We start from the raw sequence: 56364 nt of genomic DNA on the forward strand, positions 1-56364 counted from the left end.
CGCGACGTCGTTTTCGCCGACCTGCAAACGGGCAACAAGTTCATCACCCGTTCGACCGTCCACACGCGCGAAACCGTCGAAATCGACGGCAAGACGTACCCGCTCTTCAAGTGCGACGTGACCTCCGAATCGCACCCGTTCTATACGGGCGCCCAAACGCGTATCGTCGAAACCGGCCGTGTGGAGAAGTTCCGCGCCCGCTTCGCCCGTACGGCTGGCACGGTCAAGTCCGCTTCCTGATCCTGCCGCTCCCGCGGGAGTCGCAGCAAAAAGGCAGCCTCCGGGCTGCTTTTTTTTCCCCCCTAGCCAGCTTGTTACGCGCTGGGGGCTGGCGCAACCAGACCACTCGGTTACATTAACGCCCGTGTCCCCACTTTCTCTTTCCACTCCGGCCCGGCTCACGTCCGTGGCGACCGCAAAGCTCCCCAGACTGATTCTGCTGGGCTTATCGCTGGCCTATATCGTGGCCGGCCTGTTCATGCGCGACCCGTGGAAAACGGACGATGCGGTCGGATTGGCGACCATGATCACGGCGATCCGCGAAGGCGGCATCACCTGGCTGCTGCCACAAGTGGGGCTGCTGGCGCATGCCGAGGAAGGCCCGCTGATCACCTGGGTGGGCGCCGCCAGCATTTGGCTGTTCGGCCCTTTCGTGGGCGATATCACGGCCGGACGCTTGCCCAACCTGCTGTGGTTCGCCATCACGGCGTCCAGTGTCTGGTACGGCACCTATCTGCTGGGCCGCCGCACTGAAGCCCAGCCGCTGGCCCTGCCCTTCGGCGGCGAGCCCGCACCACGCGACTACGGACGCATGCTGGCGGACGCGGCCCTGCTGCTGCTGCTGGCCACGGTGGGCATCCTGCAACGCACCCACGAAACGACTGTCGTGCCCGCCATCATGGCGTGCCAGGCGCTGGCGTTCTATTCGCTGGCCCGTAGCGTCGACCGCCCCGCGACCGGCACGACCACGCTGGGGATTGCCCTGGCGGCCAGTTTCCTGACCCGCGGTTGGGTCGGCGCCTTGCCCATCATGATCGGCGCCCTGCTGGCTTTCTACCCGCGCAGCCAACTCTGGAAGTGCAAGCGCTGGTTGCCGTGGGCGGCGCTGGTGACCGTTGCCCTGATTCTGGCCTGGTGGATTCCGGCCAGTGAAAGCAGCGAATACTGGATCCGCAACTGGAAGACCTGGAACCTGGCCTCGTTCGCGTGGCCGTCCTGGCACGACATGGGCCGCACGCTGCGCGACCTGCCCTGGTACCTGTGGCCGACCTGGCCGCTCGCCCTGCTGGCCGTGTGGCGCTGGCGCGCCTGGATCTATGCGCCCCACATCTGGCTGCCACTGATGCTGCTGGCGTGCTCCGCCCTGGTCCTGTTCGGCCTGGATGAAGCCACCGATTCCGAATATGTGATGCTGGTGGTGCCTTGCGCCGTGCTGGGCGCGTTCTCGCTGCCGACCCTGCGCCGCGGCGTCGTCAACACGCTGGATTGGTTCGCCGTCATGTGCTTTTCGCTGACGGCCGCCACCGCCTGGCTGGGCTGGGTGGCCCTGCACTTCAAGTGGCCAGCCCAGATATCGCGCAACATCGCTCGCCAGACGACAGGCTATGAGCCCGTCATCTCCTGGACCGCGTTCACGCTGGCGGCCATCTTCACGGTGGCCTGGATCGCCCTGGTCGTCTGGCGGCTGCGCGTGCGTCCGCAAGCCTTGTGGCGCGGCACGGTGCTGTCGGCTGGCGGCTTGACCGTGACGTGGATCCTGCTGGTGCTGCTGTGGCAGCCCGCCGTGGACTACGCCCGCAGCTACCGCACCGTTTCGGGACAACTGGCCCAGGCGCTGGAGCAGAACACGCGGCCGGGCGAATGCGTCCGCGGCCTGAGCCTGGGCAGCGGCCAACGCGCATCGTTCCTGATCTTCAACAACCTGACCTTCACGTTCGACGCGAAGTGCACGCTGATCCTGCAACAGACCAGCAACCAGAGCCTGCGTGACAACACTGCCGCCTATAGCGACGGCGCCGACGTGCTGTGGCAGGGTGGCCGCCGGGCCGATCGGCAGGAAGTGTTCCGCCTGCTTCGGGTCGGCGCCAACCGATGAGTTCCGTGAGTGCGGCGCCGATATCCTTCGGCGCCACCCTGCGTGGCATCGCCAAGCAGGCCTGGCCCGTGCTGATCAGCCAATGGGCCGGCATCTCGTTCGGCGTGCTGGACACCGCCATGACGGGCCACTCCAGCGCCAGCGACCTGGCGGCGATGGCGCTGTCCGCCTCGATCTACATCACCGTTTTCGTCGGCTTGATGGGCGTGGTCCATGCCCTGATCCCCATCCTGGCCCAGCACTACGGCGCCGGCAACAACCTGGAAGTCGGCCGCAGCTGGGGCCAGGGCGTCTGGCTGGCGCTGGGCCTGTCGATGGTGGGCGCCATCCTGATGCTATTCCCGGACGTCTGGCTGTCGATGTCCGGCGAGGTGGCCCCCGCAGTACGGGAGCGGATCGGATCGTACCTGCAGGCGCTGGTGCTTGCGCTGCCCGCCGCGCTGGTGTTTCGCACGATCTATGCGTTGGGCACCTCGGTGTCACGCCCTAAACTCGTCATGGCCATCAACTTGTCGGCCATCGGCTTCAAAGCCTTGTTCAATTGGATCTTCATCTACGGCAAGCTGGGCCTGCCGGCCATGGGCGCCACCGGCGCCGGCCTGGCGACGGCCCTGGTGTCGTGGATGAGCCTGGGGCTTGGCCTGTGGGTGATTACCCATGACCGCTTCTATCGCCGCTTCCAGTTGCGGATCGGCAAGCCCGACTGGAAGACGCTGAAGGAACTGTTGCGGCTGGGCATCCCCATGGGCGGCTCGTACCTGGTGGAAGTGTCGGCCTTCACGTTCATGGCGTTGCTGGTCGCGCGCGAAGGCACCTACGTGACAGGCGGGCACCAGATCATGTCGAATCTGGCCGCGCTGTGCTACATGATGCCGATGGCGCTGGGGGTGGCCACCGCCGCCCTGACCGCCCAGGCGATCGGTGCAGGCAACCTGGCCCATGCGCACCGCATCGGCATGGCCGGACTGGCGCTGGGCCTGATCGGCGCGCTGCTGACGTCAGCGGTGCTATTGGCCGGGCGTCCGCTCATCCTGGCAGCCTATACCGACGACGCCGGCGTGGCGGCCGTCGCGACGACCTTGCTGGCGATGCTGCCGCTGTTCCATCTGTTCGATTCGATGCAGTGCATTAACTCCTACCTGCTGCGTGCTTACAAGGTCGCGGTCGTGCCCTTGCTGCTGCAGGTGGTGGCGCTGGCGGGCGTTGGCCTGGTGGGCGGCTGGTGGTTCGGCTTCGGCCCGGGCCAAGGTGGCCTGGACCCTATCCGCAACGTCCTCGTGCCGGGTTCGCCCGTCGGGGCGGGCAGTATGTGGCTGATGGCCATGGTCGGCCTGGCCCTGTCCGCCGCCCTGCTGCACTTCTGGTATCGACGGATCGTGCGGACGCTGGCCTAGCGGTAAACGCCGCGGCGGAATAAAAAAATGGCGGCCCGAAGGCCGCCATTTTTTCGGGTAGGGATCTACCCTTTGGGTCGCTTATCGATCACGCGACGCGCCTTGCCAGTCAAGGTGCGTTCCACATGCCCGGAATCCGACACCTGGATGCGCGCGCTGACGCCGATGTGCGTTTTCACCGCATGTTGCAGTTGCCGGCCCAGGTCGTTGCGCTCGGCGTCCGACAGGCCCGAGAACTCGGCCCGCACTTCGGTCAGGATTTCCAGCTCGTCCATGTTGCCGGTGCGTGACAGCACCAACTGATAGTGCGGGGCCAGCTGGGCGATCTTCAGCACCAGCTCCTCGACCTGTGTCGGGAACATGTTCACGCCGCGCACGATCAGCATGTCATCGCTGCGGCCGGTGATCTTGCCGATGCGGCGCATGCTGCGCGCGGTGGGCGGCAACAGCCGGGTCAGGTCGCGCGTGCGGTAGCGGATGATGGGCATCGCTTCCTTGGTCAACGACGTGAACACCAGTTCGCCCGGCTCACCGTCGGCCACGGGTTCGCCCGTGTCCGGATTGATGATCTCGGCGTAGAAATGGTCTTCCCAGACCACGGGGCCGTCTTTGGTCTCGACGCATTCGCTGGCCACGCCCGGCCCCATCACTTCGGACAGGCCATAGATGTCCACCGCGTCGATGCCGGCTTCGGTCTCGATATCGGCACGCATCTGGCCGGTCCAGGGCTCGGCGCCAAAGATCCCGATGCGCAGCGAACTTTGACGCGGATCAATGCCCTGGCGACGCTGCTCTTCCAGAATATTGCAGAAATAGGAGGGCGTGACCATGATGATGTCCGGACGGAAATCGCTGATCAGCTGCACCTGCTTTTCGGTCTGCCCGCCAGACATCGGAATGACCGTGCACCCCAGGCGTTCGGCGCCGTAATGCGCGCCCAGACCGCCCGTGAACAAGCCGTAGCCATAGGCCACGTGCACGGTGTCGCCCGGTTTTCCGCCAGCCGCGCGGATGGAACGCGCCACCAGGTTTGCCCAGTTGTCCAGGTCGCCCTTGGTGTAGCCCACCACCGTGGGTTTGCCCGTGGTGCCGCTGGATGCGTGAATACGCGAGATCCGCTCGCGCGGAACGGCGAACATGCCAAAGGGATAGTTCTCGCGCAGTTCTTTCTTGGTCGTGAACGGAAACTTCGCAATGTCGGACAGCTGCTTCAGATCGTCGGGATGCACTCCCGCTTCGTCGAACGCTTTCTTGTAATGCGGGACGTTTTCGTAGGCATGCTTCAGCGTCCACTTAAGACGTTCCAGCTGCAACCCGCGAAGCTCATCCTCGCTGGCATGCTCGATGGGGTCCAGCCCCGGCTTGCTCATGGTGTTGGACATGATTATCTCTCTCCTGAAATTCTCTCTGCGCCGGTTGGGGCGGCAACAGGGGCCTGAACTCCCTGGCGCGCGCCACCCGACTGGCGGCCTTATCTTTGGCGGATTGCGTTACGCGTCGGCGGGAACGCCTACGATCTGGCCCTTGATGCGATACGAACGTCCGCGGAACAACGCGACATTGCGGCCTTCCTGATTGGTCACGGTCACGTCGTAGACGCCCGTGCGACCCGCCAGCGACCTTTCCTGGGCCACCGCGGTCAGCACGTCGCCTTCGAAACCGGGCGCCAGATAATCGATGGTGCAGCCGGACGCCACGGTGCTGACGTTGCGCGAATTGCAGGAAAATGCGAAGGCGCTGTCGGCCAGGGCGAAGATGAAGCCGCCGTGGCAGGTCTTGTGCCCGTTCAACATGTCGGCGCGCACGCGCATGGTCAGCCGCGCGTAGCCCGGCGCCATTTCCTCGACTTTCATGTCCAGGCCTTGCGAGGCCGCGTCGCCTGCGTACATCACGGTACCGACCGCCTGCGCCAATTCCTGGGGGTCCGCCGGCACTTCAACTACGGGAACGTGCACGTTCATCATTGCCCCTTGAATTGCGGTTCGCGCTTGCCCAGGAACGCCGCTACGCCTTCGGCGTAATCGGCGCTGCGGCCCAGTTCACGCATCATGTCGCGTTCGAGGTCCAGCTGCGTGGACAGGTCGTTGCCCAGGCTGGCCTGCATGGCCCGCTTGGTGAATGCCAGGCCCTTCGTGGGCGCCGTGGAGAAATGCTGGGCCAGGCGGTCCAGCGTGGCGTCGAACTCGTCGTCCTCCACGCATTGCCAGATCAGGCCCCATGCTTCCGCCTGCCTGGCGCTGAGTTTGTCGCCCAGCATCGCCAAGCCCATGGCGCGCGCGCGGCCGACCAGGCGCGGCAGCACGAAGGTGCCGCCGGTGTCGGGGATCAGCCCCAGACGGCAGAACGACTGGATGAAGTTGGCCGACGCGCGGGCGATGACGATATCGCCCGCGAACGCCAGGTTGGCGCCCGCGCCCGCCGCCACGCCGTTCACGCCCACCACGACGGGCAGGGGCAAGGCGTTCAGGCGCCGCACCAGCGGACCGTAGAACTTGTCGACCGTTTCGCCCAGATCGGGCGGCGTGCCGTCTTCGGCGGGCTTGCGCTCGCTTAAGTCCTGCCCCGCGCAAAAGCCGCGCCCCGCGCCGGTCAGGACCAGCACGCGCGCGCCTTCGGTTTCAACGCGCGTCAACGCGTCGGCTACTTCGGCGTGCATGTTGGCGGTAAAGCTGTTCAGCTTGTCCGGGCGGTTCAGCGTCAGTCGCGCGATACCGTTGGACAGATCGAATTTGATGTCTTGGTAGTTCATGTCAGTTATCCATTGCGGGCACGCTACTGGCATTAAAGGTAATCGGTAACCCCCTATCCGGGCCGCAGCGGCGCCCCCCCTCCAGGGGGAAGCGCGTAGCGCTTCGGGGGTGGGCTAGATATGACGGCGGGTTTGCACCACGCGGAAGCGATTCGACACGAACGCCGTGTCGGACAGCGCCGCATTGGCGGCCGGGTTGGCGCCGGTACCGTGGAAGTCGCTGAAGGCCGCGGTCTGGTTCACGAACACCGCGCCCGTCAGGTTCAGCGACAACGACACGCCAGACACTTCCGCCGCGTCCTGCACCTGGTCAGCCACCTGCGCGTCCGTCGTGTAGGCGGACAGCGACAGGGCGCCGTGCTGGACGACACTGTCGCGGGCCAGCTGGATGCTGTGCGCCGTGGAGTCGGTGGCCACCACGAAAGCGATGGGACCAAACCATTCCTGGCTGATGGCGGCATTGCCCGCTTCCGTACGCAGCAACAACGGCGTGCGCACGCGGGCATTCTCGAACTGCGGATGCGTCAGCGTCTTGCTGTCGGCGACGACCGGCAGGCCCAGGGCACGTGCGCGTTCGATGCGCTCGACGATGCCTTCGTTCTGGATCGCGCCGGTCAGTTCGACCGCGCGCGCGGCGTCCGCGCTGACCTTCTCCAACGCCACGCCCAGCGCGGCGGCGACGTCGTCGAAGCTGACGCGGCCTTCCGGCGTATTGATGCCGTCGCGCGGCACGTAGATGTTCTGCGGCGCCGTGCACATCTGGCCCGAATACAGGGCCAGCGAAAACGCCAGGTTGCGCGCCACGCCCTTCAGGTCATCCGTGGAATCGATGATGACCTGGTTGACGCCGGCCTTCTCGGTGTACACCAGCGCCTGGCGGGCGTTGTTCTCCAGCCAGTCGCCATTGGCGGTGCTGCCCGTGAAGTCGACGATCTTGACCGCCGGGTCCAACGCCAGCTTCTGCGCGGCGTCGTCGCCGGCTTCGTGCGCGGCCAGCAGCACGACGTCGGGATCGAAGCCCGCTTCCTGCAGCACTTCGCGCGCCACCTTGACCGTGATGGCCAGCGGCAGGATCGCGCCGGGATGCGGCTTCACGATGACGGTGTTGCCGGTGGCCAGGCTGGCGAACATCCCCGGATAGCCGTTCCAGGTCGGGAAAGTCGAGCAGCCGATCACCAGCGCGACGCCGCGCGGCACCACGGTGAACTGCTTTTCCATCCGGATCGGGTCGTTCTTGCCCTGCGGCTTTTCCCAAATCGACACGCCAGGAATGCGCGACATTTCCTGCCAGGCGTAGGTCACGGCCTCGAAGCCGCGGTCCTGCGCGTGCGGGCCGCCGGCCTGGAAGGCCATCATGAAGCCCTGGCCGGTGGTGTGCTGGACCGCGTAGGCGATCTCGAAGCTGAGCTTGTTCAGCCGGGCCAGGATTTCAAGCGACACGCCCACCCATGCCTGCGGGCCGGCGCGACGCCAGTCTTCCAGCGCGCGCTTGGAAGCGGCGATCAGCTTGTCCACGGGCACGTGCGGATAGGTGATGCCCAGCTCGAAGCCGTAGGGCGATTTCTCGCCGCCCAGGGTGCCGTCGGCATCATGCAGGTTCAGCGGAAACGGCTTGCCCTGCAGTGCTTCGAAAGCCGCGCGGCCGTCGTCATTGGCCGTTTCGCCATAGTTGCGGGGGCTGGGCGATTCGGCAAACGGGCTCCAGTAGCCGCGCAGCGCGGCGGCGGCCAGGGATTGTTCCAGCAGGGGCTGATGGCGTTCGAAGAATTTCTGGGACACTGTGTCTCTCCAATGAATTAGGGATGTCTGTCTGGCGCGCGCCGGATCAGGTTTCCTGGTCGAAGTCGATGACCAGGCGATCGCTGACGGGGAAGCTCTGGCAGCTCAGGACAAAACCGCGCGCCACTTCGTAGTCTTCCAGCGCAAAGTTGGCATCCATGTCCACCTCGCCTTCGACCACTTTGCAACGGCAGGTGGAACACACCCCGCCCTTGCACGAATACGGCAACTCGATCCCTTGCGCCAGCGCCGAGTCCAGCACGCTGTCTTTATTCTTTTCAATGACGAACTTGCGGCTATGGCCGTCCTGCACCACGGTGACTTCGCACTGGCCCTTGCCGGGCGCCTGGCGGGCGTCGTGGCCGGTGCGCAGCGCACGCGGCCCCTTGGGCGCGCCGAACAGCTCGAACTTGATGTTCGACTTCGGAATACCGCGGGCCTGCAACCGCTCGACCACGCTTTCCGTCATGGTCTGCGGACCACAGACAAAAGCGTAATCGATATCCTCGGGGCTCATCCAGGCCGACATCAGCTGGTCAACCTTGTCGCCGTCCAGACGGCCGTTGAACAGTTCGATGTCCTGGGACTCGCGGCTCATGACGTAGACCAGCGAAAAGCGGTCCATGTACAGATTCTTCAGGTCTTCGATTTCTTCGCGGAAAAGCACCGCCGAGGACGCGCGATTGCCGAAGAACAGCGTGAACTTGCTGCCCGGTTCGGTAGACAGCGCCGTCTTGACCAGCGAGAACACCGGCGTGATGCCGCTGCCCACGGCGAAGGCCACGTAGTGGCGCTTGTTTTCGGGAGAAAAATCGACCGTGAAGTTGCCGGCCGGCGCCATGACTTCCAGCGTCTGGCCGGGTTGCAGCTCTTGGTTGGCCCAGCTGGAAAACGTGCCTTCGTCCACCTTCTTGATCGCCACGCGCAGCAGCTTGTCGTGCGGTGCGGAACAGATCGAATACGAACGGCGCAGCTCTTCGCCGTTCAATTGCGTGCGCAGCGTCAGGTACTGGCCTGGCAGGAACGCGAATTCCTCGGTCAGCGTGTCGGGCAGATCGAAGGTCACGACGACGGCGTCGCGCGTATTGCGCGCTACCGAAGCCACCGTCAACGAATGAAATTGATTCTGGCTCATCTCGAAACCGCTCTCAGTGAGTCTTGAAATAATCGAAGGGTTCGCGGCAGGCGACGCAACGGTACAGCGCCTTGCATGACGTGGACCCGAAGTTGCTGACCATCCGCGTGTCGCGCGAACCGCAGCGCGGGCAGGCGATGGCGGGCGCGGCGGCACGGCGGCTAATGCCCGAGATGTCGATGGCGCGTTCAGCGGGCGCGGCGATGCCGTAGCCCTTGAGCGCTTCGCGCCCCTTCTCGCTCATCCAATCGGTGGTCCAGGCGGGCGCCAGGCGGGTTTCGACACGGACCTCGTCAATGCCGTGGCGGGCCAGCGTCTGCTGGATATCCTGCGTGATCTCGCGCATGGCCGGGCAGCCGGAGTACGTGGGCGTGATGACGACGACGCAGGCGTCGCCGTCCCAGGACACGTCGCGCACCACGCCCAGGTCCACCACGGACAGCACGGGGATCTCCGGATCGGGGACCTCCTGCAGCCAGGCGTAGACCTGGTCGGCGGAAATGGGCGCCAGCGCGTTCACCACGTGGCTCCCGGATAAGCGCGCGGCAGGTACTGCATTTCCGCCAGCACGTAGCCCAGTTCTTCGGTGTGCCTGCCCTGGCGTCCGCCACGGTAGGCCAGATGGTTGGCGGCGGTTTCGTCCGGCACGGTCAGCGTGGCTTCTTCCAGCACTTCGCGCACATGGGCCAGCCACGGCTGGCGCAACGCGGCCAGCTCACAGCCGATGCCGCGGGTGGCCAGGTCCTGGTCCACGGCGTCGTCGGCGAACAGTTCACCCGTGAAGCGCCAGGCGTCGTCGATGGCAGCCTGCATCTTGGCGTGGCTTTCCGCCGTGCCGTCGCCCAGGCGGACCACCATGTCCGACGAGCGGCGCACGTGATAGGTCACTTCCTTGATCGACTTGGCCGCGATGGCGGCCACGCGCTCGTCCGAGGATTGCTCCAGACGTTGCAACAGGAAGTAGTGCCACACGTCGAACAGGAATTGGCGCGCCATGGTGTCGGCGTAATTGCCGTTGGCGCGCTCCACCAGCAGCGCGTTGTGGAACTGGTGCGCGTCGCGGTGATAGGCCAGCGTGTCTTCGTCACGGCCGGCGCCTTCCACTTCACCGGCCAGCGTCAGCCACATGCGGGCCTGGCCCAGCAGGTCCAGCGCGGTATTGGTCAGCGCCAGGTCTTCTTCCAGGATGGGGCCGTGGCCTGTCCACGCGCCCAGGCGCTGCGACAGGATCAGCGACGTATCGCCCAACCGCAACAGGTATTCAAACAGAGTCTTGTCCATGTCTCCCCCGCCGCCTTACATGTGCTTGATTTCTTCGGGCATCGGGAAAAACGTGGGATGCCGGTAGACCTTGCTGTTGGCCGGTTCGAACAGGGGTTCCTTGTCGCCGGGGCTGCTGGCCGAGATGTCCGAGGCGCGCACGACCCAGATGCTCAGGCCTTCGTTGCGGCGGGTATAGACGTCGCGGGCGTGATTGATCGCCATTTCGGCGTCGGACGCATGCAGGCTACCGACGTGCTTGTGCGCCAGGCCGTGCTGGCTGCGGATGAACACTTCCCACAAAGGCCAGTCTTTGCTCATGATGGATATCCTTGGAATGCCGGGCGCGCGCCGCGCGCACCGGTCTACGATGATGATGGGATGGAGAATGCGGCCGGATGCGGCTCAGGCGGCTTTGCGCTGGGCCTGCTTGTCGGCGTAGGCGACCAGGGCGTCGCGCACCCAGGCGCCGTCCTCGTGCGCCTTGACGCGCGCAGCCAGGCGTTCCCGGTTGCAGGGGCCGTTGCCCTTGAGCACCGCGTAGAACTCGCTCCAGTCGATCTCGCCGAAGTCGTAGTGGCCGCGCTCGGCGTTCCACTTCAGATCGGGATCCGGCACGGTCAGGCCCAGGTATTCGGCCTGGGGCACGGTCTGGTCGACCATCTTCTGGCGCAGTTCGTCGTTGGAGAACAGCTTGATCTTCCACGCCATGGACTGGGCGCTGTTGGGCGAGTCGGCATCAGACGGGCCGAACATCATCAGTGCGGGCCACCACCAGCGGTTCAGCGAATCCTGGACCATGGCCTTCTGCTCCGGCGTGCCATGCAGGCACATCTGCATCAACAGGTCGTAGCCCTGGCGTTGGTGGAAGGACTCTTCCTTACAGACGCGCACCATGGCCCGCGCGTACGGGCCGTAGGAGCAGCGGCACAGCGGAATCTGGTTGATGATGGCCGAGCCGTCGACCAGCCAGCCGATCATGCCGATGTCTGCCCAGCTGAGCGTGGGGTAGTTGAAGATGCTGGAGTACTTGGCGCGGCCGGCATGCAAGTCGTCGATCAGCTCGTCGCGCGACACGCCCAACGTTTCCGCAGCGCTGTACAGGTACAGCCCGTGGCCGGCTTCGTCCTGCACCTTGGCCAGCAGGATCGCCTTGCGCTTGAGGGACGGCGCACGGGTGATCCAGTTGCCTTCCGGCAGCATCCCCACGATTTCCGAATGCGCGTGCTGCGAGATCTGGCGAACCAGCGTCTTGCGGTAGGCGTCCGGCATCCAGTCCTTGGCCTCGATGCGCACGCCGTCGTCAATGCGGCGCTGGAACGTCTGGTCGCGGCCTTCAAGCTGGTCGGCGGTCTTGACCTGCTTGACGCCGGTTTCGACGAGTTGAGCGTACATGTTTTGTCTCCTAGAGACGGTTTGCGAAAACGCAAAGCAAACGTTCCGCAGTGCCGTCATGTCATAGGCCGATTATTTAATACAAAAAAATCATTGTCAAACTCAAATCTGTATCACATTGGATTTATGTATCATATTGCGGATCCTGATATCGGCCGCTTGCGGCCCCCCTTATGGCAAACCCTCAGTCGCCCCTGGACCGCTTTCTGTCCCGCTTATTGAAAAGCGATCCGCCCCGCGCCAAATCCCTGTGCGTCAGCTTGCTGGGCGACGCGCTCGCGCCCCATGGCGGCGCCATTTGGCTCGGCGACCTGATCGCGCTGCTGGCACCGCTGGGCATCAACGAGCGGCTGCTGCGCACCAGCGTGTTCCGGCTGGTCGCCCAGAACTGGCTGCAATCCGAACGCCATGGCCGTCGCAGCCTTTATCTGATTTCCGAGCAAGGCCTGCGCCATACGGCGCACGCGTCGCAGCGCATCTACGAGGGCGCGGCGCGGGACTGGAATGGGGAATGGACATTGGTGGCGTTGCCGCGCACGGGCAACGGCCTGGCCGAACGCGCGGAGCTGCGGCGCGAACTGGTCTGGGAAGGCTTCGGCATGATCGCGCCGGGTTTGTTCGCCCATCCGCACACCGAGGCGCGGGCGGCGCACGACATCCTGGACAAGCTGGGCATCCCGGACCGGGCGCTGGTGTTGTCGGCACGTGACCTGGCCGGCGCAGGCGGCCTGCCGATCGCCAGCCTGGCGTCGCAATGCTGGAACCTGGACGACGTCGCCGAGCAATACCGTCAGTTCTCGCGGAACTTCGGCCCGTTGGAGAAACTGCTGGAAGAACCGCCCTCTCCGCCCGAGGCGTTCGTCGTCCGCGTCATGCTGCTGCACCATTGGCGACGGATCGTCCTGCATGACCCGCAGTTGCCCGGCCCGATGCTGCCCGACAACTGGCCTGGCCACGCGGCGCGCGAGCTGTGCGGAAGGATCTACTGGAAGGTGTTCGACGCGTCGGAGACGCACCTGGCAGCCTTGGCCGGCCAGGACAACGAACGCTTTGCCCCCCTGGCGGGAGACATCGCCGGTCGCTTCGGCGGACGCCCGGCCTGAACGCCCGGCTTCAAGCGGGCGGAGACAGGGTCACGCCCAGCGAATCGACGTGACGCTCGCCGGCGGCGATCTGGCCGGGGCCGGGACGCGATAGCCCGACCGTGGCGGCGATGAAGGAAAGCGTCCAGTGCGCCTGGATGGGCCGTCCCAGCGCCGCGCCGGTATCGGCGTCGATGCCGCTGGGCACATCCAGCGCCAGGACCGGCACGTTCCAGCTGTTGACCGTATCGACCAGCGCTTGCCAGTCCGCGTCCAGCGTACGGTTCAAGCCGATGCCGAACAAGCCGTCAATGACGATATCGGGGACGTCTCCAGACCCAAGCGACGTCTGCGTCTCGCCGCCGGCGGCATGCCAGCCGGCCCAGGCGCGGGCCGCGTCCGGTGGCAAACGGGCGGGGCCGGATGGCAGCAGCACCCGTACCGTATATCCCAGGGCGAGCAGGCGCGTCGCGGCTTCCAGCGCGTCGCCCCCGTTATTGCCGGGGCCGGCCAGGGCCAGGAGAGTGTGCTCAGGAGGGAAACGGGCCGCGATGAACTCGGCGGCAGCCCGGCCGGCCAACGGCATCAGCGCCCGGCCCGAAGCCAGGGCTAGCTGTTCGGCGCGGCGAATCTGGGCAACGGAGTAAGACGGCATGGCGAAGGCGCGGCGGAGCGATCCAGACCAAAGGTCTTGCCCAGTTTACGCCGCGGCCCGGCCTGCCGCTCACACCTTCAGGAAGTGCTCGCGGTAGTACTTGAGTTCGTCGATGGATTCGTAGATGTCCGCCAGTGCTTCGTGGCGGCTCTTCTTTTCGAAGCCCTTGTACACCGCAGGCGCCCAGCGGCGCGCCAATTCCTTCAGCGTGCTGACGTCAAGGTTGCGGTAATGGAAGAACTGCTCCAGGCGCGGCATGTAAGCAAACATGAAGCGGCGGTCCTGGCTGATGGTATTGCCGCACAGCGGCGATTTGCCGGCCGGCACATGCTGCGCAAGAAACGCCAAGAGCGTATCCTCTGCCTGCGCCTCGGACACCGTGGATGCCTTGACCTTGTCGATCAGGCCGCTCTTGCCGTGGGTGGACTTGTTCCAGTTGTCCATGGCGTCAAGCAGGCTGTCGGGCTGGTGGATCACCAGCACCGGGCCTTCGGCCACGACCGTCAGATCAGGCTCCGTCACCACGACGGCCACCTCGATGATGCGTTCTTTCTCAGGTTCCAGACCCGTCATTTCCATGTCGAGCCAAACCAGGCGATTTTCGTTCACAGCCATATAATTTGCCTATAAAACGCGCGATTTTCGCACATCCCTACTTGAGTCGACCGCTTCGCCCATGTTCACATTGCTGTTCGTTGCTTTCCTGCTGACCGATATTGCCGTGCGCCTGTGGCTGGCGACACGCCAGATTCGCCACGTGGCACGCAATCGCGACCAGGTGCCCGTGGAGTTTTCCCATCGCATCGGGCTGTCCAGCCACCAGCGTGCGGCGGATTACACGGTCGCGCGGGTCAAGCTGGGCATGCTGGAGCGCACCTACGACGCAATCCTGCTGGTGTGCCTGACGCTGATGGGCGGACTGCAGTTCATTGACCTGATGGTAGGCCAGCTTACCAGCAACGACTTCCTGCGCCAGATGTTGCTGCTGGTTGCCGTGGCGCTGCTGCTCGGCGTGCTGGGGTTGCCGTTCACATTGTGGCGGCAGTTCAAACTGGAGGCGCGCTTCGGATTCAACCGCATGACGCCCGAGCTCTTCATCGCCGATGCGGCCAAGGGCCTGCTGGTGGCCGCCGTGCTGGGCTTGCCGCTGGCCGCGGCGGTGCTCTGGCTGATGGGCAGCGCGGGCGCCTACTGGTGGATCTGGGCGTGGGCGCTTTGGACCGTGTTCAACCTGGCGCTGCTGATCATCTACCCGATGTTCATCGCCCCGCTGTTCAACAAGTTCACCCCGCTGTCCGACCCGGAACTGGCGGGACGCATCCAGAGCCTGGCGCAACGCTGCGGCTTCTCCCTCAATGGCCTGTTCGTGATGGACGGTTCGCGCCGCTCCGCCCACGGCAACGCCTATTTCACGGGATTCGGCCGGTCGCGCCGCATCGTGTTCTTCGACACCTTGCTGGCCCGCTTGAACGGCGACGAAATCGAAGCCGTGCTGGCCCACGAGCTAGGCCATTTCGCCAAGCGTCACATCATCAAGCGCATCCTCTTCAGTTTCGGCATGGCATTTGCCTTTTTCGCCATCCTGGGCTGGGTCGCCCAACAACCCTGGTTCTATGTGGACCTGGGCGTGATGCCGCAATTGGGCGGGCGCAACGATGCCATGGCATTGCTGCTGTTCTTCCTGGTCATTCCCGTTTTCACTTTCATGTTCACCCCGCTGGCCAGCTGGTATTCGCGCCGCGACGAATTCGAAGCCGACCGCTATGCGGCCGAGCAGAGTTCGCCGGAACGCCTGGTGTCCGCGCTGGTCAAACTCTACGACGACAACGCCTCTACGCTCACCCCCGATCCCGTGCACTCCGCCTTCTACGACAGCCATCCCCCCGCCGCCGAGCGCATCCGCCACCTGATGGCGAGCGCCGCATGAACGCCCGCAACAACAGCAGCAGGAAACCTCCCAATACGGCGCCTGCGGGCACCCCGGCCGCGCAAGTCGGGCTAGAAGGCCGCATCATCGCGGCGCATGGGCGGCATTACACCGTGGAGCTGGCCGACGGCTCGGTACGCAAGTGCTTCCCCCGCGGCAAGAAGGCCGGCGCCGCCGTGGGCGACCGCGTCCAGATCACGCCCCAGGGCAACGATGAAGGCGCCATCGACACCATCCTGCCCCGCAGCAACCTGCTGTACCGCTCGGACGACATGCGCTCCAAGCAGTTCGCCTCCAACGTAGACCAGCTTCTGATCGTGATCGCCGTGCGGCCGACGTTCTCGGACGACCTGACAGGCCGTGCGCTTGCCGGGGCCTGGAGCGCAGGCATCTCGCCGCTCATCATCCTGAACAAAACGGATCTGACCGACGAATTGCCCGCCGCGCGCGCCCGCCTGGCGCCGATCGCGGCGCTGGGTGTGCCGGTCATCGAACTCAGTGCGCTGGAACCTGAAAAAGTCCATACCCTGCTGGCGCCACACCTGGCCGGCCGCACCAACCTGTTGCTGGGCCAGAGCGGCATGGGGAAATCCACGCTGCTCAACGCGTTGATTCCCACTGCCGGCGCCGCCACGCGCGAGCACTCGACCGCGCTGGACATGGGCAAGCACACCACGACCAGCACGCGGCTCTATCACCTGCCCGAGCCGGGCGGCGACCTGATCGACTCGCCGGGATTCCAGGCCTTCGGGCTGCAGCACCTGACCCGCGACGACATCATCCGCGGCTTTCCGGAATTCACGAAGCCCATCGAAGCATGCCGTTTCTACAACTGCACGCATCGGCAGGAACCGGGCTGCGGCGTCCTTGCGGCGCTGCAGGCAGGCGAGATCAATCCGCTGCGCTATGCGCTGTACGAACGCATCCTGGAAGAAAACCTGGCCGGACAGCAGCGCTATTGAAGGTCAGCGGCGCACGTCGCGCCCGACCGGCAACCGTGCCACCCGGCATGAAGACGGCCCCATAAGGGGCCGTTCTTATTGGGACGCGCGGCGGGTGGGCGCCGTCAGCGCGGCTGGAAGCCGTTGCGCAGCAGGTGATAGAGATTGCGCAGCATGCCGGCAGTGGCGCCCCAGATGAAATGGTCGCCGTAGGGCATGCCGTAATAGTTGCGTACCCGTCCGTCGTCCAACCGCGCCTCATACAGGCGGTGGTTGGCGGGATCCATCAAGAAAGACAGCGGCACTTCGAACACTTCGGCCACTTCAAATGCGTCGGGCGCCAGGTCGAAACCCGGGCGCACCAGCGACACCACGGGAATGATGGAAAAGCCCGTCGCCGTCAGGTACGGCGGCATGCTACCCAGCACTTCCACATGGTTCGAGGGCAGGCCCGTTTCCTCCTGCGCCTCGCGCAGGGCCGCGGCCACCGGCGTCGAATCGCTGGTCTCGATGCGTCCACCCGGAAAGCTGATTTGGCCGGCATGGTCGTGCAAGTGCGCGGCACGCTGGGTCAGCATGATGTGCACGCCGTTGTCGCGGGTGACCAGCGGAATCAGCACCGCGGCGGGCACGGGCGTGCCTTCGCGACCTGGATAGCGCAGGTCGTTGTCGCGGGAAAGCTCCAGCGTCCAGGTGGACGGCTGGCTGAGCGTGCCCCGCAAGGAGTCCGGGGTCAGCAGGCTGGCAGGCACGGCCGGCAAGGACTCGTTGGCCACCACCCACGGTTGCGTCGCGGGATCGAAGCCGGGACGCGCGAGCGGCCGTCTAGGCCGCGCGGAATACGAGGAATCAGACATACGGCTTTGCAATAAGAAAAAGGCACCCTCGCAGGTGCCTTTTTAACCCGGAAACCTGTGCCGGACGGAAACGCTGAATGGCGCGGACGTCCGACACTGGTAGGGCCGTGTGCCGATAAGCGATCAAGCCGCCGGGGCTTGCTTGCTGACCAGCTTTTCCTTGATACGCGCCGACTTGCCCGAGCGGTTGCGCAGGTAGTACAGCTTGGCGCGGCGCACGTCACCGCGGCGCTTGACTTCGATGCCAGCGATTTGCGGCGAGTACAGCTGGAACGTACGTTCCACGGCTTCACCCGACGAAATCTTGCGCACGGTGAACGCGGAGTTCAGGCCGCGGTTGCGCTTGGCGATAACAACGCCTTCGAAAGCCTGCACGCGCTTGCGGGTGCCTTCAACGACGTTCACGCTCACGATGACGGTGTCACCAGGAGCAAATTCAGGCTTGGCTTGGCCGCCGGTCAGACGGGCAATTTCTTCCTGTTCCAGGATAGCGATAAGGTTCATTAGAACTCCTAAGTCATCATGTCTTTGCGGACTAAAACTTTTGCCGTTCGATGTTGTTCACGTAACGCGTAGCCATCAGATGGCAGGCTTTCCGTGTGCATGGCTGGCAATCGATGCGTGTGCCCAGGGTTCGCTTGAAGTAGGTCTACTTAAAGTAGAGGCCTACTCAAAGTTCTACACGGGGCCCTCTCATGATTTCCCGCAATGCTCGTACCGCAAGCAGAGGATGAGATTTGGCAAACCAATGATTCTACACCAAAAATTCGGTTGGGCGTCCGGTAGAATGGCGACCTTCTGGTGGCTTTGATGTACGCTTGCCACTTCTGTAACAAACACGTCATCTGACGCTGTTCCCCCCATGTCGTATACGTCCCTGTTATTGGTTGTCCTGGCGGCAATGGCCCACGCGACGTGGAACCTGCTGGCCAAGCGCGCGGCCATGGTGGGCGCCCCATTCGTCTTTGCGTACGGCTTGTGCGCCTCGGTGCTGTATGCGCCTTGGGTGATCTGGGTGCTGATGCATGACGGCATGACGTGGACGTGGCCAGTCGTGGCCGCCATCCTCACTTCCAGCCTGTTGCATCTGGGCTACAGCCTGTGCCTGCAACGCGGCTATCAAGTGGCCGACCTGTCCGTGGTGTACCCCATCGCCCGGGGCACCGGCCCCCTGCTTTCGACCACTGGCGCCTTCCTGCTGCTGGGGGAACCCGCCACCAGCACCGGCATCATCGGCATGCTGTGCGTGGTGATCGGCGTATTGCTGATCGCGACCCAGGGCCGGCTGACCATCTTCAAGCAGGCGCAAGCCTGGGTGGGGGTGCGTTGGGGCGTGGTGATCGGCCTGTTCATCGCCGCCTACACCGTGGTGGACGCCTACGGCGTCAAGGTCTTGCTGATCAGCCCGGTGCTATTCGACTGGTTCACGTGCGTGACGCGCACCGCCATGATGACGCCTCACATGCTGGGCCGCCGCACTCAGGCCTGGGAATCGATGCGGGGGCATTGGCATCTGGCGCTGGCCGTGGGCCTACTGTCTCCGCTGGGATACATCCTGGTGCTCTACGCCTTGCGCAACGGCGCGCCGCTGAGCCTGGTGGCCCCAGCGCGCGAAATGTCCATGATGCTGGGCACCTTGGCGGGCATGTTCCTGCTGCGCGAGAAGGTCGGGCCCGGGCGTCTGGCCGGCTGCCTGTCCATTCTGGCGGGCGTCATCCTGCTGGGTTCCAGCTGAACCTCCTGCCGCTTAGAAACCGGCGGCCGCGCCCAGCCACATCAGTCCGGGGATGATTGCGCCCCAAGCCAACACCATCACCACGTCAATCACCATGGCCTTCATGGTGACCTGAGACGTAACGGGTTCAACCGTGGCGTTGCCCAGGCTGCGTTCGCGCACGACGACGGCCGTGGGCGTGCTGACGACAACCGGCGCCGCGGGGCGGCCCGTTGCCACCGGCGCCGGGGCGGGGACCACCCCGTGGCTGGCGGCGCCCTCTTCCGCCGGCGCGGGCGGGAACGGCCAACGGGCGGGCATGGAGCCAGGACGCGCACGATGACGCGGCTGGGCGTCGACCGATGGAGTCCAGGGCATCGCCAAGCCCACCAGCTTGGCGCATACCGCCCGGGCGCGATGCGCGCTGCGGCGCAACGGGTTGAGCGTAACGGCAAGCTCGTCCGACAAAACGGAAATATCAGCGGTGTTCATAGGAACTCCTTGGAGAAAGATTCCAGGCCGCGGCGGGCACCGCGGCGTCGACCGGCAATCAGTCGAACAATGACAACTGGCCTGCCGCCATTGCGCGCAGTTGGCGCGCACCGCGGCCCACTGCGCCGCTGACCGCGGGCAATCCATCAGAAAAAGGGACCCCTGAAGACGCTTGCGCGCCAACCGGGGATAGGAAATCGGAAGAAGACGCGGCGGAAGAAGACGCGGCGGAAGAGGACGCGACGGACGCGCCAGCCTCGGCCGCGGCGAACAGCGACGGCGTCGCGTTCGAGCCCAGCGGCGGCTGGAAGCGTTCGCAATCCAGGGCAAGACGATGACGGTTCAGGCCCAGCTTGCGGGTCGCCACGGCGAAACGTTGGCGCAGCAGATCTGCCCAGATGCCGGTGCCGCGCATGCGCGACCCGAAATTTGGATCGTTGCGGCGGCCATTGCGCAGGTCTTCAATGCGGTGCAACACGCGCTGGGCGCGATCGGGGAAATGGGCGTTAAGCCAGTCCTCGAACAGGGTCTTGACCTCCCAGGGCAGGCGCAAGACGGTGTAGCTGGCGTAATGCGCGCCGGCTGCCTTGGATTCCTGGAGGATATGTTCCATGGAGTCGTCGTTGATGAACGGAATGACCGGCGCCACCAACACGCCCACCGGCACGCCCGCTTCAGTCAGCGTGCGTACCGTTTCCAGCCGGCGCCAGGGGGCGGCAGCCCGGGGTTCCAGCGTGCGGGCCATGCCGGCATCCAGCGTGGTGATGCTCATGTAGACCACCACGAGCTTTTGCTCGGCCAGCGCCGCCAACAGGTCCACGTCGCGGGCGACCAGCGCGTTTTTCGTGACGATCGTGACCGGATGCCGGGTTTCCAGCATGAGCTCGAGCATGCCCCGGGTGAGCCGCCAGTCGCGTTCGATGGGCTGGTAGGCGTCCGTGGCGGAGCCGATGTTGATGGGAGACGGCTTGTAACCGGGGCGGCTGAGTTCGGCTCGCAGCGCCTGCACGGCATTCGCCTTGGCGACCAGCCGGGTTTCGAAGTCGAGCCCGGGGGACAGCCCCAGGTAGGAATGCGTGGGCCGGGCGTAGCAGTAGACGCAGCCATGTTCGCAGCCCCGGTACGGGTTGACGGCCACGTCGAAAGGAATGTCGGGCGAATCGTTGCGCGACAGCATCTTGCGCGCTTCTTCGGCCGTGACGGTGGTCTTGGGTGCGGCAGGCGCCACGCGCGAATCGGGCAGGATCGGAATGACCCGCTCGCGGGAGGGCGTATCAGCAGGAAATTCGGAGGGGAATTCGGAGGAAAACTCGGCGGGGAATTCGGGGACGGAATCTACGTAGTCGGCCGGCAGGCCGGAAGTGGACCAGCCGTCATCGACCTGCACGCGGTCATCGCGTTGAAAGCGATGCCGAACATTAGTAACCGCACCCCGACCGCGCAAGGCGGCGGGGGCGGCAGCCGGGGACCCAGAACCGGCGGGAAAAGAATGATCGGTGCGTGCCATAAAAACTACTGTACAAAAACACAGTGGTTTTGACAAGCACCAAAAGCCTTTTCGTAAGACAACCCCACTTTACCGCAAGACGAGAGCCCCGTCTGAACAAATCGATTTCACCAGGCGATATGGGCCGGAGAGCCGCGCCAGCATTGGATTTGGAAGAAAAACAACAGCAAAATAGAGCCTCAAGAGCCGTTGTTTTCCAGCCCACCCTCGGGCTCAGCGCAGCATGCCCGCCGCCGCGGTCTGATGCGTGGCTTCGTCGATCAGGATGAAGGCGCCGGTCGCCGGCACATCGGCATAACGATCAACCGCCAGCGCTTCGCGCGTGGTGAACGTCACGCGTCCGATATCGTTCATGCGCAAGGTGCCTTCGGTGTTTTCGACTTCCTGCAACTCGTGGATGTCGCGATGCGAGAGCACGGCGCGGATCTTCGCCGACGTCAGGCGCGTGCCAGACTTCAGCAGATATTTACGCGCGGGATTCAACGCCTGCGCATCCAGCCAGCACAGCTCGGCTTCGAACTCGCGCGTTACCTGCGCAGGCGCGGACGAGTGCACGATCACGTCGCCGCGCGACACGTCCACATCGCGGTCCAGCACCAGCGTGACCGAATCCCCCGCCACCGCTTCATCCTGCAGGCGGTCGAAGACGCGCACTTCACGCACCACCGCCGTGACGCCCGAGGGTTGCACGGTGACCGCATCACCCGCGCGCAGCACGCCGCTGGCCACGCGGCCCGCATAGCCGCGGAAGTCTTCCTTGCGGTCCCCATCGTGGCGCGCCACCCATTGCACGGGGAAGCGCAGCGGCAGCGCGCGGCCGTCGCTGGCCAGGTCCAGCGACTCCAACAGCGCCAGCAGCGGCTGCCCTTCGTACCACGGCGTTTTGGGCGATAGCGTGACAACGTTGTCGCCATTCAGGGCCGACAGCGGCAGCGCGTCGAAATGCGCAATGCCCAGCTTGCCCGCCAGGTCGGCATAGGCGTCGCGGATGCGCTCGAACACGGCGCGGTCCCAGTCCACGAGGTCCATCTTGTTCACCGCCACCACGATGTGGCGAATGCCCAGCAGGCGGGCGATGGTGCTGTGGCGCTTGGTCTGCGCCAGCAGCTTGCCGTCCGCGGCGCGCGTGGCGTCGATCAGGATGACGGCGACATCCGCCGTCGATGCGCCCGTGACCATGTTGCGCGTGTACTGTTCGTGCCCCGGCGCGTCGGCGATGATGAATTTGCGCGCCGGCGTGGAGAAGTAGCGGTAGGCCACGTCGATGGTGATGCCCTGCTCCCGCTCGGCTTCCAGCCCGTCGGTCAGCAGTGAGAAGTCGATCCCGTCGCCGGCCACGCGCTTGTGCTTGGCGCGCGAGATCGCGTCCAGCTGGTCGGCGAATACGCCCTTGCTGTCATACAGCAGGCGGCCGATCAGCGTGGATTTGCCGTCATCGACGGAACCCGCCGTGATCAGGCGCAGCACGCCGTTGCCGGCGCCGGAAAGAAAAGAGTCGTTCAGTGCGTTCATGTGCGTCCCCTGCCGCCGGCCGCAGCCGGCGTATCCTGCATTCAGAAATAGCCTTCCTTCTTGCGGCGCTCCATCGAGGCCTCGGAAGTCTGGTCGTCCATGCGCGTGGCGCCGCGCTCGGTGATGTCGGTCACCGCAGTCTCGGCGATGATGGCGATGGTGTCCGTGGCGTCGGACGCCACCGGGCAGGTGCAAGAGATATCTCCCACCGTGCGAAAACGCACGGGCAGGCGTTCAACCTGCTCGCCGTCCTGCGGCGGCGTCAGGCGCGTGACCGGCACCAACAGGCCCTTGCGGCGGACCACTTCGCGTTCATGGCTGAAATAGATGGACGGCAACGCCAGCTGTTCGCGCTGGATGTATTGCCAGACGTCCAGTTCGGTCCAGTTCGAGATCGGGAAGACGCGCATGTTCTCGCCCCGGTGCACGCGGGTGTTGAACAGGTTCCAGAGTTCCGGACGCTGCGCCTTGGGGTCCCATTGGCCGAACTCATCGCGGAACGAAAAGATGCGTTCCTTGGCGCGCGCCTTTTCCTCGTCGCGCCGGGCGCCGCCGATGCAGGCGTCGAACCCGAACTCCTCGATCGCCTCCAGCAAGGTCACGGCCTGGGCCGCGTTGCGGGAATCGGTTTCGCGCCGCAGCACCACGCTGCCGCGCTTGATCGAGTCTTCCACGCTGCGCACGATCAGCGTCTCGCCCAGTTCGGCGGCTCGCTGGTCGCGGAAGGCAATCACCTCATCGAAGTTGTGCCCCGTATCGATATGCATGAGCGGAAACGGGAAGCGTCCTGGCCGGAAGGCCTTTTCGGCCAGGCGCAGCAGCACCACCGAGTCCTTGCCGCCCGAGAACAGCAAGACCGGGTTTTCGCTTTCGGCGGCGACCTCGCGCAAGATGAATATTGCTTCCGATTCCAGCCAATCCAGGTGGCTGCGTTGGATCACAGCAGACATAGGTATTCCCCTAAAACAGATTTCGAATTCATGGTCGGCGTCAGTCGCCGCGCGCCACGACACTGATGACCCGGTTGCCCGCATGCAGGCCGCATTCCTTGGAGTCCGACGACTCCCACCACCAGCGCCCTGCCCGCAGGTCTTCGCCCGGGCGGATCGCGCGCGTACAGGGGTCGCACCCGATCGACGGGTAGCCCTGGTCGTGCAAGGGGTTGTACGGAATGCCCAGGGCGCGGATCACGGCCCAGACGTCTTCTTCGCTCCACTCGGCCAGCGGATTGAACTTGTAGAGGCCGAAAGTAGCGTCGTGTTCTTCCAGCGGCAGTTCGCCGCGCGTCGTGGACTGCTGGCGGCGCTGGCCGGTGATCCACGCGCCGCGTCCGGCCAGCGCGCGCTTGAGCGGTTCGACTTTGCGGATCTGGCAACAGGCCTTGCGCAGGTCGACGCTTTCGTAGAAGGCATAGGCGCCATGCGCCGCCACGTGCGCGTCGACGGCGGTGGCATCGGGCCGGTACACCGTGACGCGGCGCCCGTAGCGCGCGTCCACGGCGTCCAGCACCCCCAGGGTTTCGGCATGCAGCCGGCCGGTATCCAGCGAGAAGACTTCCAGGTCCAGGCCCGAATCGTAGATAGCGTGCGTCAGCACCATGTCCTCGGCCGCCAGCGAGGACGCCAGCGCCGCGTCAGGGTAGCGGCGCTGGACCTCGGCCAACCGGTCGACCAGCTCGCGCCAGCGACGGGCCAGCCCTGCGTCCAGGCTGGCCGGGAGGCTGGTGGAAAGATCAGGAGACAGGGGGGAAAGCGTCGTCATGCCTGCACCGCGAAAATACGCGCGCGGCGGGGACGCGCCAACAGAACCTCGCCGTCGCGCAGGTCCAGCTCCCGGTACAGGTATTCGGGCACCTCCGCTTCGATGATGGTGTCGGAATCTTCGCGGGCCAATTCCAGATAGGCGCTGGGCCCGGCCAGATACGCGTGCGACAGGCGCACCGCGATGCCCTCGCCGCCCGCGCGGTAGCGCTCAATATCGAACTCGTGCGGCCGCACATAGGCGGTAGCGCGCCGGGATTCGGCTTGCGCCAGGCCGGGCGCGGGCAACGACAGGCCGGCGCCTTCCCAGACTTCGCGCGCCGCCACGCCCTGCAACTGGTTTACATCGCCCAGGAAACCGTAGACGAAGGGCGTGGCGGGCTGTTCCCAGACTTCGCGCGGCGTGCCCACCTGCTCGATACGGCCGGCGTTCATCAGCACGACGCGGTCGGCCACTTCAAGCGCCTCTTCCTGATCGTGCGTGACGAACACGCTGGCCACGTTCAATTCGTCGTGCAGCCGGCGCAGCCAACGCCGCAGTTCCTTGCGCACCTTCGCATCCAACGCGCCGAAGGGCTCGTCCAGCAGCAGCACACGCGGCTCGACGGCCAGCGCGCGCGCCAGCGCAATGCGCTGCCGTTGGCCGCCCGACAATTGCGCGGGGTAACGATCCGCCAACCAGTCCAGTTGAACCAGCGTCAAAAGCTCGTGCACTTTGCGCTGGATCTGGTCCTCGGCGGGACGCTGCGACCGGTGCTTGACGCGCAGGCCGAAGGCCACGTTCTCGAACACCGTCATGTGCTTGAACAGCGCATAGTGCTGGAACACGAACCCGACCTGACGCTGGCGCACGTCGACCGAGGTGGCGTCTTCCCCGGCGAACAGCACGTTGCCGGAATCCGGCGCCTCCAGTCCGGCGATGATGCGCAGCAGCGTGGTCTTGCCGCAGCCAGACGGCCCCAGCAGCGCCACCAGCTCGCCCGTTTCGATGTGCAGCGACACGTCGTTCAGCGCGCGGAACTGGCCGAACTGCTTGGATAGATTGCGAACTTCGATACTCATGCTTGTCTCCGTCTGAACCGGCCGCGTCAGGCGACGGCCGGTTTGAGGGTTGCCGACGCCGGACCGGGGTACTCGGCGGGCAGATCGGCCGCGCGCAGGAAGCGCGCGTTGCGCCACTCGACCACGTTCTTGGCCACCAGCGTCACCAGCGCCAGCAACGCCAGCAGCGATGCCACCGCGAATGCCGCGGAATACTGATATTCGTTATAGAGAATCTCTACATGCAGGGTCATCGTGTTGGTCAGCCCCCGTATCTGCCCGGACACCACCGACACCGCCCCGAACTCGCCCATGGCCCGCGCGTTGCACAGGATCGCGCCGTACAGCAGGCCCCACTTGATGTTGGGCAGCGTGACGCGCCAGAAGATCTGCCAGCCATTGGCGCCAAGCGTCAGCGCGGCCTGCTCTTCCTCGCTGCCCTGCGCCTGCATCAGCGGGATCAGTTCGCGCGCCACGAACGGAAAGGTCACGAAAAGCGTGGCCAGGATGATGCCGGGCACGGCGTATACGATCTTGACGTCGTGCTCCTGTAGCCAGCCGCCCAGCCAGCCCTGCGTGCCGAACAGCAGGATGAACACCAGGCCGGCCACGACAGGCGACACCGAAAACGGCAGATCGATCAACGTGATCAGGAACTGCTTGCCCCGGAACTGGAACTTCGTGATGGCCCAGGCGGCGGCTACCCCGAACACCAGGTTCACCGGCAGCGCGATCGCCGCCACCAGCAAGGTCAGCCAAATTGCTGACAGCGCATCGGGTTCGACGATGGCCGCCAGGTACAACTCCCAGCCCTTCTTGAACGCCTCGGCGAACACCGCCGCCAACGGCACCAGCAGAAACAGCGTCAGGAATCCCAAGGCGATGAACAGCAGCACGCCGCGCACCCAGCGCGGCTCGGTCAGATGCGGCGGACGGTCCGATGCGCTCATGCGAGCCTCCCCTGGTTGCGGCGAGCCTGCCAGCCTTGCAGCAGATTGATGATGAACAACAGCGCGAACGACAGCACCAGCATCACCGTCGCGATGGCGGCGGCGCCGGCATAGTCGAACTGTTCGAGTTTGGAAATGATCAGCAGCGGCGTGATCTCGGACACCATGGGCATGTTGCCCGCGATGAAGACCACCGATCCGTATTCGCCCACCGCCCGCGCGAACGCCAGGGCGAAGCCCGTCATCAGCGCAGGCAGGATGGTCGGCAGCAGCACGCGGCGGATGGTTTGCCAGCGGCTGGCGCCCAGGCTGGCGGCGGCCTCCTCGATCTCGCGCTCGACGTCTTCCAGCACGGGCTGCACGGTACGCACCACGAACGGCACGCCGATGAAGATAAGCGCGATCACGATGCCCAGCGGGGTGAACGCCACTTTCAAGTCAAACCATTTTGACAACGGCGCGCCCAGCCAGCCTTTTTCGGAATACAGCGCGGTCAGCGCGATACCGGCCACGGCGGTCGGCAACGCGAACGGCAGGTCGACCAGCGCGTCCAGGATTTTCTTGCCGGGGAAGCGGTACCGCACCAGCACCCACGCCACCACGGTGCCGAACACCAGGTTCACCAGCGCGGCCAGCAACGACGCGCCGAAGGTCAGCTGATACGACGCCAGCACCCGAGGCGCCGTCACGGTGTCCCAGAACCCCTGCCATCCCAGCTCGGCGCTTCTCAAGGGCAGCGCGGCCAGCGGGATCAACACCAGCACACTCAGGTACAGCACCGCGTATCCCATGGAAATGCCGAACCCGGGTAGCACGCCGGGGCTGTTGCGCCGAACGGCAAAAGGCGCTTGCGCGCCGTTTGCCGCCGGGTTCGAGGCTGTAGTCATGACCATCGTCCGCTCGTTGTCCGTTTATTTCTTCTGCGGCAGATAGATCTGATCGAACGTACCGCCGTCGCTGAAGTGGTCCTTCTGCGCCTTGCGCCAGCCGCCGAAGATCTTGTCGTCGATGGTGACGAGCTTGACCTTGGGAAACTTGCTTTCGTACTTGGCGGCCACCGTCTTGTCGATCGGGCGGTAGTAGTTCTTCGCGATGATCTCCTGCGCGGCGGGCGTGTACAGGAATTCCAGGTAGGCCTGCGCCGCGGCACGTGTTCCCTTCTTGTCCACGATCTTGTCCACGATCGCGATCGGCGGCTCGGCCAGGATCGACAGCGACGGCACCACGATGTCGAACTTGTCAGGCCCCAGTTCTTCAAGCGCCAGGAACGCTTCGTTCTCCCAGGCCAGCAGCACATCGCCCACACCGCGCTCGACAAAGGTGGTGGTGGCGCCGCGGGCGCCGGTGTCCAGCACCGGCACGTGCTTGAGCAGGTCGCCCACATAGGCGCGCGCCTTCTCTTCGCTGCCGCCGTTCTTCTCCAGCGCATAGGCCCACGCGGCCAGGTAGTTCCAGCGCGCGCCGCCCGACGTCTTCGGGTTCGGGGTAATGACCTGGACGCCGTCCTTCACCAGGTCGTCCCAGTCCTTGATGGCCTTGGGGTTGCCCTTGCGCACCAGGAAGACAATGGTGGAGGTATAGGGCGAGCTGTTTTGCGGCAGGCGGCTCTGCCAGTTCGCGGGCAGCAGGCCGCGGTCGGCGATGGCGTCGATGTCGTAGGCCAGCGCCAGCGTCACCACGTCGGCTTCCAGGCCGTCGATGACAGAGCGCGCCTGGCGGCCGGAGCCGCCGTGCGATTGGCGGATCGTCAGGTCGACGTTGGCCTTGTCCTTGTATTGCTTGATGAAGGCGTCGTCGATGGCGCGGTACAGCTCGCGCGTCGGGTCGTACGAGACGTTCAGCAGCGTCTGCTTTTGCTGAGCCTGCGCCGGCGCGACCGCCGCCAGCGAAAATGTCACCGCCGCCAACGCGGCCAACCAACCGGCTTTCCCGAAAGACATCCCTTGCTCCCTGTATTTGGCAATATGGAAGCAAGTGTGCTGGCTAGCCATTCTGAACGGAACGAATCATTTTTTGATTGCTCATCGCTCCCAGACATATAGGATCCGTGTCCCAACAATGAAAAACCGCCGCGTTTCCCTATGGAAAGGCGGCGGTTCTGGCGGCGGTGGAACGCCTGCGGAATGCGGAGGCTACCCCCCGGATTCCGAATTTACTTATTCGGCTGGGGCGTAATGCGCAGATACGGACGCACGGCCTTGTAGCCCTTGGGGAATTTCTGCTTGATCACCGCTTCGTCCTGCAAGGACGGCACGATGATCACATCATCGCCGTCTTCCCAGTTGACCGGGGTGGCCACGCTGTGGCTGTCGGTCAATTGCAGCGAATCAATGACACGCAGGATTTCGTTGAAGTTGCGGCCGGTGCTGGCCGGATACGTGATGATCAGGCGCACCTTTTTATTGGGGTCGACGATGAACACCGAACGCACCGTCAGCGTGGCGTTGGCGTTCGGGTGGATCATGTCGTACAGCTCGGACACCTTGCGATCCTTGTCGGCCAGGATCGGGAAGTTGACCTTGGTCGATTGCGTGTCGTTGATGTCCTCGATCCACTTGGAATGGGAATCGGCGCCGTCCACCGACAGCGCCAGCACCTTCACGTTGCGCTTGGCGAATTCGTCCGCCAGCTTGGCGGTGTAGCCGAGTTCGGTCGTGCACACGGGCGTGAAGTCGGCCGGATGCGAAAAGAGCACCCCCCAGCTGTTGCCCAGATACTCGTGGAAGCGGATAGGGCCAGCCGAGGATTCCTGTTCGAAATCAGGGGCGGTATCGCCCAGACGTAGATGACTCATGGTGTCTCCTGTATGCGGATTCAGTGGGGGACCGGCGGCCCGCGACCGCTGCCACCGGGGAAGTCGTTCCATGCGGAGATTACCGCGGGTAAAACGATTCTTCCATCAAACCTTTGGCTGGGGAAATACGCAAGCCATATAACCTTATGCAATATCTGCAGCGGCGCCGCATGCCTCTGCGACCACTCCGGCCCGCACCGCCGCGGACAACGCCAACGCGCGCGGCAGGATGTGCGCGGCATAGAACAATCCCGTCGCGATTTTCGATTTGTGGAACGGGTCGGTGGACCCCGCGGCCAGGTGTTTGCGGCACACCAGCACCGCGCGTGCCATCTGCCAGCCGCCATGCACCACGCCGGCCAGCATCAGATACGGAACGCTGCTGGAGTAGACCGCCCGGATGTTGGCGGCCGACTGCTCCAGGATGAAGCCCACGCCCGCCTCGTACGCCTGGATGGCGCCATCCAGGTTGTCGCGCAGCAGCCGCAGCGCATCGCGTTCCGCTGCGGCGGCGCGCGTGGATTCCGCTTCCACGGCGCGCAGCGTCTCGCGCATGGCGGCGATGGCCGCATAGGCGGTGGCGCCGCCGTCACGCTGCGTCTTGCGGCTGACCAGATCGTTGGCCTGGATCGCGGTGGTGCCTTCATAGATGGGCAGGATGCGGGCGTCGCGGTAGAACTGCGCCGCGCCGGTTTCCTCGATGAATCCCATGCCGCCGTGCACCTGCACGCCCAGTGACGCAACCTCTACCGCGGTCTCGGTCGAGAAGCCCTTCACGATCGGCACCATGTATTCGTAGAACGCGCGGTTGCGCGAACGCTGTTCGGGATCGGGATGGTGCGTGCCCTTGTCGTGCGCCGCCGCCGTCACGTAGGACACCGCGCGGGCGGCCTCCGTCAACGATTTCATGGTCAGCAGCATGCGTTGCACATCGGGATGCCGCACAATCGCCACCGGCCCCGCCGACCCTTCCACCGCGCGTCCCTGCACGCGTTCGCGCGCATACGCCAGCGCATGCTGGTAGGCGCGTTCGGACACGCCGATGCCTTGCTGCCCCACGGCATAGCGCGCGGCGTTCATCATGATGAACATGTATTCCAGGCCACGGTTCAATTCACCGACCAGATAGCCCACGGCGCCCTCGCCCACTTCGCCCTTGCCGGCGCCGTACAGCAGCACCGCCGTGGGGCTGCCGTGGATACCCAACTTGTGCTCCAGCGAGGCGCACCAGACATCATTGCGCTTGCCCAGGCTGCCGTCGGGCTCGACCATGAACTTCGGCACGATGAAAAGCGAAATCCCCTTCACGCCCGCTGGCGCGTCCGGGGTGCGAGCCAGCACCAGATGGATGATGTTCTCGGCCAGGTCGTGCTCGCCATAGGTAATGAAGATCTTCTGGCCCGACAGGCGGAAGCTGCCGTCGTCCTGCCGGACGGCGCGCGTGGCGACCTGGGCCAGGTCCGACCCGGCCTGCGGCTCGGTCAGGTTCATGGTGCCGGTCCACTTGCCGCTGATCAGGTTGGGGACGTATTGCTTGCGCTGCGCCTCCGACCCCACGGTCAGCACGGCTTCGATCACGCCGTCCGTCAACATCGGGCATAAAGAGAAGGCCAGACTGGCCGCCTGGATGTTCTCTCCGGGCGCCGCGGCGACCAGTTTGGGCAGGCCTTGCCCGCCCCATGCCTGCGGATGCTGCAAGCCTTGCCAGCCCCCCGCCGCATAATCCTTGAAACCCTGGGCGTAGCCCGGCGTGGTCGTTACCTGCCCATCCTTCCAGACCGGCGGCTGCGTGTCACCGGGCACGTTCAAGGGGGCCACCGCCTGCTCCACGAAGCGCCCGTTCTCTTCCAGGATGGCGTCCACGAGGTCGGGCGTGACGTCACCGAATCCGGGAAGTTTCAGGATATCGTCCAGTCCGGCCAGTTCCTTCAGGGCGAAGCGGAAGTCCTGCAGCGGGGTTACGTAAGGCATGGTGTCTCCGTGTGCAACGGACCCCGAGGCGCGGAGCGCCTCGGGGTCGGATGCGTTTCTTGATACGCGCGTCTGATTGCGCGCGTCGGGATGCGTCAAGCGCCGCATCATCCGGCGGATAGCCGGACGGGCGCTAACTCAGATGGTACGCCAATGACACAATGATCGGCCCCAGCACCGGCAGCAGCACATTGGCAATGGCATAGGTCACGGTGTAACCCAATAGCGGCACGGAGCTGCCGCTGGCCCCCAAGATAGCGCTGATCGCGGGCGTGCTGACGTGCTGCCCGGCAATGGCGCCCACCAGCAGCGGCCCCTCGATCTTCAGGATCTTGTGGCCCACCCACAGCGACAGGCAGGCCGGCCCTAGCGACACCAGCAGCCCGATCAGGGGTAGCACGGCGCCGTGTTCGCGGATCAGCGAAATGGCCTCGGGCCCCGCGGACAAGCCCACGCAGGCCACGAATACCGCCAGGCCCAGATCTTTCAGCAGTTGCACCGCATGGTCCGGCATATGGCCGATGGCGGGCCGCTTGGCATTGATCCAGCCGCAGACCAGGCCGCTGACCAGGGCGCCGCCCCCGCTGCCCAGCGACACCGGAATGCCCCACAAGCGGGCGCTCAGGGCACCGATCATCAGGCCAACAAGGATGCCGAACGCCAGGAACACCAGATCGGTCACGCCGCTGCGGCGCAATTCGTTGCCCAACGCGGCGCCGGCTTGTGACAACTCCGGTTCGGTGCCCACCAAGGTCACCAGATCGCCGTATTGAACGACGGTAGCCGGCGTCAGGGGCAGCACATGGCCGGACCGCACGATGGATTGAACGAACACGCCGCGCGCGCGCCGGGCGCCGGGCCGTTTGCCCAATTCGGCCAGGGTGTGCCCGTTGATCGCCTTCTTGCTGACGATGATGGCCAGTTCACTCAGTTGCAGGTCCTCCGCATGCGCTTCAGGCAACTGGATTTCAGGGCCGACCACTGAACCGGCGCGCAACGCGAAGCGGCGCAGACCCAGCACCACCACGATGTCGCCCGTGGCCAGGATGTCTTCCGGCGTGGCGTCGACCGCCTCGCCGTTGCGCAGGATGCGGCTGATCACCGTCCGCCCGCCCAATTGCGCCTCGACGTCGGCCACGCTCATGCCGTTGGCGTCCTTCACCACATGGGCACGCCCCACCAGCCTTGGCAACGTGGGCAGATTGATGTCTTCCTCGTCGCCCGACGCCACGCCCAGCTTTTCCTCCAAGGCCTTGGAGGCCTCGCGCAGATTGATGCGCAACAGCGCTGGCGCGACTTGGCTGGTGAAGAAGACGATGCTGATCAGTCCCACCAGATAGGTCAGCGTGTAGGCCGTGGCGATGTTGGCCTCCATGCGCTGCACCTCGGCATCCGGCAGTCCCAGGTGCTTGAGCGCCTCGGCAGCCGTGCCCACCACGGCGGATTCCGTGGCCGCCCCCGCCGCCAGGCCAGCCGCCGTGCCGGCGTCCAGGCCGAACAGGGGCACGGCCGCCAGCACGATCGTCAGCACCAACAGGGCCTCGATGATCGGCAGCACGATGTAGCGCAGGCTGGACCGATTGAGGTTGGCGAAGAACTGCGGGCCACCGGAGTAGCCCATGGCAAAAATGAACAAAGCGAACGCAACCTCTTTCAGGTCGCCACGCATCTGGCAACCCGTCTGGCCGATCAGCAAGGCGACGATGAGCGTTCCGCACACCCCACCCAGCTGGATCGGCCCGACCTTCAGTTTGCCGATCAGATATCCCAAACCCACCGTGACGAACAACACCGCGATGGGGACGTTATTGAAAAATCCGACCGAGCACGTCATAGCTCATCTCGCGTGTGGTTGCCTACTTGCGGGCGGTGGCCTTCTTGGCGGATTTGGCCGCCGTGTCCGCTTGCTTGACCGCTTTCTTCACGGCTTTCTTCACCGCCGTCTTGGCGACCTTCTTCGTGGCCGTCTTTGCCACGCGCTTGGCCGCGCCCGCTTTCACCGTCTGGCCCTTGCCGGCAGTCGGACCCGAACGCACCAGTTCGGACGCCTTCCATGCCTCGACGTATTCGGTCGCGCACTCCACCATGTACTTGCCGATCTTGGCGTAATCGGCATCGTCAAGGTTGGCCAGCGAGATGCGGATGGACCACGGCGGGCCGCCGAAGCCGCCGCCATCCATCAAGACCACACCGGATTTTTCGGCCAGGCGGAACAGGAAGTCCACCGGCTCGTAGTTCGATGTCATGTACTTGCAGAAGGCGTCGCCATACATGACCTTGGCCCACACCATGAAGTCCAGCTCCACGTAATACCAGGCGCGCATGGGATCTTCCGGCGGCAACGGAATACCCAGGCCGCTCCACAGCGAGTCGCGGCGCGCACGCACGATCTGCATCGTCAGGTGCTTGTAGGCGTCTTTCAGATCCAGCAGGTGAGACAGCGCAAAAAAGCACATCTGCACCTGCTGCGGCAAGGACAGGCCGGCCGTGTGGTTCAGCGCCACGTTGCGGCTGTCAGCCACCATGCGGTCGATGAACTTCAGCTTTTCGGGCTCCATCGTCATGGCGCCGTAGCGCTTGTTCAGACGCTGCTTCCACGCCGCGGGCAGTTCGGCGATGCGCCGGTCCATGGTGTTTTTCTCGTGCGTGGCGATCACGCCCAGACGCCAGCCCGTGCAACCGAAGTTCTTGGAAAAGGAATAGACGCAGATGGTGTTGTGCGGCACTTCGGCCATCAACGAGCGGAAGTTCGGCACGAAGGTGCCGTACACATCGTCCGTGACCAGCACCAGATCGGGATTCTTGCGGATCAAGCGCACGATCTGCTTCATCTCGACCGGGCTGAACGCAACCGACGGCGGATTGCTGGGGTTCACCGTCACGGCGAGCTTGATCTTCGGATTCTCCAGCTTGGCGATTTCGGAGGCGGGATAGTGCCAGTCGTGCGTGCCGTCGGCCCGCAGGCTGCTGGCGTTGATGGCGACGATCTTGAACTGGAAACGCTCAAGGTGCGCGATTTCGATATACGGCGTGAAGGTCGGCAGGAACAGCGCAATCGTGTCGCCCTGCTTCAACAGGCCGTTCTGCATCATCGAATCGAAGATGTAGCACATGGCGGCGGTGCCGCCTTCAACCGGGAACAAATCGAACTTGCCCTTGGGCGGCCGGCCATCGCACATTTCCTTGATCAGGTAGTCATGCACGATCTGTTCGGTATGCACCAGCGCGCGCGGCGGCACGGGATAGTTGTCCCCGATGATGCTGTCGCTCAGTTCGTGGATCCATTCATCCGGATCGAAACCCTTGATCTTGACGCCGTATTCAAGCACTCCCACCAGGAAGTCGTAGCCCTCCTCGCCCTTGTGCTTGGACAGGAATTTACGCAAGCGGTCGGCGCAACCTTTCTTTGCCGGCATGCCCGCCAGGATGGCATCGTCGCGCACGCGGCGCGCCTCTTTCATGGCGAACTGGCCCATCAGGAAGAAGGCGTCGCGCGGCTCGGTGGCGATCCAGTTCGGGTTGCCCCGGCCCGCGTTCAACATGGTCAAGGCGGCCGTCTGCTGATTTTCCTTGGCCAACGTAATCAGATAATCCTTCAGTTCAAACGGCGACAGCTGTTCAAGGTCGCGTTGACGCGAGCGGGTCGTCTTCAGGGTGGAAGCCAAACTGACGGTGAGAGGCGCGGTGGAAGCCATTATTCAGTACTCCTGGGTTGCGTATTGACAATCGCTGGCAGGGGCGGCGCGAGCGGGCACGCCCGCAGCCCCGAGGTGCTGCCCGCAAGCCTGAAGCAGGCTTGCGGGGCGTCCCACTAGGTCATCAGCATGACAATGACAATGCCCCAGATGATGAGCAGGGTATTGCCGATTGCATAGGGCACCGTGTAGCCCAGGGCGGGCACCTGGCTCTTGGCCGTCTCGGTGATCTGGCCGATCGCAGCCGTCGTGGTGCGGGCACCAGCGCAAACGCCCAGCACGATGGCAGGATGGAATTTGAAGACATATCGGGCGATGAACACGCCCAGGATCATTGGCACGCTGGTGGCAATGATGCCGGCCACGAACAGCTTGGCGCCCAATTGCTGGAAGCCCTGCACGAAGCCCGGCCCGGACGTGATGCCGACCACCGCCACGAACGCCGTCAGCCCCACCGACGTCAGGAACCAATGCACCGGTTCCGGCACGCGGCCGAAGGTGGGATGCACGGACCGCAGATAACCGAAAATCAGGCCCGATATCAGCGCGCCGCCAGAAGTCGACAAGGTGATGGGAACGCCGCTGACCGTCAGCACCAGCGAACCGAACAGCCCGCCCAGCAAAATACCGAAGCCGACGAACACCATGTCGGTCTGCTCGGTCGCGCGGTCCACATATCCCAGCTTGCCCACGACGCGCTCAACGTCACGCTTGGCGCCCAGCACAAACAAGCGGTCGCCGCGGTCCAGCTTCAACCCCCAATTGACCGGCATCTCGTGGCCGCCGCGCACAACCTTGCGCAGGAACACGCCTCGTCCCAGCTGACGCACGGTTTCGTTTTCGGCCAGTTCCTTAAGCGTCTTGCCGGCCACGTTCTTGTTGGTCAGCACCACCTCGACGATCTCCGCGGGCAGGTTGATGACGTCCTTATCCTCGACTTCATTGCCGATGATGCCGCCTGCCTGCAAGACCAGTGCGTCGTGGCGCCCCGTCACGCCCAGCACGTCGCCCGCCTGCAGCACCGTGCTGGAGTCGTTATCGATGATCTGGTCGCCCCGGCGGATACGCTCCACAAACACGCGAGCGTCGACGAAGCGCGCTTCCAGATCGCCCACCGTCTTGCCCACCAGGTCGGTGTGATCCAGCTTATAGGCGCGCGCCGTGAACTTGCGGTAGCCGGACAGTTCCATGGAATCGCTGCCGCCGGACATCTTGGCTTCGTATTCCTTGCACTCTTTGACGATGTCCACGCCCATCAGCTTGGGGCCCAGCGAGGCCAGCAACCAGGCGCTGCCGACCGTGCCGAAGATGTAGCAGACCGCGTAGGCCACCGGGATGCTGTCGATCCACTTCTTCTTGGTCGCGGCATCCACGCCCAGGCCGTTGATCGTGTCCGTCGCCACGCCCATCACCGCTGAAATGGTTTGCGCACCGGCCAGCAATCCCGCTCCGGTACCGGCGTCAAATCCGAATCCGACGGCGGTGGCCCAGGTGACCAGCAAGCAGATAACGCAGATGATGACTGCGAATATGACCTGGGGAAGGCCATCGCTTTTCATGCCGCGGAAGAATTGTGGTCCGACGCCGTAGCCTAGACCGAAGAGGAAGAGCAGGAAGAACACCTGCTTGAGAATCGGGGCGATGGTGATGTCGAGTTGCCCGACCAGCACGCCCACCAGCAAAGTACCTGTTACCGCGCCTAGATTAAAACCGAAGATCTTTTTGGCGCCGATCCAATAACCCAATCCCAGGGTCAGGAAGATCGCTAATTCTGGGTACTTCCGCAATGTGTCAAAGAACCATTCCATCCCGAATCTCCTTCGTTCTGTACAGGTCGAGCACGTGCGCGAACAATCCTGCTGCGCGCGGAACACATTATCAGAATCTTTCAGAAAATCAAAAGAAATACTAAAGCCATGACAAATGGATGCAGATTATCCGGTCAAAAAAAAACCGCAGGCGGATGCCTGCGGTTTTTGATATCGCACGACCGGGCGTTTTACAACGCGCTGGTCAGTTCAGGCACGACCTGGAACAAATCACCCACCAGGCCATAATCCGCCACCCCGAAAATCGGGGCTTCGGCATCTTTATTGATGGCGACGATAACCTTGGAATCCTTCATGCCGGCCAAGTGCTGGATGGCGCCGGAAATACCGACGGCCACGTACAACTGCGGCGCAACAATTTTGCCGGTCTGGCCAACCTGCCAGTCGTTCGGGGCATAACCGGCATCAACGGCGGCGCGCGACGCACCCAATGCCGCGCCCAGCTTGTCGGCCAGCGGATCCAGGATCTTGAAGTTCTCGGCGCTGCCCAACCCACGGCCGCCCGACACCACCACGCGAGCGCCAGCCAGTTCGGGGCGATCGCTCTTGGCGACTTCGCGGCCCACGAACGTGGACAGGCCCGAATCAGCCACGGCAGCCACGTCTTCCACGGCCGCCGAACCCCCTTGCGCGGCGACGGCATCAAAGCCCGTCGTGCGCACGGTGATGACCTTCACGGCGTCGGCCGATTGCACGGTGGCAATGGCGTTGCCCGCGTAGATGGGGCGCAGGAACGTGTCGGCGGATTCCACGCCGATGATGTCGGAAATCTGCGCGACGTCGAGCTTGGCGGCTACGCGCGGCGCCACGTTCTTGCCCGACGCAGTGGCGGGGAACAGGATGTGGCTGTAGTTGGAAGCCACGGCCAGCACCTGCGCCGCGACGTTTTCCGCCAGGCCGTCGGCCAATTGCGGCGCATCGGCCAGCAAGACCTTGGCCACGCCTGCGGCGGCGGCAGCCTGGTCGGCCACGGCGCGCGCGTTGGCGCCGGCCACCAGCACGTGCACGTCGCCTCCGATCTTGGCGGCGGCGGCGACGGCGTTCAGGGTTGCGCCCTTCAACTGGGCGTTATCGTGTTCGGCAATAACCAGCGTCGTCATGTTCAGACCACCTTCGCTTCGTTCTTGAGTTTGTCCACCAGGGCTGCAACGTCCGCCACCTTGATGCCGGCCTTGCGGGCGGGCGGTTCGCTGACTTTCAGCGTCTTCAGGCGCGGAGCCGCATCAACGCCCAATTCTTCGGGCGTGACGGTGTCCAACTGCTTCTTCTTGGCCTTCATGATGTTCGGCAGCGTGACGTAACGCGGCTCGTTCAGGCGCAAGTCGGTGGTGACGATCGCCGGCAGCTTCAGCGTCAGCGTTTCCAGGCCGCCGTCCACTTCGCGCGTGACGGTGACCTTGCCATCAGCCAGTTCGACCTTGCTGGCGAACGTGGCTTGCGGCCAGTCCAGCAGCGCGGCCAACATCTGACCGGTCTGGTTGGCGTCGTCGTCGATGGCTTGCTTGCCCAGGATCACTAGTTGCGGCTGTTCCTTGTCGACCAGCGCCTTCAACAGCTTGGCGACGGCCAGCGGCTGCAGCTCGGCGTCGGTCTGGACCAGCACGCCGCGGTCGGCGCCGATGGCCATGGCGGTGCGCAGCGTCTCCTGGCATTGCGCAACGCCGCAAGAAACCGCCACGACTTCAGCGACGGCACCCTTTTCCTTCAGGCGGGTCGCTTCTTCGACGGCGATTTCGTCAAAGGGGTTCATGGACATCTTCACATTGGCGATATCCACGCCAGTCTGATCCGACTTGACTCGCACCTTGACGTTGTAGTCAACGACGCGCTTGACAGGTACCAACACCTTCATCCCGCTGCCTCCAAATGGAAATAATGACCCGGCGATGCGCCAGGATCGCATTGCACAATTTTTTCCTGATTCTACAGCTTCGCCAGCGCTCGTATATGCGCAACCACGCTGCGGCCCAAGGCCGACAAGTTGTAACCGCCCTCCAGCGTGCTGACGATCCGTCCCTGGCAGTGGCGCTCCGCCACGTCCACAAGCTGCTCGGTCATCCAGGCGTAGTCCGCCTCGACCAGTCCCATCTGGCCCATGTCGTCTTCCCGGTGCGCGTCGAAACCGGCCGACACCAGGATCAGTTCGGGGCGATGGGCCTCCAGCCGGGGCAGCCACGTGTCCGTCACGATCGCCTTGACCGCGGCGCCCGTCGTGTAAGCAGCCACGGGAACGTTCAACATGTTGGCGGCCGGGTGTTCCGTGCCGCTGTTTGGAAAGAAAGGGTGCTGGAAAAAGCTGCACATCAGCACGCGATCATCGCCCGCGAACACATCTTCGGTGCCATTGCCGTGATGCACGTCGAAGTCCACGATGGCCACGCGCGACAAACCGTGGAAATCCAGCGCATGGCGCGCCGCGATCGCCACATTGTTCAGAAAGCAGAATCCCATCGCTTGCGAGCGGCAGGCATGGTGCCCGGGCGGACGGACCGCGCAGAAGGCCGTGCGCGCCTCGCCGCCCATCACCGCATCCACCGCCGCCACGCCCGCGCCAGCCGCATATAGCGCGGCCTCGTAGGTGTGGGGATTCATCAGGGTGTCCGGATCTATCGGGTAATACCCTTGGTCCGGCGTATGTTCGCGCAAACTGTCCAGGTACTGGACAGTGTGCACGCGCAACAGGTCGTGACGCGACGCCTGAGGCGCCTGCCTGTCATCCAGATAGGGCATCAAGCCGCTGGCCAGAAGCTGGTCGGAAATGGCGTCCAGCCTCTGCGGGCTTTCGGGATGCCAACTGCCCATTTCATGCAAGCGGCATGCCGGGTGGGTAAGATACATGGTCTCCATAAGGAAGATTATGTTCATCTGTCGGCGATTACTGCAACTCGGAGCGCTCTCCGCCCTGTTGGCGGGCTGCTCCACCACCGCTCCCACTGCCCCGAATTCCCTTGCCACCCCATCCGTGGCCGCCTCTGGCAACACCGCCATTCGCATCGGACCTAGTACGCCGACACCAGGCTCCGAACTGCCGGACGACGCGCCCGCCACGCTGACCGCCACCGGCGCGTTGCGGCCGGAAGTGCGTACATTCGTGGAAGAACTGGCCGCCGAACGCAACCTGCCGCTGGACCCCATGGTGAAGGCGCTGGAGAGCTCGCGCTACAACGCCACCGTGTCGCGCCTGATTGCGCCCGCCCCACCCGGCAAGAAAATCTGGCGCAGCTGGCTGACGTACCGCTCGCGCTTTGTCGAGCCCAAGCGCATCGGCTGGGGCGTGGATTTCTACAACGAAAACCGCGACCTGCTTAATCAGGCCGCACAGCGTTTCGGTGTGCCCGCGCCCATCATCGCGTCGATCATCGGTGTCGAAACGCTGTATGGCCGCAACATGGGCAATTTCAGGGTGCTGGATGCGCTGGCCACCCTGGCCTTTGACTACCCCGATCCCAACAAGCCTGAACGCGCAACGATGTTCCGCGGCCAGTTGGGCGACTTCCTGACGCTAGTCATGAAAGACAAGCTGGAACTGGAAACGCGCGGCTCATACGCCGGCGCCATCGGCATGCCGCAGTTCATGCCGACCAGCATCATGCATTACGCGGTGGACGGCGACGACAACGGCCATATCGACCTGACGAACAACACCCAGGACGCCATCATGTCGGTTGGCAGCTTCCTGGCGCAGCACGGCTGGCAACGCGGCCTGCCCGTGTTCGCGCCGGTGATGCTGCCGGCCGATCCGACGGCGCTTGTTGATGGCGGCCTGGAACCCAAGCAAAGCTGGAGCACGTTGTCGGCCGCGGGCGCGCGCCTACAACCGGGCGCTTCCGTGACTGGCTGGGGCAGCCAGCCGCTGGGCGTGGTCGACTTGGTGGAAGAAGCGCGCGGCACGGCGCAGTACCGCGTGGGCACGCCCAACTTCTTTGCGCTGACGAAATACAACCGCAGCTATTTCTACGCCACGTCGGTCGCTGACCTGGCTGCTGAGATTGAAGCTCGCGTGAACCGCTGATCTTCTTGTCAGAAAAAAGCGGCGCCTGGGCGTGAGTCCAGGCGCCGCTTTTTCATAAGTACCGCCGAACGCCCCGGGCCGCCTCGCCCATGTTGGCCAACGGCCTCACACGGTGGCCACCGGCGTGACGGGCGAGCCCACCGCGCCCGGCAGATTCAGAGGCGGGGCTGTCAGCAAAAACCGGCTGCGGCCATTGGCTTGCAACCAGCGCGCAAGCTCGCCCAAATACCACATCTCGCCAATCGGCATGCCCAATTTGAAGATGCAATGATGATGCAGCGGCAACGCGGCGCAGCAGGCGTTGGGCTTTTGCGTGGGGTAGATCTCCAGCGCATGGTTGTCGGATGCCATCGCCGCCACTTTCGAATCCGAAATCCATTGCAGCAGCTTCTCATCGCTGCCATCCAGGCCGGCGCAAATCTCGTGCAGCGTATGCGTATCCGGCTCGCGGTTCTTCTCCAGCAAGGCGTCGCCGAACTCGGTATGGAACAGGACGATATCGCCCCGCTCGATCTCGATCCGGTCGCTTTCCAGAATACGCATCAGATCGTCATAGCCGACGGATTTCTGCGCCCGCCCGAAATGCCTGGCCAAGTCGATCATCACACCGCGGCTTTGCAAGCACGATTCAGCCAACTGAGTGATATCCAGTTTCTTCGCATTTGACGCCACCCCCTGCCCCAGATCGGTCTTGGCAAAACCGTTGTCTACGTCGTAGTCCACCGGGCCGATCACGTGATCATTGGGCCGGTAGCCGTTGTAGTAGACGCGTTCAGGCAGGCCATCGCCATTCGCATCGAACAACGCGCCTACATGCGCCAGGGAATCCCACTGCGTCGAGTACTGCAGGCTCATTTCAACAATATCGTCGCTCAGCACGTCCACGCACCCCGGACGCAGGCGCCCCAGCGGGAAATTCATGTACTGATCGCCGTCCCGCTCAGTTGGACGCAGCTTGGGCGGAAGACGCCTGACATTCACGCCGTTGCCGCCGGGATAGTCCAGCGGCAGCGACAGGCAGAAGCTCAGGCCCTGGCGAACTTCGCCTATGCCCATCAACACGTTCTCGGGAGTGATGTAATTCAGGCAACCGCGCTGATCGTCGGGCCCGAAGTCTCCCCAGTTCGATCCTTCGGGACGGTTCTTCCATCTCATGCGTCGCAACTCCTTGGCGTTGAAAGCGGATTGACATAAATTTATCACGTATAGGATACTAACATCATGGATGTGAAAACTGCTGCTCGAGTTCTGGATGTACTGAACCTCTTTGCCGAGGAGCAGAAGCCATTGCTGTACAGCGAAATCGCCACCCAGATGCAGATCCCGCTGTCCAGTTGCCATGGCTTGCTCAAGACCATGGTGGCCCGCGGCTATCTGTATGAAATCGGTAAGAAGCACGGCTATTACCCGACCCAAAAGCTGATCCACGTCGCCACGCTGATTTGCCGCAGCGACCCCTTGAATGCGGTCATCGAACCCGTGCTGGAGCGAGTCCGCGACCTGACCGGGGAAACCGCCCTGCTGGCCAAGCTGGCGGACGACAAGGTCGTCTACCTGATCGTGGCTGAATCCAAGCAGACGATCCGCTTCTCCCACCAGCCCGGCGGGTTCAAAGCCGTGCACGCCACCAGCTCAGGCAAGGCGCTGTTGTCCGTGCTGCCGTCGGAAGAACGCCAAAAATGGTTCAAAGCCTATAGCGGATTCACTGCGTTCACGGACAGCACTATCACCGCCCGCGATGCCTTTGATCGCGACCTGCAGGCAGGGGTCGCGCGGGGCTGGCAGCGTTCGGTCGGAGAAAACGTCGAAGACGTGATGTCCGTATCGCTCGGGTTCCGGGCCTATGAACAACCCTTTGCCATTGTGGTGGCCGGGCCCCTGGGCCGCATGCTGAAAAACGAAGCCACCACTGGAAAACAACTGGAAGAGGTCAAGGCGCTGCTGCATGCGGCCCTGCCCTCCGCCAACCTCACCTTTGTTGGAGAAGACAGTAGATGAACAAACGCAGCTTTCTTGCCGCGGCATGCACGATGGTCACCACCGCCGGACTTCCGTTGGCCGCCGCGCAAGCGCAAGGCACCTATCCGGACAAACCGATACGCGTCATCATGCCCTGGGCGGCTGGCGGTCCGACCGATGTGGTGGGCCGTGTGGTCGCCGTGCAAATGGGGGAAATTCTGGGCCAGCCGCTGGTCATTGAAACCCGTGCGGGCGCCAGTGGCACGATCGGCGCGGCACAGGTCGCCCGAGCCCCCGCCGACGGCTACACGCTGCTGATGAATCCGTCCGTCCAGGGTATCTACCCCGCCCAGTTCAAGAACCTGAGTTTTGACCCGATCAAGGACTTCAGGATGGTAGGCGTGTTGGGCACGGTGCCAATGGTGGCTGTCGTCCCACCCACCTCCAAGTTCAAGACCTTTGCCGATCTGATCCAGCACGCCCGCGCGCAGCCGGGCACACTGACCTTCGCCTCCCCCGGGGTCGCCACGCTGCCGCACCTGGCCGGAGAACTGATCAATACGTCCACCAAGGCCTCCATCTCGCACGTTGGTTACCGCGGCAGCAGCCCGGCCCTGACCGATGTCGCAGGCGGCCATGTCGATCTGATGTACGCCCCGCTGGCGCCTGCGCTTCCGCTGATCCAGAGCGGCAAGGTTGTCCCGCTCGCCGTCACCACCAAAACGCGGCTGGCCGATCTTCCCAACGTGCCCACCATCGCCGAAACCGTGCTGCCTGACTTCGATATCGTTACGTGGTATGGCATGTGGGTGCCCAAGGATACGCCCGAGCCCATCATCGCCAAGCTCAACAAAGCCATGGTCGAGGCATCGAAATCATCGAAGGTCGTCGAAGCCCTGAAATCGCAGGGCACGCTGCCCAGCACGATGGGCTACCAGGAAGCGGAAGCCTTCAATCTTGCGGAAAGCGCACGCTGGATCAAGGTCATGAAAGACGCCAACATTCAGCCTGAATAATGCAGGGCTGCCGCGCGGCGCTTGCGGCCGCATGGCAGCCGCGCAATAGAAACAGCCCGGCCCAGGAATAGTCTTTCCTGGGCCGGGCTGTTTGCTTCGGCGGCTCTTCAGGCGCCGAAAAAGCAGAGATCAGTTGAAGACGCCCGTGGACAGATAGCGGTCGCCACGGTCGCACACGATGAAAACGATGGTGGCGTCGTTGACGCGCTCGGCCACGCGCAAGGCGGCAACCAGGGCGCCAGCGGACGAAATGCCGCCAAAGATGCCCTCTTCCGCCGCCAGGCGGCGCGCCATCACCTCGGCTTCCGATTGCTCGATGGACTCGTAGGCGTCTACGCGGCTACGGTCGAAGATCTTCGGCAGATAGGCTTCGGGCCACTTCCGGATGCCGGGGATCTGGGAACCTTCGGCCGGCTGCGCGCCCACCACCTGCACCGCCGGATTGCGCGACTTCAGGTAGGTGGACACACCCATGATGGTGCCCGTCGTGCCCATCGCGCTGACAAAGTGCGTGATGCGGCCATCGGTCTGGTCCCAGAGCTCGGGACCGGTGGTTTCGACGTGCGCGCGGGGGTTGTCGGGGTTGGCGAACTGATCCAGCACCACGCCCCTGCCGTCCGCCTGCATCTCGGTGGCCAGGTCGCGGGCGTATTCCATGCCGCCCTTGTCGGCTGGCGTCAGGATCAATTCGGCGCCATAGGCCGCCATGGCCGCCCGGCGCTCCACCGACAGGTTGTCCGGCATGATCAGGATCATGCGGTAGCCCTTCATCGCGGCGGCCATGGCCAGCGCGATGCCGGTGTTGCCACTGGTGGCTTCGATCAGGGTATCGCCCGGCTTGATGTCGCCGCGCGCTTCCGCATGCTTGATCATCGACAAGGCCGGACGGTCCTTCACGGAGCCGGCGGGATTGTTGCCTTCCAGCTTGGCCAGGATGACGTTGCCACGCGCGTCGCCCGCGGCACCGGGAATGCGCTGCAAACGCACCAGCGGCGTATTGCCGACGGTCTGCTCGATAGTGGGGTAGGTAGTAGTCATGCGGACGATAATAACTCCGCCCGGCGGCGGACGCGGCCAAAAGCCGCGCTCCCGCCAGGGGTTCCCCCGTCAGGCGGCGGCCGTTCAAGGCCGGGGCGTCGCCTTTGCCTTCAAGGTGGCCGGTCCGGATGCGGGTTTGGTTACCGCTTTGGCTCCCGGTTTGGGTTCCGACCTGGCTGCCGGTTTGTCTCCCGGCTTGGCGGATGGCGCTGCCGTTGCCGCCGGGCCGCCGGCCCCAATCTGCAAACCGGCCGATTCCAGGGCCTGCGCCTTTTTCAGGCCGATGCCCCGCACGCGCTCCGCCAGGTCTTCGAATGAATCGAACTTGCCGCCGCGGTCACGCTCGCCCACGATGATCTCGGCGGTGCGCGGACCGATGCCGCGGATGCCTTCAAGTTGTTGAGCGCTGGCCTGGTTGACATCCAACGCGTGGGCTGGCGCCGCCGCCACGCCAAGCCCCGCCGTCACCAGCAGCACGCCCAATGTCCGGCGCAGGCCGCGCGGGATGCGCCGGGGAAACGCGGATCGCCCCGGCCGGCAAGGCAGGGGCCCTGCCGGGCAGGCGCCATGCGCGGCGGGCGAGGACGGATACAGTGGATTCATAAGGGTCTCCGGATGGAACGGACGCAACGGCTGTCGCGCCACCCTTGAATCATGGCCAACCGGCCCTCTGCCCGGTGGTTCGGTGAACGGAAAGATCCACCTCGGCAACTACGGGGAGGCAAATACGGAGAGAAAAAAAAACCACCGGAGCGGTGGTTTTTCTATCCGGGGCAACGCGGTGCCAGGGCCGCGCCGGCCATGCCGCTCTTAACGGCGCGCGCGCCAGTAGCGCACGTACTCGGCCACGCCCGTCTGCACGTCGCGCATCGGCGCGTGGAAACCGGCCGCGCGCAGTTGCGTCACATCCGCCTGCGTGTAGCTCTGGTAGCGGCCTTTGAGGTCATCGGGGAACGGGATATAGCGGATAAGGTCCAGTTCCACCAATTGAGCCAGCGTCAGCTCCGCTTCGCCGCGCTCGGCGCGCAGGGTATTGACCACCGCCGCCGCCACGTCGTTGAACGGCTGGGCACGCCCCGTGCCGCAATTGAAGATGCCCGACTGTTCCGGGTGGTCCAGGAAGTGCAGATTCACGGCCACCACGTCTTCGACCGAGATGAAGTCGCGGCTCTGTCCGCCGTCCACGTAGCCGTCCCAACCCGCGAACAGGCGCACATGGCCATGCTCCAGGAACTGGTTCATGTTGTGGAACGCCACCGAGGCCATGCGCCCCTTGTGCTGCTCGTGCGGCCCATAGACGTTGAAATAGCGCAGCCCCACGACTTGCGCCGTCAGGCTGTCCATGCGCTGGCGCAACACCTGGTCGAACAGCAGCTTGGAATAACCGTAGACGTTCAAGGGGCCTTCGTTATCGGGATGCTCGACGTAGATGGACGAGCCGCCGTACACGGCCGCCGACGAGGCATACAGGAACGGAATGCGCCGCGCCTGGCAGAACTCGAACAACTCCAGCGTGACCCGGTAGTTGTTGTCCATCATGTAGCGGCCATTGCGCTCGGTCGTGTCCGAGCACGCGCCCTGATGCAGCACGGCACGCACCCCAGGCAAGCTGCCGTCGGCCACCCGGCGGCGGAAATCGTCCTTGTCCATGTACTCGGCGATCTGGCAATCGACCAGGTTGACGAACTTGTCGCCTTCGGTCAGATCATCCACCGCGATGATGTCCTGGATGCCACGGCGGTTCAGCCCGCGCACCAGATTGCTGCCAATGAAGCCTGCGGCTCCGGTTACGACGATCATGAGGGTTCTCCTGCCAGTTCGGCTGCAGTGACGACGGACGTGCCAAGTTTGCCCACGGCGATGCCGCCGGCCTTGTTGGCCCAGCCCATCGCCTCGGCCCACGGCAAGCCGATGGCGCGCGAGACCGCCAGCGTCGCCAGCACGGTGTCGCCCGCCCCAGACACGTCGAACACTTCGTGTGCTTGCGCATCGATGTGGTCCCGTCCCGTGTCGGTAAACAACGTCATGCCCTGCTCGGAACGCGTCACAAGCAAGGCTTCCAGGTCCAGGTCGGCGCGCAAGCGCTGCGCCCGATCCGTGAGTTCGGCCTCGGAATTCCAGCGGCCCACGGCCTGCTGCATTTCCGAGCGGTTCGGCGTGACCAGCGTCGCGCCGCGATAGCGCGCGTAGTCGTCGCCTTTGGGATCCACCAGCACCGGTATGCCGGCATGGCGCGCCATGGCCAGTAGCGACTCGACGCGGGTCAGCACGCCTTTGGCATAGTCGGACAGCACGACGATGTCGTGGTTGGCCAGATGGCGGGCCAACGCGGCGTCCACGCGATCCAGCGCGGCCTGCTCCGGGTGCTGTTCGAAATCCACGCGCAGCAACTGCTGCTGGCGGCCCAGCACGCGCATCTTCAGCGTGGTGTGCAGCGATGGATCGGCGATCAGGTCGGCATGAATGCCTGCCTCGGCGGACAGGCGGCGGATGCTGTCGCCCGCCTCGTCCTCGCCCAACACGCCAACCAGCGTCACCTGGCCGCCCAGCGCCGCGACGTTGCGGGCCACGTTGGCGGCGCCGCCCAAACGGTCTTCGCGGCGCGCCACGCGCACCACGGGCACCGGCGCTTCCGGCGAAATACGTTCGACTTCACCAAACCAATAACGGTCCAGCATCACGTCGCCAACCACAAGAACGCGGCTACGCGAAATAGCTTCGGCGGGGAAAGGCTTCATTCAAGTTCTTCCAAACGGCGCGGCGCATAGGTTTCCCAGGCATTGCAGCCGGGACATTGCCAGTAAAAACGACGCGCTTGAAAACCGCAACTGCGGCACGCATAGCGGTCCAGCCGTTGCGTATGCTTGTGGATCAGACTGCGCAGCAGCGTCAAGTCGGCGCCGGGCACCGGCCCCTGTTCCGTAACGCCGGCTTCCGGGCTGGCCAATTCGGCTTCCAGGAGGCGGTCCAGGCCCAACAGGGACGGATGGCTGCGCAGCGCGCCGCGCGCGAATGCCCAGGCAACAGCCGAACCTTGCTGAACGCGGAGTTCGCGGAACACCACGTTGAACAGGTCCAGCGACGCATGACGCTGATATTGCTTCTGCAGGAATTCCAGCCCGGCTTCGACCTGACCGGCCGCGCGATAGTTCGCCAGCAACTGTTCGGCCACCAAGCCGGCGTACTCCGGCGCGTCGGTCATGACCGACTCCAGATACAGCCGCTCGCGCTTGGGATCCTGTTCCATCAGGGCCAGGCGCGCGCGCAGCATGGCGGTGCGCACCATCGCGCCCTTGCTCAGCGACGCGTCGGTCATCGAGAGGGCATGATCGGCGGCATCAAGCGCCTTGTGCGCGGCATCGACGTCGGCGGGCTTGGCGGTCAGGGCGGTCTGCGCCTGCTCGCAGTAGTAATGCACGATCTGCGGCACCGGCTCGTCGACCAGGCCTTGCAGCGTCTTGACGGCTTCAATCGCGCGCGGCCAATCGTGTTCGGATTCAAAGATGCGGATCAGTGAGCGCAGGGCCGGCAGCGCATAGCGCGTGTCCTTGAGCTGTTCAAATCCGCTTTCCGCGCGGTCCAGCATGCCGGCCTTGAGAAAGTCCTGCGCCAGCTCATGCTGCGCGTGTTCGCGCTCGGCGGCCGGCAGGTCGGACCGGCTCAGCAGGCTTTGATGCACGCGGATGGCACGTTCCATTTCGCCGCGGCGGCGGAAAAGGCTGCCCAGCGCGAAGTGCAGCTCGGTCGTCTCGGGGTCCAGCTTGGCGACTTCGACGAACGCGTCGATTGCGCGGTCCGGCTGTTCGTTCAGCAGGAAGTTCAGCCCCCGGAAATACGAGTCGGGCAGGGTCCGGGTTTCCCGAAGCATCTGCCGAATATCGAAGCGCGCGGCCAGCCAGCCGAGCGCAAACAATACCGGCACGAAAATCAACCACCAAGGTTCAAAATCCACTGTTCGGGCTCTTGCGGTAATTCAGTGCGAAAAGGGGGACGTGCGGCGGACGGCGCGCCGTCACAGCGGCGACATCGGCGCAACGGCTTCCGGCGGCACGACGGGGGTGGTGCCATTGACGGCGGCCTGGACACGGTCCAGTTCGCGGCGCAAGCGCATGGCTTCACGGCGGCGGCGCATGGCGGCAGGCACGGTCAGCAACAGGCCGAACAGGGCGCCGGCAACGAATACCACCAGCATCACGACGATCAACGGCACATCTTGCACGACGTAGTCCGCGTAGAACTTCACGGCAACCGGATCGGTGTTCTTCAAGGCGAACATCAATACCGCAATAAACACGAGCAATCGCAGGGCCCAGACGAGATAGCGCATGACGCATGCTCCAGAGAATTCAAGACTGTCAATTGTAAGCGACGCCGCAAAGCAGCAAGAAAAAAAATCCCGCGCGCCGCCCGGCCGACGCATTGGCGGCCGGAAAAAACAAAGCCCCTTGATTTCTCAAGGGGCCTGTTCTCGGTCCGATCTGCCCGTAGGCAGCCTTTACGCCGATCCGTCAGTGCATGGCGTGCAAGCTTGCCATGGACGGCATCGGTTCACTCGATCCAGAAGATTGAGCGTCCTCGTCATTGCCGCCGACCAGGTCTACCCGCTCGCGCAGTTCCTTGCCCGCCTTGAAGTGCGGCACCTGTTTACCAGGCACCAGCACTTGTTCGCCGGATTTCGGATTGCGACCGATTCGGGGAGACCGCTGCGACAACGAGAAGCTGCCAAAACCGCGGATCTCGATGCGCTGACCCGAGGCCAGGGCCTGGGTCATTGCATCCAGCACGGTCTTGACCGCGTAATCGGTGTCGCGGGCGGCCAGCTGAGGATAGCGGGCCGCCAAGGCGGCGATCAGCTCCGACTTGGTCACGAATTAACCGTCGTTGCGCTGTTGGTCCAGCTTGGCCTTCAGCAGCGCGCCGAGGTTGGTGGTGCCGGACGAAGCGCTGGCGTCGGACATGCGCTGGATCGTGTCGGCGGTCTCGGCGTTGTCACGGGCCTTGATCGACAGTTGGATCGAACGCGTCTTGCGGTCGATGTTGACGATCATGGCTTCGATGTTCTCGCCAGCGTTCAGAACGGTGGTGGCATCTTCAACGCGGCCCGAAGAGATCTCGGAAGCGCGCAGGTAGCCTTCAACGTCCACGGACAGCGTAACAACAGCGCCCTTGGCTTCGACGGACTTGATGGTGCCCGGAACAACGGCGCCCTTGTCAAACGTGGCGACGAAGTTGTTGAAGGGGTCGCCTTCCAGCTGCTTGATGCCCAGCGAGATGCGTTCCTTGTCGGTATCGATGCCCAGAACCACGGCTTCGATCTCGTCGCCCTTCTTGAAGTTGCGCACGGCTTCTTCGCCCGTTTCCGTCCAGGACAGGTCGGACAGGTGAACCAGGCCGTCGATGCCGCCAGGCAGGCCGACGAACACGCCGAAGTCGGTGATCGACTTGATGGCGCCACGGACCTTGTCGCCGCGCTTGAAGTTCGTAGCGAACTCTTCCCACGGGTTCTGACGGCACTGCTTCATGCCCAGCGAGATACGACGACGGTCTTCGTCGATTTCCAGGACCATGACTTCGACTTCTTCGCCCAGGGTAACAACCTTGCGCGGGTCGACGTTCTTGTTGGTCCAGTCCATTTCGGAGACGTGAACCAGGCCTTCGATGCCGGCTTCGACTTCGACGAACGCGCCGTAGTCGGTCAGGTTCGTGACCTTACCGAACAGGCGGGTGCCTTGCGGGTAGCGGCGAGCCAGGCCCACCCACGGATCTTCGCCCAGCTGCTTGACGCCCAGCGAGACGCGGCTCTTTTCCTGGTCGAACTTGAGGACCTTGGCTTCGACTTCTTGACCCACTTGCAGGACTTCGGACGGGTGACGCACGCGACGCCATGCCATGTCGGTGATGTGCAGCAGGCCGTCGATACCGCCCAGGTCAACGAACGCGCCGTAGTCGGTGATGTTCTTGACCACGCCCTTGACCACGGCACCTTCGTGCAGGGTTTCGAGCAGCTTTTGACGCTCTTCGCCCATGCTGGCTTCCAGCACCTGGCGACGCGACAGCACAACGTTGTTGCGCTTGCGGTCGAGCTTGATGACCTTGAATTCGAGGGTCTTGCCTTCGTACGGGGTGGTGTCCTTGACCGGACGCAGATCCACCAGCGAACCGGGCAGGAACGCGCGGATGCCGTTGGTCATGACGGTCAGGCCGCCCTTCACCTTGCCGGTGATGGTGCCGGTAACCAGTTCGCCGTTTTCCAGGGCCTTTTCCAGCTGCAGCCAGGCCGACAGGCGCTTGGCGCGGTCACGCGACAGGATGGTGTCGCCGTAGCCGTTTTCCAGGGAATCGATGGCCACCGAGACGAAATCGCCGGGTTGCACTTCGAGCTCGCCCTGGTCATTCAGGAACTCTTCCAGGGGGATCAGCGCTTCGGACTTCAGGCCGGCGTTGACGACGACGAAATTATGGTCGACGCGCACGACTTCGGCGCTGATGACCTCGCCGGACTTCATGTCCTGGCTCTTGAGGCTTTGTGCGAAAAGGTCGGCGAAGCTTTCGCCGCCGGTGGCGGTAGTGGAAACGGAAGACATGGGGTTGAAATCCATTGGGCCGAAATGGCCGTTAAGAACACACCGCAGCGGATTGCCCGCCACAGTGGAGTCAAAATACCTGCCTGCCGGTTTGCCCTGCGGGGTGTCCCGTGGGGGTTGCGCCTGGCTAGGACAGGGCCTAATCAAAAAATCAAAGTGGATCGGCTTGGCTCATCGCAGGCCTGGCACATCGCATCAGAGTGGGGCTTGCAGCCTTTATCCGTGCTTGGCTTGTGCTTGCTGCCAAAAATCCAGTATTGCCTGCACCGTCTCTGCAATCGTCAAATCAGACGAATCCAGCACGTGTGCATCTGCTGCAGGAGCCAACGGCGCAGTCGCCCGTTCGGTATCGCGGGCGTCCCGCTCGCGCATGTCTCGCAGTAGGTCATCTAGATTAGCAGAAATTCCCTTTTCGATCAACTGCTTACGGCGCCTCTCCGCCCGGGCGACCACGTCGGCGACCAGGAAGACCTTCAGGGACGCATCCGGGAACACGACGGTGCCCATATCGCGGCCGTCCGCCACCAGGCCGGGCGGCACGCGAAAAGCGCGCTGGCGCTCGAGCAACGCCTGGCGCACGCCCGGGAAAGCCGCCACGCGGGAGGCGAAATTGCCCACTTCCTCGCGGCGGATGTCATGGCCCACGTCGGCGCCTTCCAGATACACATGGGGGCCGTCGAAGCGCACATCCAGCGTTTCGGCCACACGGGCCACGCCTGCTTCGTCGTCGGCGGCGACGCCCTGGTTGATGGCGGCCAGGGCGGTCAGCCGGTACAGCGCGCCGCTGTCCAGCACATCCCAGCCCAACGCCTTGGCGACCCGATGCGCCACGGTGCCCTTGCCCGAAGCGGTGGGGCCGTCGATCGTGATGACGGCGGCCAGAGGGGGAACAGTCGAAGAAGTCAAAGTCATGTGTCTTTTCGCGCTAGGCCGATACCAGGCCCGCGTAAACGTCAAAGTAACCCGGGAACGTCTTGCTGACGCAACCCGGATCCAGGATTCGGACCGCTGCCGGGCCGAAGGCGGCCAGCGAAAAGCACATGGCCATGCGATGGTCGTCCCAGGTGCCGATGTGCGCGTCGCGCCAGGCATCTTGCGCCGGCGGGATGATACGCAGCCAATCCGGCCCCGATTCCACCTGCGCACCCAGCTTTTCCAGCTCGGTCTGCATGGCGTGGATGCGGTCGGTTTCCTTTACCCGCCAGCTGCCGATGTTGCGCAGGCGGCACGGGCCGTCGGCATACAGGGCCAGCGCCGCTGCGGTCATGGCCGCATCGGGAATCAGGTTGAAATCGGTGTCGAATGCCTTCAGCCGCGCGCCGTCGGCCACCCGGACGCCGGTCACCTCGATCCAATCAGGGCCATAGGCGACCTTGGCGCCCATGTGCGCCAGCGTGTCGGCGAAAGCGACGTCGCCCTGGATGCTGTCCGCGCCCACGCCGGTCACGCGCAAGGGGCCGCCGCCGATCGCGCCCAACGCCAGAAAATAAGATGCCGTGGAGGCATCGCCTTCCACCGCGATCCGGCCCGGGCTGCGATAACCGGCGCCACCATCGATCACGAAGCGGCTCCAGCCGTCGCGCCGCACCTGCACCCCGAATCGGGCCATCAGGTTCAGCGTGATTTCAATATAGGGCTTGGAGATCAGCTCGCCCACCACTTCAATGGTAACGGGCTTGCCGCTGCGGCCCGCCTGCAGGGGCGCGGCCAGCAGCAAGGCCGTCAGGAATTGGCTTGACACGGAGCCCTGCACACGGGTCACGGCGTCGGCGGCGATTTCGCCGCGGCCGATATGCAACGGCGGATAGCCGGCCTGGCCCAGATAGTCGACGCGCGCGCCCAGGGCGTTCAAGGCGTCCGCCAGGTCTCCGATGGGCCGTTCGTGCATGCGCGGCACGCCGGACAAGCGATAGTCGCCGCCCATGAGGGCCAGCGCGGCCGTCAGGGGACGGATCGCGGTGCCCGCGTTGCCCATGAAAAGGTCCGCGCTTTCCACCGGGAACCGGCGCACGCCCTCGACAGTGACGCAGCCCGCGTCAAGATCCGACACCTGCACGCCCAACTGGCGCAGTGCGGCCAGCATGACGCGCGTATCGTCGGAATCCAGCAGGCCGGTGATGACCGTCGTGCCCTCGGCGATCGCCGCCAGCAACAGCACGCGGTTGGAAATACTCTTGGAACCCGGCAAGGCGATCACGCCCTGCGCTTGCCGCACGCGCGGCAGGTCCAGATAAGGCAAAGCGCCCATGTCAGCTACTCCTTGCGCCAGTTGCGGCGTGCCTGGGCCGCGGTCTCCAGCAGCGCCAGCAAAACCGCATCGTCGCCGTTTTGAATCGCGCGTTCGGCGCGATCCAGCACGGCGCGCACGTCGGCAAGCTCGGCCAGCATCGCATCGCGATTGGATAGAAAGATATCGCGCCACATCTCTGGCGAGCCCGCCGCGATGCGCGTGAAATCACGAAAACCGCTGCCGGCCAGATCCAGGCGCGTACGGGCGTCGGCGGCCGTGGCCACCTGTTCCATGTAGACGGCCGATAGCAAATGCGGCAGATGGCTGACCGATGCCAGCAGCCGATCGTGCGCGCCGGCGTCCATGTCGATCACGCTGGCGCCGCAGGCCTGCCAGGCCCGGCGCACAAGGTCGGCCGACGCCGCGCTATTTTCGGCAAGCGGGGTCAGGATGACGGTGCGATCGCGGTACAGCGAGGGGTCGGCGGCGTCCGGCCCGGTACGTTCGGCACCCGCGATGGGATGCCCGGGCACGAACTGCCCCACGCTGCCGCCAAGCGCTTCGCGCGCGGCGTCCACGACTTCGGCCTTGGTGCTGCCCGCGTCGGTCAACACCGTCGTGGCGCCCAGATGCGGCAGCATCCGCGCGAGCACGTTCTTCAGGCCGCCAACGGGCGTGGACAGCAGGATCAGGTTGGCGCGGGCCGCCGCGTCTTCAGCGCTGACGGCCTCATCGATCAAACCCAGCTCGACCGCGCGCGCCAGCGATGACGCGCTGCGCCCCACGCCAAGCACCCGGCCCACCTGCCCTGCCTGGCGCAACGCCGCGGCGAAAGATCCGCCGATCAGGCCCACGCCTACAACCGCCAATACAGGAATCAGGGGGCCAGCGGCCCCCTGATCGGTAGAAGGTAACGCGTCGTTCATGCGGACAGGATGGCAGTCAGGGCATCGATGAAACGGGCGTTCTCTTGCGGCAAGCCGATAGACACGCGCAGCCACTCAGGCAGGCCGTCGCCGGCCACCGGGCGCACGATCACGCCCCGCTTGAGCAATTCCAGGTTGATGCGGGGCGCGTCGCCCACATGCACCAGCACGAAATTCCCGTAGCTGGGCACATAGCGCAGCTTCAAGCGGTCGAACGCCTCGCACAATTGGGCCTTGCCCGACTTGTTCGAGGCATACGCCTCTTCCAGGTAGGCCGCGTCGCCCAGCGCGGCAATCGCCGCGGCCTGAGCCAGCGTGTTCACGTTGAACGGCTGGCGCACGCGATTCAGCAGGTCGGTCAGCGGCGGCTGCGCCACCGAGAAACCAACGCGCAGGCCCGCCAGGCCATAGGCCTTGGAGAAGGTGCGCGAGATGATCAGGTTCGGGAACCGGCGGGCCAGCGCAGTGCTGTCGAAACGGTGTTCCGGGTCCAGGTACTCGTTGTAGGCCTCGTCCAGCACCACGGTGACGCGGTCGCCGTGCGCGGCCTGCACGCGCTCCAGGAACGAGGCGACCTTGTCGCCCGGCACGAAGGTGCCCGTGGGATTGTTGGGGTTGGCGATGAACAGCAGGCGCGTGTCGTCAGCGATTGCGTCGAACATCGCGCCCAGGTCATGGCCGTAGTCTTGCGCCGGCACCACGATGTGGCGCGCGCCGCGCGCTTGCGTGGCAAGGCGATACACCGCGAACGAATGCTGCGCATACACCGCCGACGCGCCCGGCTCCAGCAAGGCCAGCGCGGCGATTTCCAGGATGTCGTTCGAACCGTTGCCCAGCGTGATCCAGCTCATTGGCACGCCATAGCGTTCCGCCAGCGCCGCTTTCAGATCGAAGCCGTTGGGATCGGGATAGCGGGCCAGCGACTCGGCCGCCGCCAGCATGGCCGCGCGCGCCGACTTGGGCATGCCCAGCGGGTTTTCGTTTGACGCCAGCTTGACGATGCCGGCCGGATCCAGCCCGAACTCGCGGGCCAGTTCTTCAATGGGCTTACCCGCCTGGTAAGGCGCGATGGCGCTGACGTGCGCGGGAGCAACGAGGGGCTTGGATGCGGTGGTCATGGTGTGGGGGCTCACGGCGCCGGGTAGGAACCCAACACCTTCAGGTAGGCGACCTGCGCCTGCAAGGCGGCAAGCGCGCGTTCGACGTTCGGGTCATTGCGGTGTCCCAGAACGTCAACGTAAAAATAGTATTCCCATTGGCCGGTGCGCGCGGGGCGCGACTCGAAGCGCGTCATCGACACGCCATTGGCCGCCAGCGGGGCCAGCATTTCATAAACGGCGCCCGCGCGGTTCGGCACAGCCAGGATCAGGCTGGTCTTGTCCTTGCCGCTGACCAGCGGCTGGATGTTGCCGATGGCCAGGAAACGGGTGCGGTTGTGCGGATCGTCCTGGATGCCGGCCGCGACGACCTGCAGGTTCCAGGCGGGCGCGGCCACTTCGCCAGCGATCGCGGCGATGGCCGGATCGCCCGCCGCCGCCCGTGCCGCTTCGGAATTGCTGGAAGCGGCCACGCGTTCAAGGTCGGGATAGTTGCGCGTCAGCCAGCCCTGGCACTGGGCCAGCGCCTGCGGATGCGCGGAAATGGTCTTGATGCCGTCCATGCCGCCCGATTGGGTCATCAGGCAATGCCGGATCACCAGCGAGCGTTCGCCCAGGATCGTCAGCGGCGTATTAAGCAGCAGGTCCAGGCTGCGGTTGACGGCGCCTTCCGTGGAGTTCTCCACCGGCACCATGCCCACGTCCGCCTGACCGCCTTCGACCGCGCGGAAGACTTCGTCGAAGGAGACGCATGGCAGCTTCTGCACGGCGTGGCCGAAATGCTCAAGCGCGGCCTGCTCGGAGAACGAACCCTGCGGCCCCAGATACGCAACGGTCATGCCGCGTTCCAGGCCGCGGCAGGCCGAGATGATCTCGGTCCAGACCGACGCCACGCCCGCGTTCGGGAACGGGCCGGGGTTGAGCTGCTGCAAGCGGCGGATGACTTCGGCCTCGCGCTCGGGGCGCAA

54 protein-coding genes (2 of these 54 cut by a window edge) are annotated in these 56364 nt (G+C 64.5%); 10 read left to right on the forward strand and 44 right to left on the reverse strand.

Going from position 1 to position 56364, the window contains the following annotated elements; genetic code table 11:
* The 3 genes from CQ050_RS00565 to CQ050_RS00575 form a co-directional block, all read left to right on the forward strand.
* Positions 1-240, forward strand: the 3' portion of a protein-coding gene (locus tag CQ050_RS00565; RefSeq protein ID WP_006225101.1) for a type B 50S ribosomal protein L31. Its footprint begins 27 nt before the window's first position; only the last 240 of its 267 coding nucleotides appear in the window; the start codon falls outside the window, past its left edge; the stop codon is at positions 238-240.
* Positions 241-364: 124 nt separating this feature from the next.
* On the forward strand, positions 365-2095 hold the full coding sequence (locus CQ050_RS00570) for a glycosyltransferase family 39 protein (protein ID WP_105554930.1): 1731 nt from the start codon (positions 365-367) through the stop codon (positions 2093-2095).
* Entirely contained in the window at positions 2092-3489 is a 1398-nt protein-coding gene (locus CQ050_RS00575) for an MATE family efflux transporter (protein WP_105554931.1), read from the forward strand. Before CQ050_RS00570 ends, CQ050_RS00575 begins: the two co-directional genes overlap by 4 nt.
* Positions 3490-3554: 65 nt before the next feature.
* On the opposite strand, the gene paaK is transcribed toward CQ050_RS00575, so the two are convergent.
* From paaK to paaA, 9 genes are all read right to left on the reverse strand, one after another.
* Positions 3555-4871 (reverse strand): phenylacetate--CoA ligase PaaK, encoded by a 1317-nt coding sequence (gene paaK / locus CQ050_RS00580; protein WP_105554932.1) that lies wholly within the window; start codon positions 4869-4871, stop codon positions 3555-3557.
* A gap of 108 nt (positions 4872-4979) precedes the next feature.
* Positions 4980-5450: a hydroxyphenylacetyl-CoA thioesterase PaaI gene (paaI, locus tag CQ050_RS00585; RefSeq protein ID WP_105554933.1), complete on the reverse strand. Its 471-nt coding sequence runs from the start codon at positions 5448-5450 to the stop codon at positions 4980-4982.
* Complete coding sequence (gene paaG / locus CQ050_RS00590; RefSeq protein ID WP_105554934.1) at positions 5450-6238, reverse strand: 2-(1,2-epoxy-1,2-dihydrophenyl)acetyl-CoA isomerase PaaG; 789 nt, start codon at positions 6236-6238, stop codon at positions 5450-5452. The genes paaI and paaG overlap by 1 nt, the downstream gene beginning before the upstream one ends.
* A 114-nt stretch (positions 6239-6352) precedes the next feature.
* Positions 6353-8017, reverse strand: coding sequence for a phenylacetic acid degradation protein PaaN (paaN, locus tag CQ050_RS00595; RefSeq protein ID WP_105554935.1), 1665 nt, complete (start codon positions 8015-8017; stop codon positions 6353-6355).
* A 46-nt stretch (positions 8018-8063) separates the two neighbouring features.
* Positions 8064-9152: a 1,2-phenylacetyl-CoA epoxidase subunit PaaE gene (gene paaE / locus CQ050_RS00600; RefSeq protein ID WP_105554936.1), complete on the reverse strand. Its 1089-nt coding sequence runs from the start codon at positions 9150-9152 to the stop codon at positions 8064-8066.
* A 13-nt stretch (positions 9153-9165) separates the two neighbouring features.
* Positions 9166-9672 carry a 1,2-phenylacetyl-CoA epoxidase subunit PaaD gene (gene paaD, locus CQ050_RS00605; protein ID WP_105555543.1) on the reverse strand — a complete coding sequence of 169 codons (507 nt, stop codon included), beginning with the start codon at positions 9670-9672 and terminating at the stop codon, positions 9166-9168.
* Positions 9669-10433: a 1,2-phenylacetyl-CoA epoxidase subunit PaaC gene (paaC, locus tag CQ050_RS00610; RefSeq protein ID WP_105554937.1), complete on the reverse strand. Its 765-nt coding sequence runs from the start codon at positions 10431-10433 to the stop codon at positions 9669-9671. Before paaC ends, paaD begins: the two co-directional genes overlap by 4 nt.
* A gap of 15 nt (positions 10434-10448) precedes the next feature.
* Positions 10449-10733 (reverse strand): 1,2-phenylacetyl-CoA epoxidase subunit PaaB, encoded by a 285-nt coding sequence (gene paaB / locus CQ050_RS00615; protein WP_006225111.1) that lies wholly within the window; start codon positions 10731-10733, stop codon positions 10449-10451.
* A gap of 84 nt (positions 10734-10817) precedes the next feature.
* Positions 10818-11807, reverse strand: coding sequence for a 1,2-phenylacetyl-CoA epoxidase subunit PaaA (gene paaA, locus CQ050_RS00620; RefSeq protein ID WP_105554938.1), 990 nt, complete (start codon positions 11805-11807; stop codon positions 10818-10820).
* A 173-nt stretch (positions 11808-11980) separates the two neighbouring features.
* Here paaA and paaX point away from each other — a divergent pair, with 173 nt between their 5' ends.
* Entirely contained in the window at positions 11981-12910 is a 930-nt protein-coding gene (paaX, locus tag CQ050_RS00625) for a phenylacetic acid degradation operon negative regulatory protein PaaX (protein WP_105554939.1), read from the forward strand.
* Positions 12911-12920: 10 nt separating this feature from the next.
* Here the strand turns inward: paaX and CQ050_RS00630 are convergent, their stop codons facing one another.
* Both CQ050_RS00630 and orn read right to left on the reverse strand, forming a co-directional pair.
* Positions 12921-13544: an NAD(P)H-hydrate epimerase gene (locus CQ050_RS00630; protein ID WP_105554940.1), complete on the reverse strand. Its 624-nt coding sequence runs from the start codon at positions 13542-13544 to the stop codon at positions 12921-12923.
* 69 nt (positions 13545-13613) lie between these two features.
* Positions 13614-14159 (reverse strand): oligoribonuclease, encoded by a 546-nt coding sequence (gene orn, locus CQ050_RS00635; protein WP_006225115.1) that lies wholly within the window; start codon positions 14157-14159, stop codon positions 13614-13616.
* 61 nt (positions 14160-14220) lie between these two features.
* Here orn and CQ050_RS00640 point away from each other — a divergent pair, with 61 nt between their 5' ends.
* The gene (locus tag CQ050_RS00640; protein ID WP_105554941.1) at positions 14221-15471 is read left to right on the forward strand and encodes a M48 family metallopeptidase; all 1251 of its coding nucleotides are present in this window, start codon (positions 14221-14223) and stop codon (positions 15469-15471) included.
* Positions 15468-16433 carry a ribosome small subunit-dependent GTPase A gene (gene rsgA, locus CQ050_RS00645; RefSeq protein ID WP_233213767.1) on the forward strand — a complete coding sequence of 322 codons (966 nt, stop codon included), beginning with the start codon at positions 15468-15470 and terminating at the stop codon, positions 16431-16433. The genes CQ050_RS00640 and rsgA overlap by 4 nt, the downstream gene beginning before the upstream one ends.
* Positions 16434-16537: 104 nt before the next feature.
* Here rsgA and CQ050_RS00650 read toward each other — a convergent pair whose 3' ends face one another.
* Positions 16538-17269 (reverse strand): CoA pyrophosphatase, encoded by a 732-nt coding sequence (locus CQ050_RS00650; RefSeq protein ID WP_105554942.1) that lies wholly within the window; start codon positions 17267-17269, stop codon positions 16538-16540.
* Positions 17270-17392: 123 nt separating this feature from the next.
* Entirely contained in the window at positions 17393-17773 is a 381-nt protein-coding gene (rplS, locus tag CQ050_RS00655) for a 50S ribosomal protein L19 (RefSeq protein WP_054423686.1), read from the reverse strand.
* A 358-nt stretch (positions 17774-18131) separates the two neighbouring features.
* On the opposite strand from rplS, the gene CQ050_RS00660 reads away from it, so the two are divergent.
* On the forward strand, positions 18132-19004 hold the full coding sequence (locus CQ050_RS00660; RefSeq protein WP_105554943.1) for a DMT family transporter: 873 nt from the start codon (positions 18132-18134) through the stop codon (positions 19002-19004).
* A 12-nt stretch (positions 19005-19016) separates the two neighbouring features.
* Here CQ050_RS00660 and CQ050_RS00665 read toward each other — a convergent pair whose 3' ends face one another.
* From CQ050_RS00665 to CQ050_RS00745, 17 genes are all read right to left on the reverse strand, one after another.
* On the reverse strand, positions 19017-19475 hold the full coding sequence (locus CQ050_RS00665; protein WP_105554944.1) for a hypothetical protein: 459 nt from the start codon (positions 19473-19475) through the stop codon (positions 19017-19019).
* Positions 19476-19533: 58 nt separating this feature from the next.
* Positions 19534-20982 carry a PA0069 family radical SAM protein gene (locus CQ050_RS00670; protein WP_105554945.1) on the reverse strand — a complete coding sequence of 483 codons (1449 nt, stop codon included), beginning with the start codon at positions 20980-20982 and terminating at the stop codon, positions 19534-19536.
* Positions 20983-21195: 213 nt separating this feature from the next.
* Positions 21196-22494 (reverse strand): sulfate adenylyltransferase subunit 1, encoded by a 1299-nt coding sequence (locus CQ050_RS00675; RefSeq protein ID WP_105554946.1) that lies wholly within the window; start codon positions 22492-22494, stop codon positions 21196-21198.
* Between the two features lie 41 nt (positions 22495-22535).
* Complete coding sequence (cysD, locus tag CQ050_RS00680; RefSeq protein ID WP_105554947.1) at positions 22536-23444, reverse strand: sulfate adenylyltransferase subunit CysD; 909 nt, start codon at positions 23442-23444, stop codon at positions 22536-22538.
* A 40-nt stretch (positions 23445-23484) separates the two neighbouring features.
* Positions 23485-24255, reverse strand: coding sequence for a phosphoadenylyl-sulfate reductase (locus tag CQ050_RS00685; RefSeq protein ID WP_233213768.1), 771 nt, complete (start codon positions 24253-24255; stop codon positions 23485-23487).
* Positions 24252-25316 (reverse strand): sulfate/molybdate ABC transporter ATP-binding protein, encoded by a 1065-nt coding sequence (locus CQ050_RS00690; protein ID WP_105554948.1) that lies wholly within the window; start codon positions 25314-25316, stop codon positions 24252-24254. Before CQ050_RS00690 ends, CQ050_RS00685 begins: the two co-directional genes overlap by 4 nt.
* Before the next feature lie 26 nt (positions 25317-25342).
* The gene (gene cysW, locus CQ050_RS00695; protein ID WP_105554949.1) at positions 25343-26245 is read right to left on the reverse strand and encodes a sulfate ABC transporter permease subunit CysW; all 903 of its coding nucleotides are present in this window, start codon (positions 26243-26245) and stop codon (positions 25343-25345) included.
* Positions 26242-27132, reverse strand: a complete 891-nt coding sequence (gene cysT / locus CQ050_RS00700) for a sulfate ABC transporter permease subunit CysT (protein ID WP_369868202.1) — start codon at positions 27130-27132, stop codon at positions 26242-26244. The genes cysW and cysT overlap by 4 nt, the downstream gene beginning before the upstream one ends.
* A 24-nt stretch (positions 27133-27156) precedes the next feature.
* Complete coding sequence (locus CQ050_RS00705) at positions 27157-28185, reverse strand: sulfate ABC transporter substrate-binding protein (protein WP_105554950.1); 1029 nt, start codon at positions 28183-28185, stop codon at positions 27157-27159.
* A gap of 212 nt (positions 28186-28397) precedes the next feature.
* Positions 28398-29039 carry a peroxiredoxin gene (locus tag CQ050_RS00710; protein WP_105554951.1) on the reverse strand — a complete coding sequence of 214 codons (642 nt, stop codon included), beginning with the start codon at positions 29037-29039 and terminating at the stop codon, positions 28398-28400.
* Positions 29040-29183: 144 nt separating this feature from the next.
* On the reverse strand, positions 29184-31010 hold the full coding sequence (locus CQ050_RS00715) for an acyl-CoA dehydrogenase (RefSeq protein ID WP_105554952.1): 1827 nt from the start codon (positions 31008-31010) through the stop codon (positions 29184-29186).
* A gap of 133 nt (positions 31011-31143) precedes the next feature.
* The gene (aspT, locus tag CQ050_RS00720; protein WP_105554953.1) at positions 31144-32844 is read right to left on the reverse strand and encodes an aspartate-alanine antiporter; all 1701 of its coding nucleotides are present in this window, start codon (positions 32842-32844) and stop codon (positions 31144-31146) included.
* A gap of 22 nt (positions 32845-32866) precedes the next feature.
* A complete protein-coding gene (locus CQ050_RS00725) occupies positions 32867-34705 on the reverse strand; it encodes a bifunctional aspartate transaminase/aspartate 4-decarboxylase (RefSeq protein WP_105554954.1) in 1839 nt (612 codons plus the stop codon).
* Between the two features lie 116 nt (positions 34706-34821).
* Positions 34822-36513 (reverse strand): aspartate-alanine antiporter, encoded by a 1692-nt coding sequence (aspT, locus tag CQ050_RS00730; RefSeq protein WP_105554955.1) that lies wholly within the window; start codon positions 36511-36513, stop codon positions 34822-34824.
* A gap of 191 nt (positions 36514-36704) precedes the next feature.
* Positions 36705-37634 (reverse strand): electron transfer flavoprotein subunit alpha/FixB family protein, encoded by a 930-nt coding sequence (locus tag CQ050_RS00735; RefSeq protein ID WP_105554956.1) that lies wholly within the window; start codon positions 37632-37634, stop codon positions 36705-36707.
* 2 nt (positions 37635-37636) lie between these two features.
* Entirely contained in the window at positions 37637-38386 is a 750-nt protein-coding gene (locus tag CQ050_RS00740) for an electron transfer flavoprotein subunit beta/FixA family protein (RefSeq protein ID WP_013392406.1), read from the reverse strand.
* A gap of 71 nt (positions 38387-38457) precedes the next feature.
* The gene (locus CQ050_RS00745) at positions 38458-39381 is read right to left on the reverse strand and encodes a histone deacetylase family protein (protein ID WP_199196702.1); all 924 of its coding nucleotides are present in this window, start codon (positions 39379-39381) and stop codon (positions 38458-38460) included.
* A gap of 10 nt (positions 39382-39391) precedes the next feature.
* On the opposite strand from CQ050_RS00745, the gene mltB reads away from it, so the two are divergent.
* Positions 39392-40546: a lytic murein transglycosylase B gene (mltB, locus tag CQ050_RS00750; protein WP_105554958.1), complete on the forward strand. Its 1155-nt coding sequence runs from the start codon at positions 39392-39394 to the stop codon at positions 40544-40546.
* 105 nt (positions 40547-40651) lie between these two features.
* Here mltB and CQ050_RS00755 read toward each other — a convergent pair whose 3' ends face one another.
* Positions 40652-41701 carry a cyclase family protein gene (locus CQ050_RS00755; RefSeq protein ID WP_105554959.1) on the reverse strand — a complete coding sequence of 350 codons (1050 nt, stop codon included), beginning with the start codon at positions 41699-41701 and terminating at the stop codon, positions 40652-40654.
* A gap of 66 nt (positions 41702-41767) precedes the next feature.
* On the opposite strand from CQ050_RS00755, the gene CQ050_RS00760 reads away from it, so the two are divergent.
* Positions 41768-42544 (forward strand): IclR family transcriptional regulator, encoded by a 777-nt coding sequence (locus CQ050_RS00760; protein ID WP_105554960.1) that lies wholly within the window; start codon positions 41768-41770, stop codon positions 42542-42544.
* Positions 42541-43521 carry a tripartite tricarboxylate transporter substrate binding protein gene (locus tag CQ050_RS00765; RefSeq protein WP_105554961.1) on the forward strand — a complete coding sequence of 327 codons (981 nt, stop codon included), beginning with the start codon at positions 42541-42543 and terminating at the stop codon, positions 43519-43521. The genes CQ050_RS00760 and CQ050_RS00765 overlap by 4 nt, the downstream gene beginning before the upstream one ends.
* A gap of 129 nt (positions 43522-43650) precedes the next feature.
* On the opposite strand, the gene cysM is transcribed toward CQ050_RS00765, so the two are convergent.
* The 13 genes from cysM to pheA form a co-directional block, all read right to left on the reverse strand.
* A complete protein-coding gene (gene cysM / locus CQ050_RS00770) occupies positions 43651-44559 on the reverse strand; it encodes a cysteine synthase CysM (protein WP_105554962.1) in 909 nt (302 codons plus the stop codon).
* Between the two features lie 84 nt (positions 44560-44643).
* A complete protein-coding gene (locus tag CQ050_RS00775) occupies positions 44644-45162 on the reverse strand; it encodes a helix-hairpin-helix domain-containing protein (RefSeq protein WP_105554963.1) in 519 nt (172 codons plus the stop codon).
* A 207-nt stretch (positions 45163-45369) separates the two neighbouring features.
* A complete protein-coding gene (gene rfaD / locus CQ050_RS00780) occupies positions 45370-46359 on the reverse strand; it encodes an ADP-glyceromanno-heptose 6-epimerase (protein WP_105554964.1) in 990 nt (329 codons plus the stop codon).
* The gene (rfaE1, locus tag CQ050_RS00785; protein ID WP_105554965.1) at positions 46356-47297 is read right to left on the reverse strand and encodes a D-glycero-beta-D-manno-heptose-7-phosphate kinase; all 942 of its coding nucleotides are present in this window, start codon (positions 47295-47297) and stop codon (positions 46356-46358) included. Before rfaE1 ends, rfaD begins: the two co-directional genes overlap by 4 nt.
* On the reverse strand, positions 47294-48511 hold the full coding sequence (gene lapB / locus CQ050_RS00790) for a lipopolysaccharide assembly protein LapB (protein WP_105554966.1): 1218 nt from the start codon (positions 48509-48511) through the stop codon (positions 47294-47296). The genes rfaE1 and lapB overlap by 4 nt, the downstream gene beginning before the upstream one ends.
* A gap of 60 nt (positions 48512-48571) precedes the next feature.
* Complete coding sequence (locus CQ050_RS00795) at positions 48572-48886, reverse strand: lipopolysaccharide assembly LapA domain-containing protein (protein WP_006225143.1); 315 nt, start codon at positions 48884-48886, stop codon at positions 48572-48574.
* A 181-nt stretch (positions 48887-49067) separates the two neighbouring features.
* Positions 49068-49427 (reverse strand): integration host factor subunit beta, encoded by a 360-nt coding sequence (locus CQ050_RS00800; RefSeq protein ID WP_049072346.1) that lies wholly within the window; start codon positions 49425-49427, stop codon positions 49068-49070.
* Positions 49428-49430: 3 nt separating this feature from the next.
* Positions 49431-51143, reverse strand: coding sequence for a 30S ribosomal protein S1 (gene rpsA, locus CQ050_RS00805; protein ID WP_006225145.1), 1713 nt, complete (start codon positions 51141-51143; stop codon positions 49431-49433).
* A 216-nt stretch (positions 51144-51359) separates the two neighbouring features.
* Positions 51360-52055: a (d)CMP kinase gene (cmk, locus tag CQ050_RS00810; RefSeq protein ID WP_105554967.1), complete on the reverse strand. Its 696-nt coding sequence runs from the start codon at positions 52053-52055 to the stop codon at positions 51360-51362.
* A 13-nt stretch (positions 52056-52068) separates the two neighbouring features.
* Positions 52069-53391, reverse strand: a complete 1323-nt coding sequence (gene aroA / locus CQ050_RS00815) for a 3-phosphoshikimate 1-carboxyvinyltransferase (protein ID WP_105554968.1) — start codon at positions 53389-53391, stop codon at positions 52069-52071.
* Between the two features lie 5 nt (positions 53392-53396).
* Positions 53397-54299, reverse strand: a complete 903-nt coding sequence (locus CQ050_RS00820; RefSeq protein WP_105554969.1) for a prephenate dehydrogenase/arogenate dehydrogenase family protein — start codon at positions 54297-54299, stop codon at positions 53397-53399.
* On the reverse strand, positions 54296-55417 hold the full coding sequence (gene hisC / locus CQ050_RS00825) for a histidinol-phosphate transaminase (protein ID WP_105554970.1): 1122 nt from the start codon (positions 55415-55417) through the stop codon (positions 54296-54298). Before hisC ends, CQ050_RS00820 begins: the two co-directional genes overlap by 4 nt.
* 11 nt (positions 55418-55428) lie before the next feature.
* Positions 55429-56364, reverse strand: partial view of a prephenate dehydratase gene (gene pheA, locus CQ050_RS00830; protein WP_105554971.1) — the 3' portion only. It continues 150 nt past the right edge of the window; the window shows 936 of its 1086 coding nt (coding positions 151-1086); its start codon lies off the right edge, out of view — the gene reads right to left on this strand; its stop codon occupies positions 55429-55431.

Source organism: Achromobacter sp. MYb9 (assembly GCF_002975275.1).
In the GTDB taxonomy this organism is placed as follows: domain Bacteria; phylum Pseudomonadota; class Gammaproteobacteria; order Burkholderiales; family Burkholderiaceae_B; genus Achromobacter.

Excerpts from the sequence above, each read along its gene's own strand:
- CQ050_RS00575 (WP_105554931.1), top strand. The coding sequence starts at position 2,092 with ATGAGTTCCGTGAGTGCGGCGCCGATATCCTTCGGCGCCACCCTGCGT.
- paaK (WP_105554932.1), bottom strand. The coding sequence starts at position 4,871 with ATGTCCAACACCATGAGCAAGCCGGGGCTGGACCCCATCGAGCATGCC.
- paaI (WP_105554933.1), bottom strand. The coding sequence starts at position 5,450 with ATGAACGTGCACGTTCCCGTAGTTGAAGTGCCGGCGGACCCCCAGGAA.
- paaG (WP_105554934.1), bottom strand. The coding sequence starts at position 6,238 with ATGAACTACCAAGACATCAAATTCGATCTGTCCAACGGTATCGCGCGA.
- paaE (WP_105554936.1), bottom strand. The coding sequence starts at position 9,152 with ATGAGCCAGAATCAATTTCATTCGTTGACGGTGGCTTCGGTAGCGCGC.
- paaC (WP_105554937.1), bottom strand. The coding sequence starts at position 10,433 with ATGGACAAGACTCTGTTTGAATACCTGTTGCGGTTGGGCGATACGTCG.
- paaB (WP_006225111.1), bottom strand. The coding sequence starts at position 10,733 with ATGAGCAAAGACTGGCCTTTGTGGGAAGTGTTCATCCGCAGCCAGCAC.
- paaA (WP_105554938.1), bottom strand. The coding sequence starts at position 11,807 with ATGTACGCTCAACTCGTCGAAACCGGCGTCAAGCAGGTCAAGACCGCC.
- paaX (WP_105554939.1), top strand. The coding sequence starts at position 11,981 with ATGGCAAACCCTCAGTCGCCCCTGGACCGCTTTCTGTCCCGCTTATTG.
- CQ050_RS00630 (WP_105554940.1), bottom strand. The coding sequence starts at position 13,544 with ATGCCGTCTTACTCCGTTGCCCAGATTCGCCGCGCCGAACAGCTAGCC.
- orn (WP_006225115.1), bottom strand. The coding sequence starts at position 14,159 with ATGGCTGTGAACGAAAATCGCCTGGTTTGGCTCGACATGGAAATGACG.
- CQ050_RS00640 (WP_105554941.1), top strand. The coding sequence starts at position 14,221 with ATGTTCACATTGCTGTTCGTTGCTTTCCTGCTGACCGATATTGCCGTG.
- rsgA (WP_233213767.1), top strand. The coding sequence starts at position 15,468 with ATGAACGCCCGCAACAACAGCAGCAGGAAACCTCCCAATACGGCGCCT.
- CQ050_RS00650 (WP_105554942.1), bottom strand. The coding sequence starts at position 17,269 with ATGTCTGATTCCTCGTATTCCGCGCGGCCTAGACGGCCGCTCGCGCGT.
- rplS (WP_054423686.1), bottom strand. The coding sequence starts at position 17,773 with ATGAACCTTATCGCTATCCTGGAACAGGAAGAAATTGCCCGTCTGACC.
- CQ050_RS00660 (WP_105554943.1), top strand. The coding sequence starts at position 18,132 with ATGTCGTATACGTCCCTGTTATTGGTTGTCCTGGCGGCAATGGCCCAC.
- CQ050_RS00665 (WP_105554944.1), bottom strand. The coding sequence starts at position 19,475 with ATGAACACCGCTGATATTTCCGTTTTGTCGGACGAGCTTGCCGTTACG.
- CQ050_RS00670 (WP_105554945.1), bottom strand. The coding sequence starts at position 20,982 with ATGGCACGCACCGATCATTCTTTTCCCGCCGGTTCTGGGTCCCCGGCT.
- CQ050_RS00675 (WP_105554946.1), bottom strand. The coding sequence starts at position 22,494 with ATGAACGCACTGAACGACTCTTTTCTTTCCGGCGCCGGCAACGGCGTG.
- cysD (WP_105554947.1), bottom strand. The coding sequence starts at position 23,444 with ATGTCTGCTGTGATCCAACGCAGCCACCTGGATTGGCTGGAATCGGAA.
- CQ050_RS00685 (WP_233213768.1), bottom strand. The coding sequence starts at position 24,255 with ATGACGACGCTTTCCCCCCTGTCTCCTGATCTTTCCACCAGCCTCCCG.
- CQ050_RS00690 (WP_105554948.1), bottom strand. The coding sequence starts at position 25,316 with ATGAGTATCGAAGTTCGCAATCTATCCAAGCAGTTCGGCCAGTTCCGC.
- cysW (WP_105554949.1), bottom strand. The coding sequence starts at position 26,245 with ATGAGCGCATCGGACCGTCCGCCGCATCTGACCGAGCCGCGCTGGGTG.
- cysT (WP_369868202.1), bottom strand. The coding sequence starts at position 27,132 with ATGACTACAGCCTCGAACCCGGCGGCAAACGGCGCGCAAGCGCCTTTT.
- CQ050_RS00705 (WP_105554950.1), bottom strand. The coding sequence starts at position 28,185 with ATGTCTTTCGGGAAAGCCGGTTGGTTGGCCGCGTTGGCGGCGGTGACA.
- CQ050_RS00710 (WP_105554951.1), bottom strand. The coding sequence starts at position 29,039 with ATGAGTCATCTACGTCTGGGCGATACCGCCCCTGATTTCGAACAGGAA.
- CQ050_RS00715 (WP_105554952.1), bottom strand. The coding sequence starts at position 31,010 with ATGCCTTACGTAACCCCGCTGCAGGACTTCCGCTTCGCCCTGAAGGAA.
- aspT (WP_105554953.1), bottom strand. The coding sequence starts at position 32,844 with ATGACGTGCTCGGTCGGATTTTTCAATAACGTCCCCATCGCGGTGTTG.
- CQ050_RS00725 (WP_105554954.1), bottom strand. The coding sequence starts at position 34,705 with ATGGCTTCCACCGCGCCTCTCACCGTCAGTTTGGCTTCCACCCTGAAG.
- aspT (WP_105554955.1), bottom strand. The coding sequence starts at position 36,513 with ATGGAATGGTTCTTTGACACATTGCGGAAGTACCCAGAATTAGCGATC.
- CQ050_RS00735 (WP_105554956.1), bottom strand. The coding sequence starts at position 37,634 with ATGACGACGCTGGTTATTGCCGAACACGATAACGCCCAGTTGAAGGGC.
- CQ050_RS00740 (WP_013392406.1), bottom strand. The coding sequence starts at position 38,386 with ATGAAGGTGTTGGTACCTGTCAAGCGCGTCGTTGACTACAACGTCAAG.
- CQ050_RS00745 (WP_199196702.1), bottom strand. The coding sequence starts at position 39,381 with ATGGAGACCATGTATCTTACCCACCCGGCATGCCGCTTGCATGAAATG.
- mltB (WP_105554958.1), top strand. The coding sequence starts at position 39,392 with ATGTTCATCTGTCGGCGATTACTGCAACTCGGAGCGCTCTCCGCCCTG.
- CQ050_RS00755 (WP_105554959.1), bottom strand. The coding sequence starts at position 41,701 with ATGAGATGGAAGAACCGTCCCGAAGGATCGAACTGGGGAGACTTCGGG.
- CQ050_RS00760 (WP_105554960.1), top strand. The coding sequence starts at position 41,768 with ATGGATGTGAAAACTGCTGCTCGAGTTCTGGATGTACTGAACCTCTTT.
- CQ050_RS00765 (WP_105554961.1), top strand. The coding sequence starts at position 42,541 with ATGAACAAACGCAGCTTTCTTGCCGCGGCATGCACGATGGTCACCACC.
- cysM (WP_105554962.1), bottom strand. The coding sequence starts at position 44,559 with ATGACTACTACCTACCCCACTATCGAGCAGACCGTCGGCAATACGCCG.
- CQ050_RS00775 (WP_105554963.1), bottom strand. The coding sequence starts at position 45,162 with ATGAATCCACTGTATCCGTCCTCGCCCGCCGCGCATGGCGCCTGCCCG.
- rfaD (WP_105554964.1), bottom strand. The coding sequence starts at position 46,359 with ATGATCGTCGTAACCGGAGCCGCAGGCTTCATTGGCAGCAATCTGGTG.
- rfaE1 (WP_105554965.1), bottom strand. The coding sequence starts at position 47,297 with ATGAAGCCTTTCCCCGCCGAAGCTATTTCGCGTAGCCGCGTTCTTGTG.
- CQ050_RS00795 (WP_006225143.1), bottom strand. The coding sequence starts at position 48,886 with ATGCGCTATCTCGTCTGGGCCCTGCGATTGCTCGTGTTTATTGCGGTA.
- rpsA (WP_006225145.1), bottom strand. The coding sequence starts at position 51,143 with ATGTCTTCCGTTTCCACTACCGCCACCGGCGGCGAAAGCTTCGCCGAC.
- cmk (WP_105554967.1), bottom strand. The coding sequence starts at position 52,055 with ATGACTTTGACTTCTTCGACTGTTCCCCCTCTGGCCGCCGTCATCACG.
- aroA (WP_105554968.1), bottom strand. The coding sequence starts at position 53,391 with ATGGGCGCTTTGCCTTATCTGGACCTGCCGCGCGTGCGGCAAGCGCAG.
- CQ050_RS00820 (WP_105554969.1), bottom strand. The coding sequence starts at position 54,299 with ATGAACGACGCGTTACCTTCTACCGATCAGGGGGCCGCTGGCCCCCTG.
- hisC (WP_105554970.1), bottom strand. The coding sequence starts at position 55,417 with ATGACCACCGCATCCAAGCCCCTCGTTGCTCCCGCGCACGTCAGCGCC.